The organism is Micromonospora sp. NPDC050397 (assembly GCF_044901685.1).
In the GTDB taxonomy this organism is placed as follows: domain Bacteria; phylum Actinomycetota; class Actinomycetes; order Mycobacteriales; family Micromonosporaceae; genus Micromonospora_G.
This window is the reverse complement of sequence record NZ_JBJDPS010000020.1, coordinates 55,717-111,938: the sequence shown is the minus strand read 5'-3', so window position 1 is coordinate 111,938 and position 56,222 is coordinate 55,717. Positions and strand designations below refer to the sequence as shown.

Genomic DNA, 56,222 nt, shown 5'->3' with positions numbered 1-56,222 from the left:
GTTCAGCGACGCGTACGCCACCACCGACGTGAACGTGGCCGCCAAGCCGAAGGTGGCGCTCAGCGAGTTCGAGGGCGAGCAGATCGCCACCCCGCTGCCCGCCGCCACGCTGGAGACCGTAAAGAAGGTGCCCGGGGTGGCCGAGGCGACCGGCGTGGTCGCCACCGACGGAGCCCGCCTGATCGGCAGCAACGGCAAGGTCGTGACGTCGTTCGGGCCGCCGCAGCTCGGCGAGAACTGGACCGGCGAGAACGAGTTGCTGAAACTGCGCGAAGGGCGCGCACCGACCGCCGACACCGAAATCGTGATCAACGCCGGGCTGGCCAAGGCCGCCAAGGTCAAGGTCGGCGACCGGGTCGGTGTCCTGGTCGACCTGGCACCGAAGCAGGAGTTCACCCTGGTCGGCGTCTTCGGCTACAGCGGTGACCGGGACAGCCTCGGCGGCGTCAACGAGGTCGCGTTCACCGACCCGGTCGCGCAGCAGCTCATGCTCGGCGCCCGCGACGTCTACACCAACATCAGCGTCCGCGCGCAGGTCGGCGTCGACCAGGCGACACTGCGCGACCGGGTCGCGGCCGTGGTCGGCGACGGGTACGAGGTGAAGACCGGCGAACAGCTCTCCGCCGACTCCGCCGCCGGGCTGAAGGAGGGGCTGGCCTTCTTCAACCAGATCCTGCTCGGCTTCGCCGGGGTGGCGCTGCTGGTCGGCACCTTCCTGATCCTCAACACCTTCTCGATCATCGTGGCCCAGCGGACCCGCGAACTGGCCCTGATGCGGGCCATCGGGGCCAGCGGCCGGCAGGTCGTCCGCTCGGTCCTGGTCGAGGCGGTGGCGATCGGACTGGTCGCCTCGGTCCTCGGCCTGGGCGCCGGCATCGGCGTCGGCGCGCTGCTCGCGTACGCGTTCGGGCAGTTCGGCGGCGGCCTGGCGCTGGCCGGCGTGGGCGTGCCCCCGGTGGCGGTGATCAGCTCCTTCGCGGTCGGGATCCTGATCACGGTGGTCGCCGCGCTGATCCCGGCGCTTCGTGCCTCCCGGATTCCGCCGATCGCGGCGATGCAGGACGTCGCCACCCCGGACCGTCCGCTGACCCGGCTCACCGTGGCCGGCGCGATCGTCTCGGTCCTCGGCGCCGGCCTGCTGACCCTGGGGCTGACCGGCTCGGCCGGTGACTCCGTGCTCGCCACCATCCTCGGCGGCGTGCTGCTCGCGTTCATCGGCGTGGCCCTGCTGACCCCGGTGATCAGCCGGCCGGTGGTGGCGTTGCTCGGCCGGATCTTCTCCTGGTCGGTCCCGGGCAAGCTGGGCCGGCTCAACTCCGGACGCAACCCGCGCCGGACCGCCATCACCGCGGCGGCCCTGATGATCGGCATCGCCCTGGTCACCGGTGTGACCGTCATCCTCGACTCGGCCAAGACGAGCATCTCCGGCCTGGCCGAGGAGACCATCAGCGCCGACCTGGTCATCTCCGGCGCACAGACCGGTCCCCGGCCGCCGACCTTCGACCAGGCGGTCCTGGACCGGGCCGCCGACCTGCCCGGGGTGAAGGCGGTCGCCGGCTTCTGGGGCGACCTGGCCGTGGTCAACGGTGAACGGGAGTGGGTCAACGCGACCAACGACGTACCGGCGATGGTCGACATCTACGGGGTGAAGCCGACCGCCGGGACCATCGACGCGCTCGGTCCGGACCAGGTTCTGGTCGACGCGGAAACCGCCAAGGACCTCGGCCTGACCGTCGGGGCGACGGTACCGATGCAGCTCTCCCGGGGTGAGGCGCACACCTACACGGTGCGCGGCATCTACGCCGCGTCCGAGCTGTACAGCGGGTTCCTGCTGCCGCTGGAGGCGACAAAGGACTTCGCCATCCCCCGGCCGTCGCAGGGCTACCTGCAACTCGCCCCCGGCACCTCGGTCGGCCAGGTGCTGCCGCAGGTGGAGACGCTGCTCGCGGACAGCCCGGAGGTCTCCGTGGCGGACCGGGCGACGTTCATCGAACAGCAGACCGGCCAGGTCGACACGCTGCTCACGATGATCCAGATCCTGCTGGCGCTGGCGATCCTGATCGCCGTACTCGGGATCGTGAACACGCTGGCCCTGTCGGTGCTGGAACGTACCCGGGAACTGGGACTGCTCCGCGCGATCGGGCTGAACCGGGCGTCGACCATGTGGATGGTCACGGTCGAGGCCGTGGTGATCTCGGTCTTCGGCGCGCTGCTCGGCATGGTGGTCGGCGCCGGCCTGGGCGCGGCGGTGGTCCGGGCCCTGCGTGACGAGGGCATCACCGACCTGGTGCTGCCCTGGACCCAGCTCGGCATCGTGATCGGGCTGGCCGCCCTGGTCGGTGTGGTCGCGGCGGTGCTGCCGGCGATCCGGGCCGCCCGGATCAACGTCCTGGGCGCGATCGCGCACGAATAAGTCGCTATTGGGGGGTACGGGGGACGTGGGGGCGGTGTCGTACGCGACACCGCCCCCACGGCGTCTTGCGGTGCGAGGATCAAAATCGGAGGTCTACGGCGAAGGTCATCATGGTTGGAAGCTATTGATCCTCGAACACGTCGTCGAGCACAAACCTTGGTGGTCGAAGACACGAGGAGCCGCTTCATCCCCACCGGGCGCGCCGGTGCGTGTACCAGCGCGTCGACGAAATACGTCCCAGTGCTCGTCACCGGTTGTGGCAGGGCTCCTGGTCCAACAGAACGGCACGTTGCTCGTGCGGCTCCCAGCGGGCCGGACCGCCCCCGCTCACAGCCGGGAGCGGTCCACCGGCAACGTCAGGCAGGTGCCCCGGGCAGGTCGAGGCGGGCCACCACCCGGCTGAGCAGCGTCAGGTCCGCGCCGGTCAGGCTCTCCAGCAGGTGGATGCCCTCCACCTCGTCCAGCGGCACCTCACTCGGCACCGCCAGTACGGCGGCACCGGCGGCGACCGCGCTCGCCACCCCGGCCCGCGAGTCCTCGATCGCCACGCACCGCTCGATCGGCACACCGAGCATCCGGGCGGCGGTGAGGTACGGCTCCGGATCCGGCTTGGCGGCGCTCACCTCGTCGCCGCAGACCACCACGTCGAAGCTGTCCCGGCCGAGGGTCTCCAACGCGATCTCGACCAGTTGCCGACCGGTGGAGGTGACCAGGGCGGTCGGGATGCCGGCGGCCCGGACCAGTTGGAGCAGACCCAGTGCCCCCGGCCGCCAGGGCAGTCCGTCGACGAACAGCTCCGCCACCCGCTTCTCCAGCCAGGCCGCGCCGTAGGCCGCGTCCCGCCACTCCTGCCCGAGGTCGGTGTGCATGATCTCCATCGAGCTGGCCATGCTGGAACCGATCATCGCCCGGCGGGCCGGCTCGGAGAGCGTCCCGCCGTAGTGCGCGGCGAGCTCGTGCAGGGCGATACCCCAGATCTTCTCGCTGTCGACGAGCGTGCCGTCCATGTCGAAGAGAACGGCGGCGGGATGCGGGCCAGTCAGGGTGTCCTCCCGGGTACGAGCAGTTGGCCCGATTCTCCCAAGCGCGGTCCGGACCCGTACGCGTACTCCCGGTGAACTGTGGCCGATCCCTCAGCGTGCCGCCCGGACGGGGTCAGGTGAGGTCGCAGGCGGAGAAGGAGCTGTCGTAGCCCCGGAAGAAGGATTCGATGCGTTGCCGGGCGGTGCCGTGCGAGCCCTCGGCGAACCAGGGTTGGTCCGGGTCGTCGCCGACGGCTTCCAGACCGGCCCGGAACTCGTCGAGGTCACCGTCCTGCAGGTCCAACTGGCCGCTCTGCACCGAGTCGCCCAGGTACGCGCCGGCCATGCAGTCGGCCTGCAACTCCGACTGGATGGTGAACTGGTGCTGGATACCGAGCCGGGCCTGGATCGCGTGGGCGTACTCGTGGCCGAGCAGGAAGAAGATGAACGCGTCGCCGATCTGCCGGAACGCGGCGACGGCCCAGTTCACGTCGTACGCGATGAAGTCCCCGGCCGGGCAGTAGACCGCGTTGTTGCGGGGGATCTCCTGCTGCCCGCAGGAGATCTCGCCGTTGCGGGAGTACGTGAGGACGCGGCGGACCGCCTCGAAGCGTTGGCCGGACTCGGTGAACCGCTCCTTCCAGTACTGCTCGGCGAGGCGGACCGCACCGGAGATGTCGCGCTCGAACTCCTCGACGCTCATCGAGCCGTCCACGGGCTCGCCGGACGCCTCGGATGCCGGTGGCGCGGGTGGCGGCGCGGCCGGTTCGGTGCCGGGCGTACCCATGCAGGCGAGCGTCACCGCGAGCGCGGCGACCAGGCCGACCAGACCCGCTCCGCGCTTGCTCCGGTCCACCATCCGCGCCGTCATCGCGGCCTCCCTCGGCAGTCGTGCCGCCCGGCGAACCGGCGGTACGTCAATGATTCCCGTCCGGCGGAAGTTAGACCACGGTCCATCCACACTCTCCACCGGACCTGGTTCGTGCTCGAAACCCTGGACACGGCATCGCCTGATACGGCTATCATCGCCTCATGACGATGACAGGTGGGGAATGCGTGACCGCGAACATCGCGGCCGGGATGACACCGGCGGTGGCCCTGTTCCGGTCGTTGGCGGACGAGACCCGGCTACGGATCGTGCGACGGCTCGCGGCCGGGGAGGCTCGGGTGGTGGATCTGACCGGTGAGCTGGGCCTGGCCCAGTCGACGGTCTCGAAACACCTCGCCTGCCTGCGCGACTGCGGCCTGATCGACTACCGGGTGCAGGGGCGGCAGTCGTTCTACACGCTGACCCGGCCCGAGCTGATGGACCTGCTGCACGCCGCCGAGGGCGTACTGACGGCGACCGGCTCGGCCGTCGCCCTCTGCCCGACCTACGGCACCGAACCGGCCGGGGCGGCGAGCCGGTGAGCATCTCGACGACAATTCTCAGCCCGCAACGGCGGGCCCGGCTCAACCGGCGCAGCCTGCACCTGGCCTACACCACCGCCGGGTACAACCTGCTCGAAGGCATCGTCGCCGTCGCGGCCGGCGCGGCGGCGTCCTCGACCGCGCTGATCGGGTTCGGCCTGGACTCCTTCATCGAGGTCTCCTCCGCCCTGGTGGTGGTCTGGCAGTTCCGCTCGCGCGTCCCCGAGGCCCGGGAACGGATCGCGCTGCGGCTGATCGCCCTGTCGTTCTTCGCCCTCGCCGCCTGGATCGGCACGGACGCTCTCCGCTCCCTGCTCGGCCGGGGTGACGCGGAGCCCTCCCCGGTCGGGATCGGCATCGCCGCCGTCTCCGTGGTCGTGATGCCGCTGCTGGTCTGGGCCAAACGCCGCACCGGCCGGGAACTCGGCTCGGCCACCGTGGTCGCGGACTCCACCCAGACCCTGCTCTGCACCTATCTCTCCGCGATCCTGCTCGTCGGGCTGGTCCTCAACGCCTGGCTGGGCTGGTCCTGGGCCGACCCGGTCGCCGGCCTGGTCATCGCCGCCGTCGCCGTCCGCGAGGGGATCCAGGCGTGGCGTGGTGAGCAGTGTGACGACTGCGCCGTCCCCGCCGGCCACGACCAGCGGGCGGACGACTGCGGCTGCGGGCCGGGCTGCGCCGACGAACCCTGCTGCGCCGATCGATGACACACACCCGCCCAAGGACGCGCCTGAGAAAGACCGGGATCCCGGGGGCACGCCGTCGCGGTGACGGCGCTGTGCCCCCGGGATCCCGTGGTTACCTCCAGGTCGAGCGACCGTACGAAGGTCCCGTGTCACCTGCCGGCGACGGCCACCGGCTCCGGTGAGACGTCCGGGGTCGGCGTCACGTCCTGCGGCGCCGGCCGGGAGGCGCGCCGAACGGTCGGTACGAGCAGCGCCGCCACGACGGCCGCCACCGCCAGGCCGGCGAGCATCGCGAAGCCGTGGCTGTAGCCGGCCTCCTCGGGCAGCCCACTGGGCTGGAGGTGGCTGGTCACGACGCTGCTCATCAGGCCGGCGCCGATCGCGCCGCCGATGGTCCGGATGTTGGCGTTCATCCCGACCGCCGCGCCGGTGTGGTGCGGCTCGACGCTCTTGACGATCAGGTTCGTCATGGCCGAGTAGGCCAGACCGATACCCAGACCGAAGACGGCCGCCGCAGCACCGAGCTGCCAGCGTTCGTCGTGCGCCACGACCAGGCCCGCCGAGGCCACGACGCCGAGCGCCGAGCCCGCGACGAGCTGTGCCTTCGCGCTGAACACCTGCTCGATCCGGCCACTGAGCAGTCCGGCGACAAACATGGTGACCAGCATCGGCAGCATCAGCAGCCCCGCCTCGGTCACGCTCGCGCCGAAGCCGTATCCGGCCGCGCTCGGCGTCTGGGTGAACTGCGGCAGGAAGCCGTACAGGGCGAACATGACGCCGCCGAAGAGGAGCGCGACAAGGTTGGTGGCCCAGACCGCCGGCAGCCGCATCATCCGCATGTCGATCAGCGGGTTCGCCGAACGGATCTCGGTGGCGACCCAACCGGCGAAGATCACCACAGCGACCAGCAGCAGGCCGATCACCTTGGTCGACGACCAGCCCCACTGCGGTGCCTTGCTGACGGCCAGGAGCAGGGCGACGAGCCAGGCCGACATCAGCACGGTGGCGAGCCAACTGATCCGGCCCGGGTTGCGTACCGGCGACTCGGGGACGAGCAGGTGCGCCGCGAGCGCGGTCAGCGCGACGATCAGCGCCGGGATCCAGAAGAGTGACCGGTAGCCGAGCAGCCCGACGATCGGGCCGGCGAGGACAACGCCCAGACCGCCGCCGACCGCGACGATCGCCGACATCGCGCCGATCGCCGAGGACATCCGGGCCGGCGGGAACTCGTCCCGGATGATGCCGAAGGAGAGCGGGAAGACCGCTCCGCCGATGCCCTGGATCAGCCGGGCGATGATCAGCACGCCGATGTTCGGGGCGATGGCGGCGAGCAGGCAGCCGACCGCCAGCCCGAGCAGGGCGGCGACCAGGACGCGCTCCTTGCCGATCATGTCGCCGACCCGGCCGAGAATCGGGGTGAAGATCGACGCGGAGAGCAGGTAGGCGGTGAGCACCCAGGTCACGGTGCTCTGCGAGGTGTGCAGGTCGTGCTGGATGGTGGAGAGCACCGGGCTGATCAGCGACTGCGTCATCGCGAAGAAGCCGGCGCCCGCCGCGAGCACGGCGAAGGTCAACTGACGAGGTGTACGTCTGGTGGTCGATGCCACGAGAACTTCCTTACGAAGTAGCTGGAATGGGTGTCCCTGCCGCCCGGATGGCACGTGCTCGCCCGACCCGTCCGGCCGACGCTGGCGCGGGCGGTGCTGGTCGGGAGCGGCAGCCGGCGCACCCGCTCGACCCACCCCGCCCTGACGGGGAGGTACCATATGTGGAGGCGACCCTCCGAACAACAAGCGGAGGCTTGCCTCCGAAAACACTACCGGAGGGATTCCTCCGGTAGCAACCGAAGGTGGGAGAGCCCGCTGTGACGAAGGCCGCACCGGCACCCGACGCTCTTTCGCGGCGCCCGATGCGGGCCGATGCACGGCGAAACTATGACAAACTGGTCAGCTCAGCCCGTACCGCCTTCGCCGAGGACGGCGCGTCAGCCTCGCTCGAAGACATCGCCCGGCGGGCCGAGGTAGGCATCGGCACCCTCTACCGGCACTTCCCGACCCGCCGCGACCTCTTCGAGGCGGTCTACGTCGGCGAGGTCGAGGCACTCTCCCGCTCCGCGAGCGACCTCGCCGGAGAACCGCCCTGGGAGGCGCTGGTCGGCTGGCTGCACCGGTTGGTCGACTACATCGCCACCAAGCGCGCGTTGGCCGAGGAGCTGGTCCACGACTCGGAGATCTTCCAGCGCTGCCGGGACGAGGTGTACGACGCGGGCAAGCCGCTGCTCGAACGTGCCCAGGAAGCCGGCGTCGCCCGGCCCGACACGAACATCAGCGACGTGATGCGCATGGTCAGCGGGATCACCCTGATCAAGGTCGCCGAGCCTGGTCAACTCGAACGGGTGCTCGACATGGCCCTCGACGGACTGCGGCCGCAGCAGCCGAGGGGCTGAGCCACCGCCCGGCCGGGCTCACTCCCCGGGCAGGTGGGTAACGGTGTTGTACTCGGCCAGCACCAGCCGTCCCGCCACCCGCGCCCAACGGGTGACCGACGCGTTACGCACCGGACCGGCGCGTACCACCGCCTTCAGTTCCTCCGGGGAGAGGCCCTCCACCAGGTGGCGCAGCATCAGCACCACCGAGTCGTGGGCGACCAGCAGCACCCGCTTCCCGCCGTGGTCGCGCCGTACGTCGTCGAACAGCGACCCGACACGGGCCGCGACGTCCAGCAACGACTCACCCCCCGGCGGGCGGTAGTGGAACTCGCCCAGAGCGGCCCGGCGGGCCGCCTCGACCGGGAACCGGGCGGCGACCGCCGCGCTGGTGAGCAGTTCCAACTCCCCCATCACCCGGTCCCGTAGCCGGTCGTCGACCGAGGCGCTGGGCAGCTCCGGCCCACTCTCCGCCCGAGCCGCGTCGACCGCGAGCCGCCAGGTCTGCCGCGCCCGCCGGTACGGCGAACAGACCACCACCTGCGGGCGCCGGTCGACCGCGAGCGCACCGAACCGATGACCGAGCGCCACCGCCTGTGCCGCACCCAGCGGGGAGAGCCCGATCCGCGCGTCCGGACCGGTGACCCCGCTGTCGGTGCTGCCCACCGCCTCGGCGCGGGCGAAGGCCGCGTTGGCGGTGCTCTGGCCGTGCCGGACCACCGTCAGTTCGGCCGGCACACTGCCGCCGTGGGCAGGTTCGGCCCACCCCGCGACCGGCGGGTCGACCCGGTCCACCCGGCGCCACCTCCGTTCCGTCCGGCAAGCGGTCGGCCGTCACCGGGGTCGGATCGGGTCGGCCGTCATCGGGGTCAACGGTCGCGACGGCGACGGGACATCGCCCAGAGCACCCCGACCAGCGACGCGACGAAGAGCGGCAGCAGACAGACGATCGACAGCAGGACCACGTGCCACGGCTTTATCGCACCCATTCGAGGGACCTTACGTGCTCTTGCAGACGTCCGGGCGTACGGGTCGTGTCGGGTTGGTGGCACCGGCGACCGCCCGGTGGGGGTGGTCGCGCACCAGCCTCAGGCGGGCCCGCCGCTCGCGCTGGTCGCCGGTGTGGGCGTCTGGACCGGGGTGGGTGCGGGAGCGATCCGGACCGACTCGTCGGAGAACTCGCCCTGATCACTCCAGGTGGTCAGGCGATCGTCGCGGCAGCGGTAGGAGTATGGCTCGAGGAAGAACGCGACCGGCGAGGTGTTGTTGACCTTGCCGTTGCGGCGCAGGGTGCCGACGGCGTCGGAGCGCTCCGTGCTCCCGCTGACCTTCCCGTTCTCGGCGAAGTACCGTCCGGACGACTTGCCCCGGACAACATCGGACCAGGTGGCATTCTTGTACTTCGTCACCCTCGGTTCCATCTTGCTGAAGTCGGTGCTGGACGTACCGTCGGCACGGAAGGTCACCACCACCCCGGCACCACCGGCGTACTGCACCTCGACGTTGTCGATCCGGCCGACGACCCGGCTCGCGGTCACCCGCCAGCTTCCGAGCAGGCACGGGTCGATCCCGGGCGGGTAGCTGGGCGACGGACTCGGAGTCGGTGACGCACTCGCGGTCGCCGACGACGCGCCCCGGGCACCCGGCTCTGATGCCCGGGGATCGTCGCCTTCGGGCGATACCACCAGGAACACCGCCACGATCAGGGCCAGCACCGCGCCGCCCGCCCCGGCGCTCAGCCAGATCCGCCTCCCCCGTTGGCGGGCGACCCACCCCGGCACCGGCAGCGTCCAGGTCGTCGTCGCGGCACCACGGAAGACCCCGGGCACCAGCTCCGGGGACACGCCGCCGGCTTCGGCGCCGGGATCTGGAGCGGGCGCCGGGCTCGTGGTGGTGGAGGTGGCCGCCTCCGTCGTACGGGTGGCACGGAGGCTGCCCTCGGCGACCGCCAGCTCCGGCTGCTCCACGGTGAGCGGCGAGAAGCCGAACGCGCGGTGCAGGTGCGTCACCACCGCCGGCATCCGGCTCGAACCACCGGCCAGGAAGATCGCGTCGAGACCGTCGTCGCCGACACCGGCCAGCTCCAGCACCTCGCGTACGGTCTCGACGGTACGGTCGAGGATCGGCGCCGCCAGCTCGTCCAACTCCTGCCGGCCGAGCGGCACCACAAGGTCGAACAGCGGCAGGTAGACCTGGACCGTGGCGGCCCGCGACAGCATCTCCTTGGCGGCGCGCACGTTGGCCCACAACTGTTGCCGGGCCCGACGGTCGGTGGCGGTGGCCGGCTCGTCCAACCGGTGCCAGAGCTGCGGGTCGGGCACCGCCGCCGCGAGTCGGGCCACGATCGCGGCGTCCACGTCCAGCCCACCGCAGTCCGGCAGGCCGCGCGACGCGACCACCGAGAACCCGACCCCGGTACGTCGTACCACCGCCGCGTCGAAGGTGCCGGCGCCGAAGTCGTAGACGACCGCCGCACCACCGTCCGGGATGTCGTTACCGGCGATGTCGACAAACGCGTGCGCCGCCGCCACCGGCTCCTCGACCAGACGCGTCCCGTCGGGAGCGGCGGCCAGCAGCGTCTCCCGACGGGCGTTCCCCCAGGCCGCCGGGCAGGTGATCACCACTTCGGAGGCCCGGTCGGTGGCACCACCGGTGACGTTCGCCGCCTCCAGCAGCACCCGGTCCAGCACCGCTCCGAACAGCTTCGACACGGGGATCTCGGTGTCGCCGAGCAGTACCGTACCCTCGTCCACCCGCTGTTTCGGGTGCGGTTCGAACGTGGCCGGTTGCGCCATGGCGGTGTAGAGGGCGTCACGACCGACCAGGATCCGACCGGTCGGGTCGAGACAGACCGCCGACGGCAGCAACGGCGAACCGTCGAACAGCAGCGAACGCGAGCCCCTGCCCGGAACGGCCAGCATCGCCACGGTCGTGGAGGTGCCGAAGTCGATGCCTAGACGTACCGGGCCGGCGTCGTCCATGGTGGGCACCGGTCCAACATATCGGAGACCGTCCCGTACGATCGCCCGCCCGCGTGGGCGACGGTGGGCCGACCGGAACCGACCTCCCGGCGTGGTCGCCGCCGCGCGGTCGCGCCCGGCCGTCCTCGGGGGACGGTGTCGCTCGTTCCCGACGGCGGCGGGGCCGTTCAGACGCAGCAGAGGCTTGCCACTTCACCCACCGTGGCATGAAAAACGTCACCGGGTACGCGCCCCGCCGTCCTTGTACATTCTTGCGCGAGCGTCCGACCACCCCACCGTCGTCGACGATCCCCGACCCGCACGGTCGGCATCACCACCCCGGACTTGTCACGTCGACAGGCGTCCGTTCACCACCCGAGTCGCAGCCCGAAGTGGAGAGAGCCATGACGCCGAATGCGGCGATGACGTTCGCCGAGATCGGTTCGGTCGAGCCGTCGACCGGACGCCCGACTCGGCTCGGCACCGCTGTCGTACTCGGTGGCAGCGTCGCCGGCATGCTCGCCGCGCGAGTCCTGGCCGACCACGCCGAGCAGGTCATCGTGATCGAGCGGGACTCGGCGCCCGAGGACGGCGTCGGTCGGAACGGAGTCCCCCAGGGGAGTCAGGCGCATCTTTTGCTGCCGGCGGCGGAGCGACAACTGGAACGCTGGTTCCCGGGCTTCGCCGAGGACGCCGTGTCGGCCGGCGCGACCCAGGCGCCGTCGCACCGTCGATCGGTCTTCCTCGACGGCATGCGCCGCGCCGAGGGTGCCCCCGTCCACCTGCTCTCCGCGACGCGACCGCTGATCGAACACAAAATCCGGCAACGGCTCGACGCCGTGCCGAATGTCAGGACCGTCACCGCCCAGGTGACCGGTCTGACGGTCGACGACACGCGGGTCACCGCCGTCCAGGCGATAGCGGGCGACGTCCTCACCTCGTACCCGGCCGACCTCGTGGTCGACGCGACCGGACGGGGAAGCAGGCTCGGTAGCTGGCTGGAGGCTGCCGGGCGACCGAAGCCGGCGCTGATCCGTCAGGTCAGCGGCGTCAACTACGCCACCATCTTCCTCCGTCGCCAGGACGGGCCCGCGCCGTACGACACCAGTCTGGCGATCGTCAGCCCGAGGGTCGGCGGCGACTTCGGCATGGCGTTCTTCGGCGCGGTCGAGAACGACCGCTGGATTCTGACCATGGCGGGATACGGCGAGTGCCGCCCCGGCGCGACCGTCGAGGACATGCTGCGCCGCTGCCGCGAGGACCTTCCGGCGCCGTTCGGGCAGCTCGCCGACAACGAGCCGGTCACCGACGTCACGACGTACCGGATCGCCGACAGCCGGCGTCGCGACTTCCTCGGCACCCCGCACCTGCCCGCCGGCCTGATCGCGGTCGGCGACGCGGTCGCCTCGTTCAATCCGGTCTACGGGCAGGGAATCTCGTCGGCCACGCTGCACGCCTCGTGTCTGTCGATGTTCCTGCACTCGGGGCAGCCGATCAGCGAACCCGCCCGACACTTTTTCGACCTGCAACGGGTGGTCGTCGACGCCGCCTGGGACCTGTCGACCTTCGCCGACCTGGCCCGGCCGTCGGTCACCGCGCCGCGCCCGCGCGGCTACCGGGTCACCCGGTGGCTCTCCGGACGGATCAGCGCCGCGACCCTGGTCGACCCGGTGGTCAGCCGCCGCTTCGAGGAGGTCTCCTACATGCTCCGCCACCCGAGCGACCTACGAACGGGCGACATGCTCGGACGCGCACTGCGGGCACGCCGCCCGAAGCCGGGCGCTGCCGCCTGAACATGCCTCGCCGTATGGCGGGGCGGCGATCGGATGGCCAGGGCGGACAGCTCCAAGCAGGTTGGAGCACCGATGGATGCGGACTGACGCACGTGGAGCTATGGGTTAGCCTGTGCCTCGTCCTGCCCTCGGACAGTGTCAGTGTCAGTGGCGCCGGGCCGGCGGGCAACGACCACGGGGGGCGATGTGGCGCAGCGGTACGGCCACGACGAGGGCCTGACACTGGCGCGCCTGGATTCGCTCGGCGACTCCGAGCAACTCCGCGAGGAGGCCCGGCGGCAGTTGACGCAGGCCGGTGGCAGCGTCCATCTCTCCACCCACTACGAGGGCACTGACCGGTCGAACTCGATCTGGGTCTCCGTCGACCCGGGCGGTCAGGTGGTGGGCGTCGAGCTGAGCCGACTCTGGCGGGAGCGGTTGGAGCCGGCTGGTTTCGCGAGCGCACTGTTCGAGTCGTACGGCGATGCCGTACGGAAGCTGACCAACACCACGGCGCTCGCCGCCCTGGCGGCGCGGGAGGAGTCCGGCGGTCGTCCGTTCGATCCTGCGGTCCCGGCTGACGCGGGGAGCGGGACGATGCCGGTGACGGCGGCTGCCGGTCGCTCCGGAGGGCGCCCGCAGCGGCAGCCCGTGCCCGAGGAGCCGGTCGACGAGCGTGAGTGGCTCGCCTCGACCTGGGACCTTCTCGAAGACATCAACCGGCGGCTACGTCGCCTGGACCGGATCAACAGCGAGTCCACCGCCCGGGAGAGTTCGGAGGAGACGCTGACCAGCCCGCACGGACACTTCACCGTACGGCTGCGGGGTCGGACGATCGCCGGCGTCACCGGTGACCTCCACCGCGTCCGGGGGGCGAGCGACGACCAACTGCGCCGGGAGGCGCTGGCGGTGTTCCGTGCCGCCCAGGCCAACGGGCAGTGAAGCCCGATTCCGACCGAGAGTAGGTACGCCCATGTCGGATGTCACCGTCATCACCCGCGCCGTGTACAACGAGGGCAGGAAGTGGCGGCGGCTCGCCGACCAGATGGAGCCGATCAAGTCGGCGGCCAGCCTGCTCGACCTCGGCATCACCGCGTTCTTCATCGGCGACGCCAACGCCGGGCAGCACTCGTCGGCGTACAACGACTTCCAGGCGTTCATGGAGAACATCCTGGCCGGCGCGGTGACGGAGTTCGACCAGATCGGTGGGGCCCTCGACCGGATCGCCAACGCGTACGACCGGGCCGACGAGGTCGTCGCGCTCGACCTGAACAAGATCTACACCACGTGACACGGGGAGGGCTCTGAGATGGCACCGCCGGGCGACGAGGCCGAGTACACGGGCCCGTTCAACACTGCGTTCGACCAGATCCGTGAGGGCGCCCAGAAAGCGGTCGACGCCTTCAACGACCTGGTCGCCAAGGTGAACAGGTGGGCCTGGCTGATCGGGCCCGCCGCCCTGTGGTGGATCAAGCACAACCTCGACGCGATCCGGGACGCGCTGGACAAGGTCCTGGAGAAGGTGCGGTACGCGATCGAGCACCAGTTGCCGGTGCTGTCACTCATCTCCATCAGTTTCCGGTGGGTGGGCGAGGTCAAGACGCCCGTCTCCGAGCTGTCGTTCGCCGCCACCGAGCCGGCCGACGAGGACCTCGTCAAGTGGACCGGCGACGCCGCCGCCGCCTACACCCGCAAGTCCACCCAGCAGAAGGCGGCCATCGACGAGAGCGTCCTGAAGGCCGAGTTCATCAGTCAGTGGCTGTTCAAGATCGCGAAGGCGAACGTCGACTTCGCCGCGGAACTAGCCAAGATCGTCACCGGGTTGGCGAACAAGATCGTGGAGGCTGCCGCCGAAGCGGGTGGCGTCATCACCCTGCCCCTGGTCATCGAGACGCTGGGCAACTCGGTGGGCACCCTGGTCGAAGAGGGGCTGAACATCCTGATCACGGTCGGTCAACGCTTTGTCGACGCGCTCGGCAACGTACGGGACCTGGCGACCCAGGTCGGTGACCACTCGAAGCTCCCCGGCGGGAACTGGCCCCAGGCGGTACGCGGTTAGGGCGGGCGTCCGAGGTCGGCACCCGGCTCCGGGCCGGTTCACCTCCACCGGGGCGTACGCCCACGTCACGGCGCCGGAAGGGTGAGGGTGTCGAGTAGGCGCAGCCGTTCCGCCGACTCGGTGCCCTCCGGTGCCCCGCTGAAGATGATGCGCATTCCGGGATCGTCGGCCAACCGGACGATCTCCTCTTCGAGAGTCATGGTGCCGACCTGGGGATGGCGGTACTCCCGTCGGGAATGGACGCAGTCACCGACCGGGTACCCGGACCAGATCCGTACGAAGTCCGGGCTGCGTACGCTCAATTCGCCGATCAACGCGTGCAGCTCGTGATCGCCCGGGTGCCGAGCCGCCGCGGTTCGCAGATAGGCAGCGATATCGTGGGCCTGCGACTCCCAATCCGGGAACAGGTCCCGGGACGACGGGTCGAGGAAAATGATCCGGGCGATGTTCACCAGCGGTTCTCCGGACTCGGGATCCGGGGCGGACAGTCCCCACAGGGCATAACCGAGCCGGTTCCCGCCGAGGAGGTCCGCACGGCGTCCCACGATGATCGCCGCCTGACCGACCGCCGCGTCGACCAGGGCACGCACCCCGGGGCGTACGAGTTCCGGCTCGTCGCCGCGACGGACGCCGCGCGTCGGGCGGGCCAGGCGCGTCAGGTAGGCACGCTCGTTCGGCGCGAGTCTGAGCACGCGCGCCAACGACTCCAGGACCGAGTCCGAGATCTGGTGGCTCTCCCCCTGCTCCAGCCGGGTGTAGTAGGTGACGCTGATGCCGGCGAGCTGCGCGAGTTCCTCGCGTCGCAGACCGGGCACCCGGCGCTGGCCGTACGCGGGCACACCGGTCTCCTCGGGGGTGAGCGCGGCCCGTCGACTTCTCAGGAACGCGCCCAGTTCCGCCGAGGACGACCAGCTCCGAGTCATGCCTCCAGTGTCGGCGGGAATGCACCAGCGTGCCTGTCCATCCCGTGGATACCCGCAGCGCGAGCGGCCGCCCGTCGCGGGAACCTCCCGAATCGGCCACGGATATCCGCGTCACTGTTTTGTCCGTTACCGGCCGGCTGGGTAACCACCGCACTGTCTGGTTGTCGACCACGCGGCGATTCACAGTAGGGACGATCAAACGATCCACTTGGAAAGCGAGACCCACCCATGCCCAACCCACCGGCGCAGGCGCCCGGCTTCCAGCGGTTCCGGATCGGAAACCGCCTGGTCACCGCGCTGTACGACGGATACGTACCCATTCTCGCCGAAGACCTGCGGGGCGTCCCGGAGGAGCAGGTACGGACCCGTCTCACCGACGCCTACCTCCCCGAGGAAGGTGACCCGCACACCGCCGTCATCGCCTTCCTCGTCCAGGAGGACGGCCGACACCTCCTCGTCGACACCGGTGGCGGGACCGCACTCGGCCCCGACACCGGTCACCTGCTCGACAACCTCTCCGCCGCCGGGGTCACCCCGGACGACATCGAACACGTTGTGATCACACATCTGCACCCCGACCACTGCGGCGGCCTGGTCACCGCGCAGGGCGACGCCGCCTACCCGCGCGCCACCGTCCACGTCGCCCGTGCCGACGCCCGGTACTGGCTCGACGGGGAACAGACCGCGCGGGCCGAGGGCGTCCAACGGACGATCCACCAGACGGCGGCCACCAGCCTGGCCCCGTACCAGCGAACCGGTCGGCTCGACACCTTCGACACCGACACCAACGAGGTGCTGCCCGGCGTACGGGCGCTCGACCAGCACGGGCACACCGCCGGTCACACCGGGTACCTGGTCGGCGAGGGTACGGACACGATGCTCTTCTGGGGCGACGTCGTGCACAGTCACAGCGTCCAACTGCCGCAGCCGCACGTCTCCATCGCGATCGACAACGAACCCGACCTCGCCGTACGCGCCCGGAACGAGGTGTTCGACCTGGTCACCCGGCACCGATGGTGGGTGGCGGCGGCCCATCTCCCGTTCCCCGGCCTGGGCCACCTGCGCCGCGTCGAGAACGGGTACGCCTGGGTTCCGACCCACTTCCGACCCGTACCCGAGAGCGCCTGAGCGCCGGTCAGGACTCCGGGACCTGCGACAGCGTCGCCTTCACGATCGTCTCCACCTTGGCCGCCAGCACGTCCTTCGGGGTGAAGGCGGTGCCGCCCACCGCCAGCCACACCTTCAGGACCAGGTTCCCGCTACGCGTGTGGATCATGTACTCGGCATACCTGAAGCCGGGTTCGGACTGCTGGGCGAAGGCTTCCGCCTCGTCGCCGACACCGTCGACGGCGCCGTCCGGGTTCATCTCGGAAACGTCCTGGGTGGCCCGGTAGAGGCGCCCCGCCTCGTCGGCCGAGCCCAACGTGGACGCCTCGACCAGGAGGCTCGCCTGGTGCCCGCTACGCGTACGCATCTCGAACAGGCAGGCTGCTCCCGGCGCCGAACGCGGCTGCTTCGGCTCCCGCCGCTCGACCGTGAGCGACAGGTCGGCGAGCGGGCCGAGGTCCGTACGGGCGCACAGGTCCAGACCGACCGCGTCGTACGTCCGGCCGGTCCCGGCGGGCGCCGAACTGCCGGTCGTCTCCGGGGCTGCCGGACCGGTCGTCGGCGTCGGCACGTCCGACGACCCGCTGCCGCAGCCGGCGGCGAAGAGGACGACGACCAGTGCGCCTAGCCCACCGACCCACACCCTGCGCATCCCGCGCGATGTCATGTTCCGGAGGAGGCCCGACGACGGGAGTTCCATGACGCCAACGTACCGGGCGCGGGGCCCGGCGCGCAGGCCCCGACAGCACGAGCAGAGCCCGATTAGGGTGGGTGGCATGGCCACCCGGGAGACCGCTGAGATGATCGCACGGACGCGCATCGTCAGCGCGGAGGCGATCCTGAACAACACCGCCGACCTGCGCGGCTACCCACACCGCTACCTGGCGATCATGTCCCATCGCGGGGTCGGCCCGGAACGGGCGACGTACGCGTTGATGGCCGCCGAGGCGCTCGACCCGCTCGGCTGGGAACTGCTGAACATCGCCGAGTTCGGCAGCAGCAAACTCGTACACGCCTTCCTCCGTCGCCGGTAGCGCCCTGGCATGATCCCTGGATGCGTCCATCCGTAGCGGTTGTCCACGACCTGGTCTCCGGCGTTGAGCCGGCAGACGAGTTGGAGGCTCAGCACCGGCTGGAGACGTTGCGGTGGCTGGAGAGCACCGATGACGTCTTCCGGCGGGTCAAGCCGGCCACCCCGCCACGTCACCTGGTGTCCTACGTCGTTCCAATCGACCGTACGGATGGCAGCCTCCTCCTGGTCGACCACATCAACGCCGGGCTGTGGCTGCCGCCCGGCGGACACGTCGAACCGGACGAGCACCCGGCGCAGACCGCCCGCCGGGAGGCGGAGGAGGAACTCGGCATCACGACCGACAGCGCCTTCGAGGAGCGGCCCACCTTTCTCACCGTGACCCGAACCGTCGGCATGGATGCCGGGCACACCGACGTGAGCCTGTGGTTCCTCGTTTACAGCGACCGCCAGCAGCCGCTACGGATCGACCACAGCGAGTTCCGGGAGGCCCGGTGGTGGTCGTTGGCAGAGGTGCAAGCAACCGATGGTTCCCGCTTCGACCCACACTTCACCCGCTTCCTCGCCAAACTCAGAGACTGGGTGTAGTCACAGATGGTCGATCTACAAAAGCCGGTGTGGCTGCTCGACGTGGACGGGGTGCTCAACGTCGACGACCCCGGCCGGTGGGGAGGAACCCTGGCGTACGGCTACGCCACCGCCGCCGGCCGCTCGGTGCTGCTCCAATGGATGCCGCCCCTGATCAGCCGGATCCACGCCCTGCACGCCTTCGGTCTGGTCGAGGCGCGCTGGTCGACCACCTGGTGTGCGTACGCCGACGAGTTGGAGCGGCTGTGGGAGCTGCCGCAGCTCGGTCGGGCGTTCACCGAACCGCTCACCGGAGATGCCGCTGCCTCGGCGAAGCTCGCCACCGCCAGGTCGGTGCGCGCGGACGGGCGACGACTGATCTGGTCGGACGACCTCGAGACGCCGACCGACGGGCCGGTCTACGAGGAACTGACCGGCGGCGGTCATGCCCTGCTGATCCGCCCCGATAGCTGGGTGGGATTGCAGCCGGACGATCTGGACGCGATCGAGACTTTCGCCGTCCGTCACACCAGCGCCGAAGCGGCCGGCTGACGGAAAATGGTCAACATCGGTAGCTTTTAGGAATGGCGCTGGTCGCCGCCGAAGGATGATCCGCCTCAAGGTGTACCGTCCGGATTGAGGGCGTCCGGGGTCAAGGCCGAGCGGAACCGCCCAGACCACCAGCTGGGAGATGATCACGATGCCGAGCATCGGTGACAATCTTGCCCGCCTGCGTCGCCGAGCCGGGTTCACGCAGGAAAACCTTGCCGAGCGCTCCACCGTCAGCGTCTCCGTGATCCGCAAGCTCGAACGTGGCGACCGCGACTCCGCATCTCTGCCAACCCTCCGAAAACTCGCCACGGCCCTGGACGTCACGACCGTGGCCCTCTTTCACCCCGTGCCTCGATTCGCTCCCGGTAACACCGACGACCGCGACGACCTGTACGTCATGCGTCGCGTCCTCCAACCGGCACGGGCGCTCAGTGGTGGCGGGGTCGTCACTCTCGCCGACGACGAGGACGCACCGTCCAGCACCGACGTCTGGCAGTCCGTACGCGAGATCAACGGCATGTTCCGGGACAGCGATTACGCCGCCGGAGTGGCCGCGCTTCCAACCGCGATCACGTACGCACGCGCGGCGACCTCGGCCGCGCCCGAGCCCCACCAAGCGACGGCCTGGGAACAACTCGCACAGACCTACCAGACCGCCGCAATGATCCTGATCCAGTTACGCAAGGACGACCTCGCCTACTACGCCCTGGGCCTTGCCATCGACGCCGCCCACCAAGCCGGCAGCGACATGCTGGTCGCTTCGGCGGTGTGCAGCGAGAACTGGCTGCTCACCAGGCAGGCGCGGTTCAACGAGGCCGAGCGGGCGGCGCTGGCAACCGCCGAGGCGATCGAGCCCAGCCTGACCCGATCGCCGCAAAGTGATATCGCCACCTGGGGATGGTTGAACCTGGGCGCTGCTGCGGCGGCCACGCGGAACAACCGAATGGACGTGGCCATGGACTCGCTGCGCCGAGCGCGCGCGGCAGCGCACGTTGCTGTCGGGTACAGATCGCCGCATGTCACTCACTGGACCACGTTTAGCCCGGCGGTGGTAGCCATGCGAGAGGTCGAACTCGCGATGGTCACAGGCGATGCGGGACGCGCCCTGAAGGCTGCTCGGTCCGTGCCGTCCTCCGCTCGACCGGCGATCACCTATCAACGCTTCCGTCTCGACGTGGCGGCGGCCCACATCGAGCGTCGACACCACGACGAAGCACTGGATGTTCTGCTGCAACTACGCGCGACCGCAGCCGGCTGGCTGCGCTACCAGCGGTACGCCCACACCTTGACCTCGCGCCTGCTTCGCAGCCGGGCGCGTGCGATTCCGCTTGAGCTACGCGACCTGGCGGACTTCCTCGACGTCAGCGATTGAGTTGACCTGCGGCGCTGCCCCGTCACGGGTCACATCCGCAGACAGGTTCGGCACGTCTGCCCCATAACGCACCTGGCCTCTGTCCCGTCGTGACGGCATCGTCACCACATGGCGAACAACCTGAAGTGGTTCTTTGGTGCGGACGGGAACCCTCGATTCTTCCCTCCATGGGTACGCCGCGCGCCGACCGAACCCATGCCCACCCCGGCGCCGGACGAGCCGATGCCGTGGCCGCTGCGACGGATTCTCGGTAACTCGGGCGTGATCCGCTTCGTGCGGCGGCGCCGATGAACGTCGAGCGGCACCCATCGACGATCATGCCTCGATACCTCTGGCCGGCGATCCTCGGTATTGCGCGGGCGACCATCGCGGCACATGAGTGCGGTGAGGAGTGCCGGTTGTGCCCGGCGTACCCGGCGGGCAAGTGCGGGCGCCTGGCGGCGGCTCGCCGGCTGGCAACCGACCCGGAGATGCTGGCCGCTGAGCGGGAGGCGCAGCGGTGACGGCACGACGGCTCGCCTCGTCGGTCGCCGCCGACCTTACCCACAAGCGCACCAGTCACCGCTGGGACTGCGGCTGCGGACGCCCCTGGCCTTGCGAAGACGCGCGCGAGGAACTTGCTGTGTCGTTCGCCGGAGACCGCATCGGTATGGCCACGTACATGGCCGAGCGACTCGTCGAAGCAGCGCGCGACCTGCGCGGATCGTCGCCAGCCGAACTCTACGACCGGTTCATTCTCTGGACTCGCTGACCTCGGCCCGCCCTGTCCGGTGACGGCGATTGCCGCCGCTAGACCTGCGACTCACTGTCATCCAGCAACCGGAGCAACCGCCTACGTGCGTCTACATCGTCGCGTACGAGGTCCGTCAGCTCGCCTCGGCGACCACTCCGAGCGAGCAGGTCCATGTGCCAAAGGTGTGCGTTGTGACGCTCGTATTCCGCGCGACGCTACCTGCTCGTTGACCCGTCCTACCGGGCAGGGCAGGGCGGCCACCGGCCGAGCCTGGACGACCGGGCGTCGTGGTGGCGGCCGTGGCTGGACACGGTGGTGGCCATGGTCGACCGGGGCGTCGAGGTGCGCCGCGCCCGAATCCGCAAGGCTGGCCCGGCGTCAACCGCGAACCGGAAGCCGCTGATAGCGAAGACGAATGCACAAACTACGTCCGCCAGGCCATAGACCACGGTTCCCTCTGTCCGAGCAGAGGCCGGCAACACCAACTCGTACCGCCGGCCTCTGACTTGTTCAGGCCGCAAACCTACCGAGCGATCAGACGATCGAGCAGACTAAAGATCATCAGCCCAATAACCACCGGATTGATGATCTCTGGGTAGTGGACGGCGGCGAAAGCGCCACCAACGGCAGCGGCCACCATCACCACCGACCGAATCGGTACTCCAGCGTGAGGCAGACGCTCGGGGTGCGGCGAGCCCAGGGGACGTAACGTAGACACGAGCAGTTCCTTCCGTTCAAGGCAGTGGCGGGTGGAATTTGCGTCGGCGGCACCCGTTCCCGCGGGTGCCGCCTCCTCTTGTGCCTGCTTACGGCCGGCACGGCGGCGGCGCCGTCAGCACCGCCTGCCTCAACACGGTACGACCGACACCGACTGTGAACGGCGGTCGCACCGACATGCCCGAATTCACCATCAAGCGGGCAGCTCCCACCTCAACCATCACCCGTTACACCTGGTGAACGCGCGACCCGCTTCGCGCTGCGACAACAACTCGCACCATAACGCGTTCAAAACTTGTCAAGTTTCCGTCACTGGTAATCCGCGAATGGCGGCAGCGGGCGGGCAATTGGGGGTCCGTGAAATCAATCCGTGATCATCTGCTGGCTGAGCGGCGTGTGCGAAGGTCGGCGCGACACTCTCTTTCTGCGCGCTGTGCCCCAGGCGCACCCCACGGAAAGCAATGATCTGTGGACAGCGTGGTAGAACGCGTCTGCCTCATGGCTGCGTCATTTGGCGTTGAAGTAGTTGGCTTCGGGGTGGTGGACGATGATGGCGTCGGTGGCCTGCTCGGGTTCGAGCTGGAACTCCTCGGAGAGGCGTACGCCGATCCGTTCCGCGCCGAGCAGGTCGACGATCTTCGTCCGGTCTTCGAGGTCGGGGCAGGCGGTGTAGCCGAGCGCGTACCGGCAGCCCCGGTAGTCGTTGCGCAGCAGGCCGGCGAGGTCGGTCGGGTCGGTGCTGGCGACCGTACGGCCACCGGGTAGGACCAGCTCGCTGCGGACCCGACGGTGCCAGTATTCGGCCAGGGCCTCGGTGAGCTGTACGGACAGCCCGTGCACCTCGAGATAGTCCCGGTACTCGTTGCGGGCGAACATCTTCGCGGTGTACTCGCTGATCGGCTGCCCCACGGTGACCAGTTGCAACGCCACCACGTCCAGCCCCTGCTCCCTGGGCTTGAAGAAGTCGGCGAGGCAGAGGCGGCGTTCCTGCCGCTGCCGGGGGAAGGTGAACCGGGCCCGTTCGGTGTGCCCGTTCTCGTCCAGCACCACCAGGTCGTTGCCCTCGGAGTACGCCGGGAAGTAGCCGTACACCACGGCCGCTTCGAGGACCTGGTCGGCGATGAGCCGGTCCAGCCAGTAGCGCAGCCTCGGCCGCCCCTCGGTCTCGACCAGTTCCTCGTACGACGGGCCGTTGCCGCCCCGGGCACCGCGCAGCCCCCACTGGCCGACGAAGGTGGCCCGTTCGTCCAGCACGGCCGCGTAGTCGGCGAGCGGCACGCCCTTGATCACGCGGGTGCCGAGGAACGGTGGTTCGGGCACCTCGGCGTCGGTGGCGACGTCGGAGCGGACCGAGGAGTCGAAGATGTCCGGCAGCGAGTCGCTGGTCATGGCCCGGTGCCGCTCCCGTCGCGCCCGACGTGCGGCGAGCGCCGCCTCCCGCTCCGGGTCGACCACGGCCGCGCCGCCGCGTTTGGCGACCATCACCCGGTCCATCAGGGACAGACCCTCGAACGCGTCGCGGGCGTAGTGGACCTGGCCCTCGTACGCCGATCGTAGGTCGTCCTCGACGTAGGCCCTGGTCAGCGCGGCGCCGCCGAGCAGCACCGGCCACCGTTGCGCGACCCCGCGCGACGCCATCTCCTGAAGGTTTTCCTTCATTATGACGGTGCTCTTGACCAGCAGGCCGGACATGCCGATCGCGTCGGCCCGGTGTTCCTCGGCGGCGTCGAGAATCGCGCTGATCGGCTGCTTGATGCCGATGTTGACGACCTCGTAGCCGTTGTTGGAGAGGATGATGTCGACCAGGTTCTTGCCGATGTCGTGCACGTCGCCCTTGACCGTGGCCAGCACGATCCGGCCCTTGCCGCCGTCGTCGGCCTTCTCCATGTGCGGTTCCAGGTACGCCACCGCGGTCTTCATCACCTCGGCCGACTGGAGCACGAACGGCAACTGCATCTGGCCGGAGCCGAACAGTTCGCCGACCACCTTCATCCCGTCGAGCAGGGTGTCGTTGATGATCTCCAGGGCGGGGCGCTCGGTCAGCGCCTCGTCCAGGTCGGCCTCCAGGCCGTTGCGCTCGCCGTCGACGATCCGCCGCTTGAGCCGCTCGCCCAACGGCAGCCCGGCCAGTTCCTCGGCCCGGCTGGCACGGGCCGAGGCGGCGTCGACCCCCTCGAAGATCTCGATGAACCGCTGCACCGGGTCGTACGCGGGCTGGTCGGCGGTTGCCGGCCGGCGCCGGTCGTAGACCAGGTCGAGTGCTACCTCGCGCTGCTCCTGCGGGATCTTCGACATCGGCAGGATCTTGCTGGCGTGCACGATCGCGCTGGTCAGCCCGGCCTGCACGCACTCGTTGAGGAAGACCGAGTTGAGCACCTGCCGGGCGGCCGGGTTGAGTCCGAAGGAGACGTTCGAGACGCCCAGGGTGAAGTTGACCCCGGGGTAGCGGGTGGCGATCTCCCGGATCGCGTTGATGGTCTCGATGCCGTCGCGCCGGGTCTCCTCCTGACCGGTGGCGATCGGGAAGGTCAGCGCGTCGACCATGATGTCGCCGATCTTCAGCCCCCACCGGCCGGTGAGGTCGTCGATCAGCCGGGAGGCGACGCGTACCTTCCACTCCGCCGTACGGGCCTGGCCCTCCTCGTCGATGGTCAGTGCCACGACCGCGGCGCCGTGTTCCTTGACGATCGGCATGACCCGGGCGTAACGCGACTCGGGGCCGTCGCCGTCCTCGAAGTTGACCGAGTTGACCACGCACCGGCCGCCGAGCATCTCCAACCCCGCCTCGATCACCTGCGGTTCGGTCGAGTCGAGCATGATCGGCAGGGTGGAGGCGGTGGCGAACCGGCCGGCGAGCTGCCGCATGTCCTCGGCGCCGTCGCGGCCGACGTAGTCGACGCAGAGGTCCAGCAGGTGCGAGCCGTCGCGGGCCTGGCCGCGGGCGATCTCCACGCACGCCTGCCAGTCACCGGCGAGCATCGCCTCCCGGAACGCCTTGGAGCCGTTGGCGTTGGTCCGCTCCCCCACCATCAGCACGCTGGCGTCCTGCGCGAACGGCACGTGGTGGTAGATCGAGGCGACGCCGGCCTCGGGGCTCGGTTCGCGTACGGTCGGGGTGGTGTTGCCCAGCCGCTCGGCGACCTTGCGGATGTGTTCGGGGGTGGTGCCGCAGCAGCCGCCGACCAGGGCGACACCGTACTCGTGGACGAACCGGTCCAGCGCCTCGGCAAGCTCGTCCGGGGTCAGCGGGTAGTAGGCACCGTCGGCGGTGAGCTGCGGCAGGCCGGCGTTCGGCATCACCGACAGCGGGACCCGGGCGTGCTGGGAGAGGTAACGCAGGTGCTCGCTCATCTCGGCCGGGCCGGTGGCGCAGTTGAGCCCGATCAGGTCGATGCCGAGCGGTTCGAGGGCGGTCAGGGCCGCGCCGATCTCGCTGCCGAGCAGCATGGTCCCGGTGGTCTCGACGGTGACGTGGCAGATCAACGGCACCGTACGTCCGGCGTCGGCCATCGCCCGCCGGGCGCCGACCACGGCGGACTTGACCTGGAGCAGGTCCTGGCAGGTCTCGATGATCAGCGCGTCCACGCCGCCGGTCAGCAACCCGGTGGCGTTCTCCAGGTACGCCTGCCGCAGCGCGTCGTAGCGGCTGTGGCCGAGCGTCGGGAGCTTGGTGCCGGGGCCGATCGAACCGAGGACGTACCTCGGCTTCTCCGGGGTCGACCAGTGGTCGGCGGCGAGTCTGGCGATCCGGGCGCCCGCCTCGGCCAACTCCACGATCCGGTGCTGGATGTCGTACTCGCCGAGGTTGCCGAGGTTGGTGCCGAAGGTGTTTGTCTCCACGCAGTCGGCACCGGCGGCGAAGTAGGCGTCGTGCACCGCCCGGACGACCTCGGGGCGGGTGACGTTCAGGACCTCGTTGCAGCCCTCGTAGCCCTCGAAGTCGTCCAGGCTGAGGTCGGCGGCCTGCAACATGGTCCCCATCGCACCGTCGGCGATCAGGATCCGGTTGGCCAGGGCGTCCAGCAGCGATTCGGGCACCCACCCAGGCTAATGCGGACCAGGCCGGACGACCGTTGCACGGAGCACACTCGCGCAAGGTGTGATCCGCGTCGCCTTCGTGCCGTCCGTACCCGGGTGTCCGACCCACATGATCAGCTTTCGGGCGGCCCGGCGCCCGGCGGACCGGCGGGGCCGCAGGTGGCGGCGGGGGCGGTGAGCGCGGGGCGTCGGCGCGGCCGGCGGGCCCGATCCCGAGCAGAGACGTAGGCTGACGGACGTGAGGGACATCAGGGACAGCGCCAACGGGCACGGCGCGAAGACGACCGGGCTCGGCACCAACCGGTTCAGCGTGATCGGGCTCGACACCGCGACCCGGTTCAGCGTGATCGGGCTCGACACCGCGACGTGCGGTGACGGTGACGGCGAGGTGCGCGCGTGACCGAGTTCGACGGCCTGCCCACGCTGCGTTCACCGGTGGCCATCGCGGCCTTCGAGGGCTGGAACGACGCCGCCGACGCGTCGACCGCCGCGGTCGAGCATCTCGAGCAGGTCTGGCAGGCCCGCCAGGTCGCCGAGCTGGACCCGGAGGACTTCTACGACTTCCAGGTGAGCCGGCCGACGATCACGATGGCCGACGGCGAGACCCGCCGGGTCGAGTGGCCGACCACCCGTTTCATGGTGGCCAGCCCCGAGGGGACCGACCGGGACGTGGTGCTGATCCGTGGGATCGAGCCGAGCATGCGCTGGCGTACGTTCTGCGAGCAGGTGCTGGAGATCTGCCACAGCCTCGAGGTCGACCGGATCGTGCTGCTCGGGGCCCTGCTCGCCGACGTGCCGTACACCCGGCCGTTGCCGATCAGCGGCAGCGCGTCGGACAAGGACGCCGCCGAGCGCTACCAGCTCACCCCGACCCGGTACGACGGCCCGACCGGCATCGTCGGCGTGCTGCACGACGCCTGCTCGCGGGCCGAGGTGGACGCGGTGTCGTTCTGGGTGCACGTGCCGCACTACGCGAACAACCCGCCCTGCCCGAAGGCGACCCTGGCCCTGCTGCACCGGGTCGAGGAGGTGCTCGACCTGCCGGTGCCAATGGCCGACCTGGCCGAGGAGGCGGCGGAGTGGGAGCAGCGGGTGCGGGCGGCGGCCGAGCAGGACGCCGAACTCGGGGAGTACGTGCGAGAGTTGGAGGAGCGGGTCGGCGACGCCGGCATCCAGCCGTTGACCGGCGACGAGATCGCGCAGGAGTTCGAGAAGTACCTGCGCCGCCGGGGTGGTTCCGCCGGTCCGACCGCCGGTTCCTGGTGACCCTTCCACGTGCCACTCGAGCCTGATTGTCGGATAACCGACAAATTCACCGTGTACGATTCTTCCAAGTGATCATATGTCGGGATGATCACCCCTACCCCGCTTATGGGGCTCGTGACCGGTTTCTGGAGCTTCAAGACCTTCGCGGCGGCGGTCGAACTCGGGCTGTTCACCCGGATCGCCGGTGGACGGGTGCTGACGGTCCAGGGCGCCTGCACCGAGTTCGGCCTCCCGGAACGCCCCGCCGACCTGCTGCTGTCCGCCTGCGCCTCACTCGGCCTGCTCGAACGCAGCGGTGAGGGCTACCGCAACACCGAGGTGGCCGAGGAGTTCCTGGTCGCCGGTAAGCCGTACTACTTCGGCGGGCAGGTGCGCTACTGCGACGAGCGCACCTACCTGCCGTGGCACCGGATCGGCGAGGCACTGCGTACGGACAAGCCGCTCACCTGGGACCCGCAGGCCAAGGACTCGATGTTCGACGGCGACGACCCGGAGATGCTCGCCCTGTTCTGGGAGGCGATGTACTCCACCTCGATCTTCACCGCCCGCGCCCTCACCGGCGCGTACGACCTCAGCGGCCAGCGGCGGCTGCTCGACGTTGGGGGCGGCGCCGGCGCCTTCTCGATCGAACTGTGCCGGCAGAACCCCGACCTGCGGGCCACCATCTTCGACCTGCCACACGTCTGCGCACAGGCCGAGACAAAAATCGCCTCGGCCGAGCTGACCGGCCGGGTCGACACCATCACCGGCGACTTCCTCGGCGACCCGACCCTGCCCGGCGGCTACGACACCGTACTGCTGAGCATGATCCTGCACGACTGGGACGAGCCGACCAACGAGCTGATCCTGGCCAAGTGCCTCGACGCGCTCTCCCCCGGCGGCACGATCATCATCTCCGAGCTGCTGCTCGACGACGACCGGTCCGGGCCACCGGCGGCTGCCCTGATGGGGATGAACATGCTGGTCGAGACCGAGGGTGGGAAAAACTACTCCGGGGCCGAGTACCGCGAGTGGCTGCGTCGGGCGGGGTTCGCGGACATCCGTACGGTGACCTTCGAGGGCCCCGGCGCCAACGGCGCGGTGCTCGGCCGCAAGCCCTGACCCTGTCCGTCCCGTCGCGTCTGTCCGTCCCGTCGCGTCTGCTCAGTCCGTCCCGTCTGCTCAGCCCGTCGCGTCTGCTCGAGCTGTCGCGTCGGTTCGTGCTGCGGTAACGCGTGGATCTTTCGTGGAAGGTTCGGCCCTTGGCGTGTCGCTGGGGGCCGGGCCACCCCGCGTACGGCATCCTAGGAACCTAGTTGCTCTTGTCATGATCGACGATGCTTCGGCCGTGGGTGCGCCCACCGCCGGGTGTCACCGACGAAGCGCGGAGGACGGTAGAGGTGCAGATCAACCCGGGAGCCGCCGAGTTCCCGCACCGACAGATCGCCGAGCAGCTACGGGCCCGGATCCGCCGGGGTGACTGGGCGGCGGGCGAGCGGCTCCCCTCCATCCCCGGCATCGCCGAGATGTTCGGGGTGGCCAAGCAGACCGTGCAGCGCGCGATCGACCAGCTCCGGGTCGAGGGTGTTCTGATCACCAAACCCGGCTCCGGCACCTACGTACGCGGCACCCGGCGTCGCCTCAACCGGCTCTCCCGTGGTCGCTACGGCGGCCACCGGGGCTACCACGCCGACCTGGCCGCTCGTTACCGGCAGCACCTCATCCAGGTCGGGCGGGCGCCCGCGCCACCGGAGGTCGCCGACGCGTTCGGCGTGAGCGACGGCAGCGAACTGGTCGTACGGCGGCACCTCGTCCGCACCGAGGACGTCCCGGTCGAGGTCGGCGCCTCCTGGTTCCGGGTAACCGACGCCGCCGGCACCAGCCTGGAGCGGATGGAGGCGTTCGGCCGACCGTTGTACCAGGAGGCGGAGGAAGCCATCGGTCGCGGCTACCGCTCGGCCACCGACACGATCAGTGCCCGCCAGCCGAGCCGGGAGGAGGCCGAGATCCTGCAGATCCGGCCGGACACCCCGGTGCTGCACCTGCTGCACGTCGCGTACGACGACCAGCACAAGCCGATCGAGGTGGCCCAGGCAACCTGGCCGGGACCGATGACAACGCTGACCGAGGAGTACCGCATCCCGGGCGTGACCCCCGACCCCGAACCCGACCCCGGCCTGGTCCTGGGCTGACCCGACACTGGTCCTCGACTGCCAGTCGGCGCTCGACCCACCCGGCCAACGCCAGACTCACCCGGCAACGCCGGACCCACCCGGCAACGCCGGACCCACCCGGCCAACGCCCGACCCACCCGGCAACGCCGGACCCACCTGGCAACGCCAGGCCCACCCGGCCAACGCCAGACCCACGATCGGCCGGCACTCGGCTGCCTCGGGGCGGCACTCGGCCGACCTGGGCGTGCCGGGTGACCGCCGGGCCAGGTGTTAGGAAGGGGCCCTTCCTATACAAAAAGCGATAACAAGGGGCCCTTCCTTACATCTCAGAGGCGGATGCCGAGCAGGGTGTCGGTGACGGTGGCGAAGAGGGCCGGGGCGTCGGTGTCGGTGCCCTGGCCGGCGAGGGCACCGTCGGCCCAGGCGTCGATCGCCGCCAGCGCTCCCGGGGTGTCCAGGTCGTCGGCGAGCCGCGCCCGTACGTCGGCGAGCAGGTCGACACCGGACGGGCCGGCGCTGGCCTTGCTCGCGTCGCGCCACCGGGCCAGTCGCTGCTGGGCCGTCTTGAGCACCTCGTCGGTCCAGGTCCGGTCCGACCGGTAGTGCTCGGCGATCAGGCCCAGCCGGACCGCCATCGGGTCCACGTGGTCGGCGCGGAGTCGGGAGACGAAGACCAGGTTCCCCTTGGACTTCGACATCTTCTCGCCGTCCAGGCCAATCATGCCGGCGTGTACGTAGTGCCGGGCGAACGGCGACTCACCGGTCAGCCGCTCCGCGTGCGCGGCCGAGCACTCGTGGTGCGGGAAGAGCAGGTCGTTCCCGCCGCCCTGGACGTCGATGGTGGCGCCGAGCAGGTCGAGGGCGATCACGGCGCACTCGATGTGCCAGCCGGGTCGGCCCGGCCCGAGGTCGGCGCCGTCCCAGGCCGGCTCACCCTCACGCGCGCCGCGCCAGAGCAGCGGGTCGAGCGGGTCACGCTTGCCCGGCCGCTCCGGGTCACCGCCGCGCTCGGCGGAGAGGACGAGCATCTCCTCCCGGGAGAGGTTCGACTCGTAACCGAACCGGGGCGCGGCGGAGATGTCGAAGTAGAAGTCGCCGGTTCCGTCGTCCAGGCGGTACCCTGCGCCCTGCTCGACCAGGGTGCGGACCCTGCCGACGATCGCCGGGATCGACTCGACCGCGCCCACGTAGTGGGTCGGCGGGATGATCCGCAGCGCCTCCATGTCCTCCCGGAACAGGGCGGTCTCCCGCATCGCCAGCACGACCCAGTCCTCGCCGTCCCGCGCGGCCCGTTCCAACAGCGGGTCGTCGATGTCAGTGACATTCTGGACGTAGCGCACCTCGTGGCCGTTGTCCCGCCACATCCGCTGCACCAGGTCAAAAGTGATCATGGTGGCGGCGTGGCCGAGGTGGGTGGCGTCGTAGGGTGTGATGCCGCAGACGTACATCGTCGCCGGTCCCTGGGGGAGACTCGGGTGGGCGGCGCCCCGCGCCGAGTCGTACAACGCCAGCGGCTGACCGGATCCCGGCAGCCGTGGCACCTGATGCCCCGTCCATGCGTCCATGACGGCCAGCCTAGCCAGCCGGCGGACACCGGTCGGGACACCCCGAGGTGATCAATGCGACAGCGTCCCGGTACGGCCCGCCGGAGCGCCATCCCGAACGCTCGCCGGGGTCAGTTCGGCGGCCACGGGATCGCCCGGGTCAGATCGGCGGAGATCGCCCGGGGCAGATCAGCGGCCAGACGATCGCTGGGGTCAGATTGGCGGCCAGGGGATCGCCGGCCAGTCCTCGGACGGCACCGGGAACCGTCCCGTCTCCAGCAGACGGTTGACCCGCGCGGACACCTCGGCGACCTCGGTGATGGTCAGGTGCTCGGAAAGTTGCTCGCCGAGCGGCCCGACGAGGTCGGCGGCGAGCTTGCCGAGCACCTCCACCGCGTCCGGGGGCAGTTGGCGGGTGGTCCAACCCCAGAGCACGGTGCGCAGCTTCTCCTCGACGTGGAAGCAGACGCCGTGGTCCACGCCGTAGATCCGGTCATCCGGCCCGATCAGGACGTGACCGCCCTTGCGGTCGGCGTTGTTGATCACGGCGTCGAAGACCACCATCCGGGCCAGCCGAGGGTCGTCGGCGTGCGCCAACGCGTACGGCAGGCCGTCGTCGTCCTGGGCGGCGGCGACCCGGAACCAGCGCGGCGGCAGGCTCTGCGCGGGTACGAAACCGACCAGCGGCTCGGCGTCGGCCGGCTCGTCGATCCAGAGCTGGCAGGCGCCGGGACCGAACGGCCCGTCCCGCAGCACGGTCGGCGGCACCACGTCCCAGCCGGTCGCGTGGGAGACCAGGTAGGCGCTCACCTCACGGCCGGCGAGGGTGCCGTCGGGGAAGTCCCAGAGCGGCCGTTCCCCCCGGATCGGTTTGTACACGCAGCGCGCGGTCACCCCGTCGAGGGTCAGGAAACCGCGCAGGGTGGTGTTGGAGGCGTCGGTGAGCCGCCCTTCGAGTTCGAACTCGCCGCCGCGGAGCAGGCGTAGCGCGTCGTTCTCGTCGAGCATGGGCTGTAGGTCGGACGAGGTCACCGCGGCCGACCGGTACGCGGGCCGGCGCCGGTCACCGGCCGATCGGGCACGAGCATCAGCGGTGGTAGCCGTTGTGTCGGGGGCAGAGGTGACCGGCGGGGTCGAGGGGTTGACCACAGAGTGGGCACGGTGGCCGACCGGCCGCCACCACCCGCCGGGCGCGCTCGATGAACTCCCGCGCCGCCTGCGGGGTCAGTCGCACCCGCAGCCGGTCGAGGTCGTCGTCGGGCTCCTCGTCCTCCTCGTCGGTTTCGTCCACCTCGTCGGGCTCGCCGAGCTCGACCTCGGCCTCGGTCTCCCCGGCGGCGATCGCCTCGATCACGACGGTGGCGGTGTCGACGTCGAAGGCCAGACCGAGGGTGCCGACACGGAACTCCTCGTCGACCGGGTTGTCCAACGGGTCGTTGTCGGAACTCGCCAGCACCGGATCGGGCAACTCAACCCCGAACCGGCGTTGTGCCTCGGCCAGCAACTCCTCCAGCTTCTCGGCCAGCAACGACACCTGGACCTTCTCCAGGGCCACGCTGACCACCCGGCCGCCGCCCCGCGCCTGGAGGAAGAACGTCCGCTCCCCCGGCGCTCCCACGGTGCCGGCGACGAACCGCTCGGGCGGCTCGAAGGCGTGTACCTGATGGGTCATACCCACGACCCTATCCGGCCCGATCCGCCGCCGTGCAGCGCACCGACCCGAATCGCCGCCCACCCGGCGGGCGCCCCTGGCGGCACCTGCTCCGCCCCTGGTAACCACGTTCGCGTGTCGGTCCTGGCCGGGCCGGCGGGGGTGGTGGCCGTGGCGCCGCAGTGCGCGGGCCCGGTCGACCGGTCAGTCGACCGGTCGACCAGTCGACCGACCGGTCGGTCGGTCGGTCGGCATCATCGTTCGATCCTGGCGAAGCCCCCGGTCGACGCGCTGCTGCCGCCTGCCAACCCGGAGCCGGTCGGTCGGCGCCATCGTCCGAGCCCGGCAGGTGCTTCCCGATCACCAGGTAGAGCAGCTAGAAAGTCCCTTCGAGGGCTGCTCGGGGTCATCGTTCCAATCCGGGCCCACCGCTGCCGGCCCCGCCGCCGACCGCGGCGTCGGAGTCCGCCGGGCGGGGTCGCCGGCGGCGGGTGCGCTTGGGCGGCACCAGGTTGCCCAGGTCTCCGGCGCTGTCGTTGAGCCGGAGCACAAACGGCCGGGTCGGGGTGTAGCGGATGGCGGTCACCGAGGCCGGGTCCGCGACGATCCGCTGGAAAAGATCAAGGTGTACGCCGAGCGCGTCCGCGACGATGGCCTTGATCACATCCCCGTGGCTACAGGCGAGCCAGATCGCCTCCGGGCCATGCTCGGCGGTGATCCGGGCATCCCAGCGGCGGACCGCCGACACCGCCCGGCTCGCCATCGCCGCCATCGCCTCCCCGCCCGGGAACACCACCGAGCTGGGATGCTGCTGGACCACTGGCCACAGTGGATCCTTGGCCAGCTTCTTCAGGGGCTGGCCCTCCCACTCGCCGTACCCGCACTCGATCAGGTCGTCCTCGAGGGTGGGCTTGACCTCGGGCAGCGCCAGTTCCAGGGTCTGCAGGCAGCGGATGAGTGGGCTGCTGATCACCTCGGCGAGCGGGAGCGTACGGAGCCGGGCGCCGGCCGCGACGGCCTGGGCGCGTCCGGTCTCGTCGAGTTCGACCGGCTGCCGTCCGGCCAGGCCGCCGCTGGCGTTCGCCGTGGTCCGGCCGTGTCGCAGGAGTAGGAGGGTTGCCACGATCTCTACCCTACGGTGCCCCGTTAACAGGGGCCCCTTCCTATACCGGAAGCGATAACAGGGGGCCCTTCCTTACGTGGGGGTGATGGTGTTGGTGATGAGCAGGACGAGGACGAGGCTGCCGAGGGCGACCCGGTAGAGGACGAAGACGTACAGGGTGTGGTGCGCGACATAGCGGAGCAGCCAGGCGATGGAGACGTAGCCGAGCACGAAGGCGATCAGGGTGGCGACGACCATCTGGGCGGGGGTCGGGATCGAGCCGTCACCGCTGGTGTCGAAGACGTCCGGGACGCTGAACAGTCCGGACATCACCACGGCCGGGATGGCCAGCAGGAACGAGTACCGGGCGGCGGCCTCGCGGGTCAGGTTGAGGAACAGCCCGGCGGTGAGGGTGCCGCCGGACCGGGACACGCCGGGCACCAGCGCGGCGGCCTGGGCCAGCCCCATCACCACGCCGTCGCGCATGGTGAAGTCCCTGATGGTACGGGTCTGACGACCCCAGTACTCGGCGAAGGCCAGCACGAAGGCGAAGATGATCAGCACGGAGGCGACCAGCCAGAGGTTCCGGGCGGCGGTCCGGATCTGATCCTTGAACACGAGCCCGAAGACGCCGATCGGGATCGAGCCGACGATGACGTACCAGCCCATCCGGTAGTCCAACTCGCCGCGGACCGAGCGGTCCCAGATCCCGACCACCCAGGTACGGGTGATCCGCCAGATGTCCTTGGCGAAGTAGACCAGCACCGCCGCCTCGGTGCCGAGCTGGGTGACCGCGGTGAACGAGGCCCCGGCGTCCCGGTCGAAGAAGATCGCCGAGGTGATCCGCAGGTGTGCCGACGAACTCACCGGCAGGAACTCGGTGAGTCCCTGCACGATGCCCAGCACGATGGCCTCGATCCAGGTCATCCGGTCGCCGCCGTCCTCACTCGCCGACCCCGGAGAGGTCGAGGGCCTCGGCACCGGCGCGCAGCGCCCGGATACCGCTCTCCACGTCGGCGACGAAGAGCGTCACCGACAGGGTGGTCACGCCGGCTTCGGCGTACTCGCGCATCCGGTCGGCGATCCGCTCCTTCGGGCCGAGCAGGGAGGTGCGGTCGATGAACTCCGCCGGCACCGCCGCCGCCGCGTCGCGCTGCCGCTTGGCCAGGTAGAGCTCCTGCACCTCGCGGGCGGCGTCGCCGTAGCCCATCCGGGTGGCGAGTTGGTTGTAGAAGTTCTGCTCCCGGCTGCCCATGCCGCCGACGTAGAGCGCGGCGTACCAGCGGACCAGCTCGGCGGCGGCGGTCACGTCGTCGCCGAGCACCATCGGCACGCTCGGTACCACGTCGAACCCGGCCAGCTCCTTACCGGCACGGGCCCGCCCGGCGGCCACCGAACCCAGTTGCTCGGCCGCGAACTCGGGGGCGAAGAAGACCGCCAGCCAGCCGTCGGCGATCTCACCGGCGAGTTCGAGGTTCTTCGGGCCGACCGCGGCGAGGTAGATCGGGACCTGCGCGCGGTGGGGGTGGAAGCCCAGTCGGAGCGCCTTGCCCGGCCCGTCGGGCAGCGGCAGGACGTAGTGGGCGCCGTCGTACTCGACCTGCTTGCGGGCGATGGCGAGCTTGACGATGTCCACGTACTCCCGGGTGCGGGCCAGGGGCTTGGCGAACCGTACCCCGTGCCAGCCCTCGGAGACCTGGGGGCCGGAGACACCGAGGCCGAGGCGGAACCGGCCGCCGGAGAGGGTGTCGATGGTGGCCGCGGTCATCGCGGTCATCGCCGGGGTCCGGGCCGGGATCTGCATCACCGCCGCGCCGAGGTCGATCCGCTCGGTCTGCCCGGCCATCCAGGCGAGCATGCTCGGCGAGTCGGACCCGTACGCCTCGGCCGCCCAGACCACCGAGTAGCCGAGCCGATCCGCCTCCTGGGCCAGCAGCAGGTGGTCGGCCGGCGTGCTCCACGCCGTCTGGTAACCAAGGCTGAGCCCGAGTCGCACTGGTTCCTCCCCCATCCGTACGGCAAGTCGAATCAGGGTACGCAACTATTGCCTGCTACCCCGTCATCGGTGGGGCAACGCGCCGTCCGGATCGCCGTACGGGTGTCGGAAGGCCGTCAGCGAGCCTCTGCGCAGGTCGGAAATGCGCGGCGCGGCACACAGAAGCGGGAGCGAGGATATCGGTGGAGCGATGTTCTGAATAAGGTTCACCCATGCAACAGCGACCGCTCGGCCGAAGCGGGCTGGCGGTTTCGCGGCTCGCGCTCGGCACCATGACCTGGGGTCGGGACACCGACGCCGACGACGCGGCCGCGCAACTGAAGAGCTTTCTCGATGCCGGCGGGAATCTGGTCGACACCGCGGACGTCTATTCCGACGGTGACGCCGAGTCGGTGATCGGGTCGCTGATCGGCACCCTGGTGCCGCGTGACGACCTGTTGATCGCGACAAAGGCGGGGCTACGACCGGGTACCGGCCGGCGGCGGGACGGCTCCCGGGGTCACCTGCTGCGCACCCTGGACGCCTCGTTGCGACGGCTCGGGACGGACCACGTCGACCTGTGGCAGGTGCACGGGTACGACCCGGACACCCCGCTGGAGGAGACGCTCGCCGCCCTGGACCACGCGGTGAACAGTGGTCGCGTCCGCTATGTCGGGGTTTCGAACTTCTCCGGCTGGCAGACCGCGCGGGCCGCCACCTGGCAGGCGGCGTTCCCCGGGCGGGCGCCGGTGGTCGCCGCCCAGATGGAGTACTCGCTGCTCGAACGGGGCATCGAGCGCGAGGTGCTGCCCGCCTGCGCCGACCTGGGATTGGGGCTGCTGCCCTGGTCACCGCTGGGACGCGGGGTGTTGACCGGCAAGTACCGGCACGGGCGGCCGGCTGATTCACGCGCCGCCTCGCCCCATTTCGAGCGCTTTGTCGCCAGTTACCTGGAGCCCCGCTGCTCCAGCATCGTGGAGGCGGTCGCCACCGCCGCCGGTGGCCTGGGCGTCTCGCCGCTCGAGGTCGCCCTGGCCTGGGTACGTGACCGTCCCGGCGTGGTCGCCCCGATCCTGGGTGCCCGTACGGTCGGCCAACTGCTCGGCGCGTTGCAGGTGGAACGGATGACGCTGCCGGACGAGATCGCCAGCGCCCTGGACGACGTGTCGGGCGTACCGGTCGGTTATCCGGAGCGGGACGGCTGACGCGGGGGTGGAACCGATCTCAAGGACTGGTGCCCTCCGACCCGCGTGGGCAGGATAGGGGACATGGACTACGAATACGCGCCGCTGCGGTTGCCGCCGAATGTCGATCGGGTGACCGCCGCGGCACAGCTTGCGATCCAGGCCGAGTTCTCCGGCTGGGAGCTGGCCCGGGTGCGACTGTTCCGGGACGGGACGCGACAGGTGGTGCTGCGTCGCCGCCTGGCCCAGACGTCGCAACCGGGCCTCTCCTACTGACCCTGGACGATCCGGTGGTTACCGGACCGACGGCACCTCGTCGTCGTCGACCTCGGTCGGCAGGAACGGGTGCTCGTCGAGCCGGCCGACTAGCTGGTCCTCGGCATCCGGCCGGAACGGCCCGGCGCTGTCGTCGTCGTCGAACGACTCCAGGTTCAGCGGCACCGCCACCTCGCTGACGATCACCAGCCCGTCGAGCGGTTCGAGCTCCGGGATGTCGAGCGCGCCGAGCGAGCCGTCACCGGTCTGGAGCAGCTCCAGCACCGCCTCGCCGACCCCCTCGACCGGCTCGGAGTCCTCGTCCTCGGGCGCGGCGGACCGGCGGGCCGCCTCCGCCACCCGGATCAGCGCGGCGACGCTCGGCACCCGGTAGTCACGGCGCTGGCGGACCGAGAGAACCCGGGGGTGCGGGTCGGACGGTTCGGTGCCGTCCACCCCACCCAGTCCGACGCCGAACCGCTCGTCGGCCTCGTTCGGGTCGATCGACTCCACGTCCCAGGGAGTGACCTCGCCGAACGCGTCGAGCAGGCGCTCGTCGTACTCGAACGAGGCGTTGTTGAGCGCGACGTACGCCTGCCAGACGTTGTCGTCGTCGATCCGGCCCTCGGCGGCCTTGACTGCGGCGAGGTGAGCCCGGGCGGTCTCGATGACCCGCTCCAGGGCGGCGTCCAGCTCGGCGTGCTGGTCGGTCATGGTGTGGCTTTCCCTTCGAGGTGGCAAACGCGGGCGAGATGATGCACCCGCGGCGCGTGGGTGACGCGGCGGGGTGTGCGAGCTGCGCCGACGCGGATTCAGGAGCCGCGCAGGAACCGGTCGAGCACCCGCACGCCGAACTGTAGTCCGTCCACCGGTACCCGCTCGTCAATGCCATGGAACAACGCGCTGAAGTTCAGGTCGGCCGGCAGTCGCAGCGGGGCGAATCCGAAGCACCGGATGCCCAGCCGTTGGAACGCCTTGGCGTCGGTGCCGCCGGAGAGCATGTACGGCACCGGCCGGGCGCCCGGGTCCTCCGCCCGTAACGCGGCGGCCATCGCGTCGACCAGTTCCCCGTCGAAGCTGGTCTCCACCGCCGGCTGGCGGTGGACGTACTCGACCTCGATGTCCGGGCCGATCACCTGGCGCAACTGCTCCAGCAGCAGCTCGGACTGACCGGGCAGGCTGCGGCAGTCGATCGTCGCGGTGGCCCGGCCGGGGATCACGTTGTCCTTGTAGCCGGCGTCGAGGCGGGTCGGGTTGGCGGTGTTGCGGATGGTCGCCCCGACGAGGTTCGCGATCGGCCCGAGCTTGGCGATCGCCGTCTCCGGGTCGTCCGGGTCGAACTGGATCCCGAGCAGCTCCGAGACCTGCTCCAGGAAGGTCCGTACGGTCGGGGTGAGCACCACCGGGAAGCGGTGCCGGCCGACCCGCGCCACCGCCTCGGCGAGCGCGGTGACCGCGTTGTCGTCGTGGATCATCGAGCCGTGGCCGGGGCGGCCCTTGGCGTGCAGGCGCAGCCAGTCCAGCCCCTTCTCGGCGGTCTCGATCAGGTAGAGCCGCAGGTCGTCGTTGACGGTGTAGGAGAAGCCGCCGACCTCGCCGATCGCCTCGGTGCAGCCGTCGAACAGCTCCGGGTGCCGCTCGACCAGGAAGTGCGCGCCGTAGTCGCCGCCGGCCTCCTCGTCGGCGGTGAAGGCCAGCACGATGTCGCGCGGGGGACGTACGCCGGTGCGCTGCCACTGGCGCACCACGGCGAGCGTCATCGCGTCGAAGTCCTTCATGTCGATCGCGCCCCGACCCCACAGGTAGCCGTCGCGGACCTCCCCGGAGAACGGGTCCACCGACCACTCGCTGGCGTCGGCCGGGACCACGTCGAGATGACCGTGCACCAGCAGCGCCCCCCGCCCGGGGTCGGTGCCGGGGATCCGGGCGACCAGGCTGGTCCGGCCGGGGGCCGACTCGCGCAGCTCCGCACCGATGCCGACCTCGGCGAGCTGGGCGGCCACGTACTCGGCGGCGACCCGTTCGCCGGCACTGGTGGCGTTGTCCCCGGTGTTGCTGGTGTCGATGCGCAGCAGGTCACGGCAGATGTCGACGACCTCGTCGACGGCACTGGGCTGGCTGGGCGCGGCTTGGCTGGTCATGCGGTTCTTCTTACCAGCCCGGACCGGGTGACGGTCGGGTCGGCCCACCGCGGGTTTGGTTGGTTACGGCCCCGGGTATCGCCGCTGGCGTTCGCATATCCGCCGACATGACTACCCCGTTGACCAGGTACCACCGCCACCGCCCCGGTGGACCGGGGTGCCGACCCCCGCAGGAGGAACGTCGTGACCGTGCCCCTTCCCCCGCTCCCGCCCACCGCCGGCGTCGACGACGACCACTACCGCCCGGGCGGGCTCAGCATGGTCGACCTGCTCACCGAGGAGCACGAGCAGATCGGCGCCCTCTGCCGGGAGCTGGCCGACCCGGCGCTCGCCGCCGACCAGCGGCACCGGGTGGCCGAGGTGCTCGTGGCGACCGTCACCCGGCACCTCTCCGGCGAGGAGCAGTACCTCTACCCGAGTGTGCGTGGCGCGCTGGCGGACGGGGCGGAGGTCGCCGACCGGGAGATCGCCGCGGACGCGGACCTGCTGCGCGCGCTGCGGGAACTCTCCGGCACGGCGTCGGACGACCCGGCGTACGGCGCGGCGGTGGCCGAGGTCACCGGGCAGGTGGACCGGCACACCCGGGCGGCGACGACCGAGATCTTCCCCGCCCTGCGTACGGTGGCCAGCGAGGCGGAGCTGATCCGGCTGGGCAACCGGGTGCAGATCGCCGAGGAGGCGGCTCCCACCCGGCCGCATCCGGACACCCCGGCGACGCCCCCGTGGAACCGGATCGTGGAACCGGCGGTGGGCGTGGTCGACAAGGTCCGGGACGCGGTGACCGGGCGGCAGACGTACGTTGACGACCTGCCCGACGGCACCCGGCCCTGACCGGACCCGCCGCCGGGCCGACCGGGTCCGGACGGAAGGGGTACGACGGTGCGGGACGCGATCGTGGTGCGGGGCGGTTGGGAGGGCCACGCGCCGGTGGCGGCGACGGAGCTGTTCATCCCGCTCCTGCGGTCCCGGGGTTTCGCCGTGGAGGTCCACTCCGACCTGGACGTCTACACCGACGCCGCCCGGCTGGCCGCCGCCGACCTGGTCGTGCAGTGCTGGTCGATCGGGACCATCACCGACGCCCAGGCCGAGGGGCTGGCCGAGGCGGTACGGGGCGGCACCGGCTTCGCCGGCTGGCACGGCGGCATCGTGGGCGCGTTCCACCACACCACCTACCACCAGCTCACCGGCGGGGTGTTCGTGCATCATCCGCCCGGTTTTGTCCATCATGAACTGACCGTGGTCCCGGCGCGGGCGGCCCATCCGGTGGTGGCCGGTATCGGCACGGTCGCGCTGCACACCGAGAAATACTGGGTGCTGAGCGATCCGCTCAACGACGTACTGGCCACGGTCACCTTCGACACCGAGCCGGTGACCGAGCCGGCCGTCGCAGCCGTTGGCGCGGCGCCGGGGCGGGTCGCGGGCACGCCGTGGCAGGTGCCGGTCACGCTGCCCGCGGTCTGGACGCGTGTGTGGGGCGCGGGACGGGTTTTTGTCTCGACGGTGGGCCACAAACTGGACGATTTCGACGCGCCGGAGGTTCGCGCGATCACCGAGCGTGGGCTGCTCTGGGCGGCGCGTTAGTCCTGGGTGTCCGTTCGGTTACTTTTTACTTTTCCTTTGGGGGATCTTTCACCGGCCGAAGGTCTTCCCGTAGATCCCGTCATAGTCCTACCGTCACGCTATGAACCTGGAGCTGCGACACCTGAAGGTGGTCTGCGCCATCGCGGAGACGGGCAGCGTCACCAAGGCCGCGTCCACACTGGGGCTGGCACAACCGGCCCTCACCGCGCAGCTCCAGCGGATCGAGCGCACCCTCGGCGGGCCGCTGTTCGAACGGGACCGGCGCGGTGCCCGGCCCACCGCCCTCGGCGAACTCGTGCTGGCCCGGGCCCGGGTGCTGCTGCCGGCGATGAAGGGGTTGCAGGACGAGGCGGCCCGGCTGGCCGGCACCGGTACGACAATGAGCCGCTACCGCTTCGGCGGGGTGAACAGCCCGCTCGTCGGCCGGCTGGTGCACCGGCTCGCCGCCGACCAGCCGCACGCCCAGATCAGCACGTACGCGTCCTGGTACGTCGACGAGCTGGCGCAGATGGTGCTCGGCGGTCGGCTCGACTACGCGCTGGCCGGGGTCTGCGGCGACGCCACCCCGTCGGCCGAGTTCGGGCTGACCTGGCGGGCGATCGCGGTCGACGCGATCTTCGTCGTACTGCCCGAGGCACACCCGTTGGCGGCGGTGGACGAGGTGAGCCTGGCCATGCTCCGGGACGAGCAGTGGGCGGTGGCGCCGGGCGACGGCTGCTTCGGGGACTGCTTCGCGGCGGCCTGCGCGCGGGCCGGCTTCACCCCGCGCAAAATGTACGAGACCGACATCCGTGGCTGCCTGGACCTGGTCGACGCGGGTGAGGCGGTGGCGCTCGCCCAGGCCACCTTCCGACCGGTCTCCGGCCTGGTCACCCGTCCACTGGCCGGCGCGCCGCTGCGCTGGCGGCTGCTGCTGGGTTGGCACCCGGAAGCCCCGGCGGCGGGGATCGCCGACCGGGTCCTGGGGCACGCGGTGGCGGCGTACACCGACTCGCTGCACCGCAACCCGGACTACCTCGCCTGGCTCGCCCGCAACCCGGCGTTCGGCCCACAGCAGATGGCCGCCGCCTGACAAACGGCCGCGGCGGCCCGGACGGCGAACACCCGCGGTGCCCGGGTCCGGGTCCGGGTGCCCGGTGGGCGCGCGCGTCCGGACGCCCGGTGGGTGGCGCTGCCGGGTTCCGGACGCTTGGCGGGCGGGGTGTGTGGCACCGCCGCCGGGGCGCGATATGAGCCAGGTGGTATATACCTACGTCAATCAAATGACCGTTAGGTTTGGCCTGCCCTGCTCGATCCAGGCCCAGCCGACGGTCCGACGACCGCCGGTGGACGGGCCGACCCCCGATCGGCTTGGCACCCGGACCATCCACAGCGCCGGCCGTCCGGACTGGCGGGACGACCACGTCACCGGCGGTGGGGCGGGGAGACCCCCGATCGTGCCCCGCTCACCGTCCACCCTCCACGGTCACGACGGCGATCCGCCGGGGCCGGGAGCCGGCACACCCCCCAAGGAGACAGACGGATGAAGCGAAGACTCGCCGCGGTGGCAGCGGTGATCCTGCTGCCCGCCGGCGTCGTTCCGGCCGTGGCCGTACCGGCGACCGCCGCACCCGGCACGGGATCCGCGACGGTGCTCGGCGCCGCCGCGAGCCCCGAGATGCTCGCCGCGATGGAGCGCGACCTCGGCCTGGACGCCACCGAGGCACGGGCCCGGATCGCCCGCGACGACAAGGCCAGCCGGACCGACGCCGACCTGCGCAAGACACTCGGCGGCGGGTACGCCGGCGGCTGGGTGAACGCCGACGGCACCGCTTTGGTGGTCGCCGTCACCGACGCCGCCCTGACCGGTCGGGTCACCGCCGCCGGTGCCCAGGCGAAGGTGGTCGCCCGCAGCGCGGCCGAACTCGACAGGATCAAGAGCGGCCTGGACCGGGCGGCCGGCAAGGCGACCGCCGACACGGTCGCCGGCTGGTACGTCGACGTGCGGAGCAACACCGTGGTGGTGCTGGCCAAGGGCGGCAACGGCGGGGCGAGCGCCTTCGTCAAGGCCAGCGGGGTCGACGCCACGGCGGTCCAACTGGTCGCCAGCACCGAGTCCCCGGTCCCCTACTACGACGTACGCGGCGGCGACGCCTACTACATGGGTGGCCGCTGCTCGGTCGGCTTCTCGGTCACCGGCGGCTTTGTCACCGCCGGCCACTGCGGCACCACCGGCACCGCGACCCAGGGCTACAACCAGGTGGCACAGGGGACCTTCCGGGGCTCCTCGTTCCCGGGCAACGACTACGCCTGGGTGCAGACCAACTCGAACTGGACCCCGCAGCCGTGGGTGAACAACTACTCCGGCGGCAACGTCACCGTGGCGGGCTCCACCGAGTCCGCCGTCGGCGCCTCCATCTGCCGCTCCGGCTCCACCACCGGCTGGCGCTGCGGCACCGTGCAGGCCAAGAACTCCTCGGTGACCTATCCGCAGGGCACGGTCTCCGGGCTGACCCGTACCAACGCCTGCGCCGAACCGGGCGACTCGGGCGGCTCCTGGCTCTCCGGACAGCAGGCCCAGGGCGTCACCTCCGGCGGCTCGGGCAACTGCTCCTCCGGCGGCACCACCTACTTCCAGCCGGTCAACGAGATCCTGTCGGTCTACGGCCTGACCCTGCGCACCGGCAGCGGCGGCCCCGGCGAGCCGCCGCCGACCGGGTGCACCGGCTACGAGGCGACCTACAGCGGCTCGGTGACCAGCGGAAACAGCCAGTTCCAGCCGAACGGCAGCTACTACCAGTCGACCGTCTCCGGCACCCACCGAGGCTGCCTCGACGGACCGTCCGGAGTGGACTTCGACCTCTACCTGCAGAAGTGGAACGGCAGCGCCTGGGTCGACGTGGCCGCCGGTGAGAGCGCCAGTTCGGACGAGACGATCACGTACAACGGCACGGCCGGTTACTACCGCTACGACGTGTACGCGTACAGCGGCTCCGGCAGCTACACGCTCGGCATCACCAACCCGTGAAACGTTCCGGCCGGCGTGGGGAGACTCCCCGCGCCGGCCGGGCGTACGTCCACCGCCACAGGTCTGCAGGTCACCGCCCCAGGTGCAACAGCCAGGCGTAGACCGGGTCGGAGACCCAGTTCACGACCAGGCCCAGCAGGAACGCCAGCAGCAGCGAGACGTACCACTGCACCCAGGTCGTACGCGACTGCCGGACCAACTGACGGGTGATCAGGTGCTCGACCAGTTCGGCCTGCTCCCGCGTGATCGAGGCGAGCCGCTCGTAGCGGTCGGTCTCGTCACGCTTCTCCCGCCGTACGGCGTCCCTTTCGGCCTCCAGTTGGTCCAGCATCCGCCTGGCCTTGGCCAACTGCCACCGTGCCTGCTCCAACTCCCGTACGGTCGTGCGCGCGCTGACGATCGCGGGAGCCGACGGCCCCGGACGCGCGGGCGGCTCCCCCTCGTCGTTCCCGTCCGGGAGGCCGCTCAGCAGGAACGGGAGCGTGAGCAGCGGGAACGCGAGCATGAGCAGCAAAACGAGGAACACCACCGGGCCGGCGACCCGCTGGAACCACTCGCTCTCATGGCCCCGCAGGGCGCCCCACGCGAGGACAAGCAGGAGCAGGACAACACCTACGACGGGTACGAGGCAGCCGAGCCGTGAGGCGCGGGAATTGGGCGGCGCGTTACGCGTACGCATGAAGTGATCCTCGCGCCGCGTCGGCCGGGTGGAAAGAGCGCCGACCCACCGCCCGGCCCGACCCGTCCCCCAGCGCACCGTCCAGGTGCGAAACGCGGCGAACCGGGTACCGGTAGGGACATGACCGACCTGATTCCCGGCGAGGACGCCCGCGAGATCGCCCGCCGGATCGCCGCCGCGCACACCGCCGCCTCCCGTGACGTGGAGGCGTTCCTGCGCCGGGCATCCGAGACACCCACGCCCGCCGAGTACGCCGAGTACGCCGCCCTGCTCGGCCGCGAGGAGGCGCTGCGCGACGAGCGGGAGGACGCCGTCGAGGCGGCCGGGCTCGGCACCCCCAGCATCGGCGGCGCCTGACCCCCCGCTCGCGCCGCCCGCCACCCGCGCCGCCCGCCACCCGCGGCCGCGAGGTTAGGAAGGGCCCCTTCCTATACAAAAAACGATAATAAGGGGCCCTTCCTTACACCGTCAGCGTTCGAGGAGGGGGTCGTGGCCGAGGTCCAGGAGGGCGCGGCGCCAGGTTTCGTCGGAGAGGCCGCCGCCGGGGCGGGAGTCGAGCAGGTCCTCGATCTCGACCACCGTGTCCCGCATGACGTCGATGTCGTCGGGGGTCAGGTCGACCTTGCGCTTGCGCTTCACGGCCAGGATCTGGCGACCCGGCTCGGGCAGGTCGAGGTCCGGGCCGGGCCCGAACGCCTCCTCCCCCGAACCCTGGGTCATCAGCCAGGTACGCAACTGTTCCGAGGTGACGTTGACCCGGTCGTGGAAGTCCTGCCACAACCGCTCGACCTCGGGCTCGATGCGCTGCTCGCGGGCCATCACCGCTCCTTCCCGGAGTTCGACGGGGTCTCCCCCGGTTCGTCCTCGTCCCGGTCCGAGCCGTCCGGCGCCGACTCCGTACGGTCGGACTCCGCGCGACCCGGCAGGTCGCGCTCGTCGCGTAACTGGGTCCGGTCCGGGTTCGCGGTCGGCGGATGCAGGACAGCGTCGGTCTTGGGGCTCTTCTCCCGGATCTCCTCAGGCTGACTCACCGTCCGACTCCCCTCGCCATCACGGCGACCCGCTGCGGGTCCGCCCCGGTTGCCGACCCACCGCCGGTCCTCGCGCCGTGCCAGCCCGTTCGAACGCCGTGCCGGCCCGTCCTCAGGCCGTGCCAGCCCTTTCTCACGCCGTGCCGGCCCGTCCTCATTCGGCGCCCGCCGGGGCCGGGGTCGGATTGCGGCCGCTGCGCCGGCCGGTGTCGGCCACGTCGAAGGTGAGCGCGCCGTCGGCGGCGTCGACGGTGACCCGTTGGCCGGGTGAGAGCGAGCCGTCCAGCAGCATCCGGGAGAGCCGGTTGTCGATCTCACGCTGGATGGTCCGGCGCAGCGGCCGGGCACCGAACTCCGGCTGGTAGCCGTGCTCGGCGATCCAGTCGACTCCGGCGGTGGTGAAGTCGACGACGATGTCCTGCGCGTGCAGCCGCTGGCGGGTCTCCTTCAGCAGCAGTTCGCTGATCTGCCGGAGCTGCTCGCCCTCCAACCGCCGGAAGATGATCACCTCGTCGATCCGGTTGAGGAACTCCGGCCGGAAATGCTCCTGCAACCGGCGCATCAACCGCTCCCGCAGCTCGATGCTCTCGTCCTCGGCACCGTCGCCGCCGAAGCCGACACTGCGCTGGGTGCCGGTGATCAGCTCCGAGCCGAGGTTGCTCGTCATGATCATGACGGTGTTGCGGAAGTTGACCGCCCGGCCCTGGCTGTCGGTGAGCCGGCCGTCGTCGAGCACCTGGAGCAGGATGTTGAACACGTCCGGATGCGCCTTCTCGATCTCGTCGAGCAGCACCACCGCGTACGGGCGGCGGCGCACCGCCTCGGTGAGCTGGCCCGCCTCCTCGTACCCGACGTATCCGGGCGGGGCACCGACCAACCGACTGACCGTGTGCCGTTCCTGGAACTCGCTCATGTCCAGCCGGATCATCCGGTCCGACTCGCCGAACAGCGCCTCGGCCAGGGCCCGGGCCAGCTCGGTCTTGCCCACCCCGGTCGGGCCGAGGAACAGGAAGCTGCCCATCGGCCGGTCCGGGTCGGCCAGCCCGGTACGGGAGCGCCGTACCGCCTCGGCGACCGCGTTGACCGCGTCGTCCTGGCCGACGATCCGCTCGTGCAGGTGCCCCTCCAGCCGCAGCAGCCGGTCGCGCTCCTCCTCGGTGAGCTGGCTGACCGGGATGCCGGTGGCCCGGGACACCACCTCGGCGATCTCCTGCGGCCGGACCTCGGGGACCTGCTGCTGGCCGTTGTCGCCCCGGGACGCCTCGATCCGCTCCTGCACCTCCTGCAACCGGTCGCGTAGCTGCGACGCCCGCTCGTACTGCTCGTCGGCGACCGACTGTTCCTTGTCCCGGCGCAGGTCCTCCAGCTCCCGCTCCAGGTCCCGTACGTCGTTGTCCGGGGTACGGGTGCGCAACCGTACCCGGGCGCCGGCCTGGTCGAGCAGGTCGATCGCCTTGTCCGGCAGGAACCGGTCGGTCAGGTAACGATCGGCCAGTTCGGCGGCGGCGACCAGTGCCTCGTCGGTGAAACGCACCTGGTGGTGGGCCTCGTACCGGTCCCGCAGGCCGCGCAGGATCGCCACCGTGTCCTCCACCGACGGCTCCGGCACCATCACCGGCTGGAACCGCCGGGCCAGCGCCGCGTCCTTCTCGATGTGCCGGCGGTACTCGTTGAGCGTGGTCGCGCCGACCACCCGCAGTTCGCCCCGGGCCAGCGCCGGCTTGAGCATGTTGCTCGCGTCCATGCCGCCCTCGCTGCCCGCGCCGCCGGCACCGACCAGGGTGTGCAGTTCGTCGAGGAAGACGATGAGTTCCTCGCCGTGGGCCCGGATCTCGTCGATCACCTTCTTCAGCCGCTCCTCGAAGTCGCCCCGGTAGCGGGTGCCGGCGACCAGCCCGGCCAGGTCCAACTGGACCACGCGCTTGCCGAGCAGCGTGCGCGGTACGTCCCCGTCGGCGATCCGTTCCGCCAGTCCCTCCACGATGGCCGTCTTGCCGACCCCCGCCTCGCCGATCAGCACCGGGTTGTTCTTCGTCCGCCGGGAGAGGATCTCCACCGCCTGCTCGATCTCGTCGGCCCGCCCGATCACCGGGTCGATCTCGTCGGCGCGGGCCAGGTCGGTGAGGTCCTGGCCGTACTGGTCCAGGGTCGGGGTGCCCCGGTCGGGCTTCGGCGCCTGGGCGCCGGACCGCTCCGAGTTCGCGTTCTGCAACGCCTGCGGCTGGATCCGCCCGGCGGCGAGCATCCGACCGGCTGGCGACTCGGGATTGAGCGGCAGCGCCATCAGGATGTGCTCCGGCCCGATGTAGGAGGCGCCCATGGCGCGGGAGAGCTGGTGGGCGTCGAGCAGCGCCCGCTTGGCGGCCGGGGTGAGCGAGAGGTTCGGCGGCACCTGACCGTGCGGCGGCGGCTCGGCCGGACGCTGCTGACCACCGAGCGCGCCGGCCAGCGCGTCCGGGTCCGCGCCGGCCCGCCGGACCAGCTCACGCAGCGGTTCACGCTGCAAGGCGGCCCAGAGCAGGTGGTCGGTGTCGAGGTCGCTGCTGGAGGCGGAGGCGGCCCGGCGGGCGGCGTCGGCGAGCAGTTCCCGGGCATCGGCGGTCATCAGTCGCGTGATGTCCACCCGGTGGGCCGGCCGGCGCCCTTCGCCACGCCCGAAGTAACGGGCCAGGAACTCGTCCCAGGGGTCAACGCCGGAGTCACCGGGCGGCTGCGTCATCTCTGGTCCCCTTCGGCGGGCACGACACGGTCGGCGTGGCCTACCCGGCGGCGGCCCCGACAAACCCGGGCCGGTGGCAGGCTGGGCACGTGGAGCAGGCTGGGCGAGTGGAGCAGGCTGGGCGGGTGGAGCAGGCTGGGCGGGTGGAGAACGAACCGCTGCTGGTCGTGGACGCCGCCAACGTGATGGGTTCCCGGCCGGACGGCTGGTGGCGGGACCGGGCCGGGGCGGCGGCCCGGCTGCGCGACGCGCTCGGCGGGGTCGCCGACGGCGGTCTGCCCGAGCTGCCGGCGCCGGTGGAGGTGGTGCTGGTGGTGGAGGGGGCGGCCCGGGACGTACCCGGCGCGGAGCGGGTGCGGGTGGTGCCGGCCCCCGGTTCCGGCGACGACCGGATCGTCGAGCTGGTGCGGGCCGAGGCGCCGGGGCGGCGCTGCGTGGTGGTCACCGCCGACCGGGAGCTGCGGGCCCGGGTGACCGCGCTCGGCGCCGAGGTACGCGGCCCGCGCTGGCTTCGTCCGGTGACCGACCGGGGCGCGAACACCTGAGACCGGCTGCCACGGTACGGCCGACCGCTCGGCAGACCGGGTTTGTGGGCGGACTGTCGGAGATCCGACTCAATGCTGCCCGAAAACGCGACTGCCTGGTCCGACCGCGTACTTACGTGAAGCCGTCCAAGGCACGCCGGACCGGACAGCCGGGCGGTAACCGCCCAGCCGGATATGTTGACCCCAGAACGGCATTACCTTCTAATGAAAACCCTCTCCGCCGCCCCCAGGAGGTTCGCCGTGGCGAGCGTCGCCGAGCTGAAAGCAGCCATCGATGCCGCCCTCCAGCAGATCACCGAGGGCCAGACCGCCGTGCAGGCGGCCAGCGAGAAGCTGACCGAGGCACAGCAGACGCTGGCCGGCGCCCTGGAGGGCAGTGGGCACGAGACGGTCAGCGCCGCGCAGGCGTCGCTGACCCAGGCGTCGCAGGAACTGGAGGAATGTCTCTCCGCCACCCTCGCCGCGGTGGAGCAGGCACAGCTCTACGTCTCGACGCTCTGAGCCGCCCATGTCCATCGTCGAGGAACTGGGCGCACAGGTGCGGGCCGCCGCCGACGAACTGCCACTGGTGCAGGTGACCGAGGCGCTGGACCGGCTCCGGCAGGCCGCCGACCGGCTGCGCTGGGTCCGGCAGGAGTCGGCCGACCCGATGGGGGTCCCCGAACTCTCCGCCGCCACCGAGCACGCCGAGACCGCCGGACACGTACTGCGGGTGGCCCAGGACCAGTTCGCCGCGTACCTGGCCGCGATCGGGCTGGCCGGCGACGGACCGCCGGCCGCCGGGCCCACGCCGCGCCGCGAACCCACCGACGACCAGCCGACCGCTGGGCCGGGGCCGGTACCCGAGCCGCGCGGCGAGGCCGGACCGGTGCACCGGTGGTGGTCGGTCCGGGTGACCGAGCTGACCGGCCAGCGCGACGCGCCCGGGGCAAAACCCGACCGCGAGATCACCGACGCGGAGGACCTGCTGCGCCGGGTCGCCGAACGGGTACGCGCCGACGACCGTGGCCAACTGCACGCCCAGTTGCGTGACGTACCGGCCGACGTGGGGCTCGGGATGGCCGCGGTGGCTCCACCGATGCTGCGCGACCTGGCGGCGGAACTGCTCGGGCACCCGCCCCGGGCGCAGGACCTGCCCCGGCTGCGGGGCGAACTCACCGGCAAGGCCCGGGACCTGCTGCCCGGCCTGCCGGCCGAGGTGCTGGAGACGGCGCTGAGCCGGGTCTGCCGGATGCCGCCGCCGAAGAACCCCACCGCGCCGCCGCACCCGGCCGACCCGGCGGTGGCTGCCGGCGTACTCACCGGGCTGCTGCTCAACCGGCTCGGCCGGGACGCCCGCTCGGTGGCCGCCCAGACACTTCGGGAGTCCGATGGCTGACGTCCGGACCCAGCTCGTCACCCGGGTCCGCGGCATGCTGTCGCACGCGCTCGGCGCGACGCGGGGCAGGCTCACCCAGGCCCGTACCGAACTCGACGGTTCGCGGGACCGGCTGACCCGCACCCGGCGGGCCGCCGCGCGGGTGCCGCAGCGGGTCGGCGCCGAACGGGACCGCCGCCTCGCCGAGATAGCCGACGAGTACGAGGCCGAACTGATCCTGCTGGCCCGGCGTACCGCCGAGGCGGCGACCGACGCGGCACCCGGCGCGGCCAGCGCGGCCTGGCCGGTCTGGCGCCCGAGCCCGGCCAACCGGCACGAACCCGCCGGCGCGCTGCGGATCGGCGCGGTCCGGCTGCCCGACGCCGAACCGGTGCCCGCCCTGGTCCCGCTGCTCGACCGGGGACACGTGCACCTCGCCGGGGAGGACCGGGCCGGCTGCGACGCGGTGGTGGCCGCCCTGCTGTTGCGGGCGGTCGGCCGCGCCGAGCCGGGCGCGGTCCGGCTGATCGGGTACGACCCGGAGCACCTCGGTGGCGGGCTGGCCGGGTTCGCCCCGCTCTCCACCGCCGGCCTGCTCACCTTCGTCGGACCGGGCGGGCTGGCCCGGCTCCTCGACGACCTGGTCGACCAGATCCGCCGGATCAACGAGACCGTGCTCGCCGGTGAGTACGCGTCGCTGCGCGAACTCGCCGCCGCGACCGGCCGGCGCCCCGAACCGTGGCGGGTGGCGGTGCTGCTCGGCGGCGACGAGCTCTCCCGCCACGAGCGCGGGCAGCTCGACCGGGTGGTCCGCACCGGCGCCGCCTGCGGGGTGCACCTGGTGGTCCGGGGCATCGAGCTGCCGGACGAACCGACCGTCGAACGGGTGCTGGTCGGTGACGGACTGACCCGGCTGCGTACCGCCCCGGGGCTGCCGGTGCGGCTCGATCCGCCGCCGCCGGCCAGCCTGGTGACCGACACCTGCCGGGAGATCGCCGCCACGGTCACCGCCGGTCCCGCCCCGGCGCCCTTCACCGACCTGCTGCCCCCGGTCGACCAGATGTGGAAGGAAGGGTCCGCCGGTGGCCTGACCGCACCGATCGGCGACGGCCCGCAGGGGCGGCCGGTGCTGCTCACCCTCGGTGACTACCCGCCGCACGCGCTGATCGGCGGCCCGTCCGGCACCGGCAAGACCAACCTAATCTTCGCCTGGATCGGCTCGCTCGCCGCCCGCTACTCCCCCGCCGAGCTGGAGTTCTACCTGCTCGACTTCAAGGAGGGGGTCTCCTTCGCCCGGTTCGCCCAGGGCCGGCGGGACCCGAGCTGGCTGCCGCACATGCGCCTGGTCGGCATCAACGTCAACACCGACCGCGAGTTCGGGCTCGCCCTGCTCCGCTTCCTCGCCGAGGAGCTGCGTCGCCGGGCCGACGCGGCGAAGCGACACGAGGTGACCAAACTGGCCGAGCTGCGCGCGGTCGACCCGGACGGGCACTGGCCCCGGATCGTGGCGGTGGTCGACGAGTTCCAGATGCTGCTCGCCGGTCGGGACGCGGTCGCCCGGGAGGCGGCCGACCTGCTCGAGGACCTGGCCCGACGGGGCCGGTCGCAGGGCATCCACCTGGTCCTCGCCTCGCAGGACGTACGCGGCATCGAGGCGCTCTGGGGGCGGCCGGCACTGGTCGCCCAGTTCACCCTCCGGATCGCACTGCCGAAGGCGCTGCGCATCCTGGCCGAACGCAACGACGCCGCCCAGGCGCTGCCCCGGCATCACGCCGTGGTCAACGCCGAGTCCGGCATGGTGGAGGGCAACCAGGTGGCCCAGATCCCGTCGGCCAGCGACTGGGGCACCTGGAGCGAGTTGCAGAACCAGCTCTGGCGGATGCGCCCGCAGGACGCCGCGCCGGCCCGGCTCTTCGACGGTGACGCGGTGCCCCGGCTCGGCGACGCGCCGGACTTCGCCGCGCTGCGCCCGGTCGAGGAGTCGGCCGAGGGACGAGCCACAGGGAGCCCACGGGGTCCGCTCGCCCTGCTCGGCGAGATCATCGACGTACAGGCCCGGTCGGCCGGGATGCGGCTGCCCCGCGCGCCCGGTCGGAACCTGGCCGTGCTCGGTACCCGGGTGGACGAGGCGTGCGCGGTGCTCGACGCCGCCGCCCGGTCGTTGCACCGCCAGCACCGGCCCGGCACCGCCCGGTTCTCGATCGCCTGCCTGGACCCGGACGCCGACCCGGCCGCCCGGTCGCTCTACGACACCCTCGGCGACGACGCGGCCTGGTACGACGAGGAGACCGTGCCGGAGCTGATGAGCGAGACCGCCACCGGGCTGGGCCTGGGCGCCGCCCCGGGCGAGCCGCACTACCTGCTGCTGTACGCGGTCGACGCGGCGGCGAACCGGCTGGCCGCCCGCGCCGGTGGGCGTACCGGGCTGGAGCACCTGCGGCAGATCCTGCACGACGGGCCGGAGCGGCGTACGCACGTGCTCGCCTGGTGGCGGGGGGTGGCCCGAATGCGGGCGGACCTGGGCGGCCCGGCCTCGCGTACCGACCAGATCGGCGCCTGGGTGGCGCTGGACGTGCAGGGGGCCGAGCTGGGTTCGTCGCTCTATCCGGGCACCGGTGGCCCGGACTGGTATCCCCGGCCGTGGCGGGGGCTCTTCTTCGACCGGGCGGTGCACCGTACCGGGCAGACGATCATCCCGTACGGACCGGCCCGATGAGCGAGACCTACGCCGAGCTGATCCGCCGGCTGGCCGACGCCACCGCCCGGATGGACGCCGAGCGGGCCGAGGCGGAGAGCTGGTACGCCGACCAGTGCGCGGCGGCCGAGCGCGCCGTACGCGACGCCGAACAGGCGGTGCGGCGGGCCGAGGCGGAACTCGCCTCGGCCGGTCAGGAGGCCGAGGCGACCGAGGCCGAGGTGCTCCACCTGTGGCAGACGCTGCGGGAGCGGCTCGGCCCCGGTGCCCGCCGGATCGGCGACCCACCGGTGCCGACGCCGGGTCCGCCGACCGACCCGGCGATGCTGCTCGACGGGGTACGTGACCTGCTCGACCGGACCAGGCACCCGGGCGAGTTGCCCAGTTCGACCCACCCGCTGCTGGCCGGCTTCGGGGTGCTCGGCGCCGCGCTCGCGTACGCCCTCGGGTTCGCCGCGCGCGCCGCCGGTGTCCGGTACGGCGGCGACCTGGCCGTGGGGATGCCGGTGCTGAGCCTGGTGGTGACCCTGCTCGGCCCGCTGGTCGGGTTGGCCCCGGCGAAGCTGCTCGCCGACCGGCGGCACGCCGGTCTGGACCCGAGGGCGGTGACCGTGGTGGTCGTGGCCGGCGCGCTGACCACCGCCACCCTCTTCGCCGTGTTCCGCTGAGTCCGGTTGTTCCGCCGAGCCCTGCCGTCGGCTACGCCGGGACGGCCACCGCCTCGCGCAGCAGCCGGCGGGCGAGCACGATCCGGTCCGCGTCGTCGTCGAGTCCGGGCAGGTCACCGACCCGGGTGACGGCGCCGCCGAGGAACGCCCGCAGCGCGGGCGCGCACTGATCGGGAAAGGTGATGGTCCGGTCGAACAGGCGCAGCGCGATCCGCCCAGGCTCGTCCGCGCCGGCCGGCACCACCTGCCAGCGCAGCCCGTCGCGGGGCGCGAGCCGGGTGTCGACGTCGAGTCCGGTGATCGCGTCCGCCTGGGCCAGCGGCCGGATCGGCGCCGGTCGGGCCGCAGTCCAGACCCGCTCGCGCAGTTCCGCCGCCACCGCCGCCGGTTCGGCCCGACCGAGCCAGTCACGCAGCGCGGCGACGGTCTCGGTCAGTTCCGCCGCGATCTGGTCGGGTTCGGCGAGATCCAGCCCGAACGGCAGCGAGGCGCGCAGCCGCTGGTCCTCGGCGGCCAGTCCGAGCAGGGTCTCGACCAGGGCGTACCGGGTGAGGGCGCGCACCCCGACGGTCAGGTGCAGGGAGGCGCCGCGCTGTGCCTGCGCGCTGTGCAACCAGCCCCGGGGCAGGTAGAGCGCGTCCCCGGGGGTCAGGGTGACGTCGAGCGCGGGCGGGCCGGCGGCGGTGGCGGAAACCTCGTCGGCCCGGCCGCCCCAGGGCTGGCGTTCCAGCGGATCGGGCAGCACCGGCTCGTGGATCCGCCAGTGTTTCTCGCCGTCGACCTGGAGCACGAAGACGTCGTGGGTGTCGTAGTGGGTGGCGAAGCCCTGGTTGCCGGCGGGTGTCAGGTACGCGTTGACCTGTAGCGGCTGGTTCAGCGCCGTACCGAGTTCGCGGGTGAAGTCGACCAGCGGTGGCCAGTTACGGTGCAGGCCCTGAAGGACCAGGGTGGCACCGTCGGCGTACAGGTCGAGGATCCGCTCGTCGAGCACCTGGTCGCCGATCTCGGCGCCGGCCCCGCCGCCGCCGGTGAACCGGGCCGCCGGCAACACCCGGCCCTCCTTGGCCGCCCGCAGGAACGGGGTACGCAGCCCACGCCGGCTGAGCAGTTCGTCGGCGTCGGCCGGGCTGAGCAGGTCGCTGAAGCCGTCCGGGTTGCCGAGTTCGGCCGCGCGGGAGAGCAGCGGTGCCCGACCCCAGTGGGCGGCGACAAACGTGGCCGGGGCGAGGGCCACACAACGGGCGAGCGCCGGGCGGTGCTGGCCGCCCGGCGCGTCATCGCTCATATCCTCGGTTCCCGGCTAGCGGGCCGCGCTGTCCGCGCCACCGTCGCGCTGACCGGGGTTCGCCCCACCGTCGGCCGGACCCTCGGCGCTGCCGTCCGCGCCACCGTCGTGCTGGCCCGGCGTGGCGCCGCCATCGGCCGGACCCTCGGCGGTGCCGTCCGCGCCGCCGTCGTGCTGGCCCGGCGTGGCGCCGCCGTCGGCCGGACCCTCGGCGGACCCGTCGGCACCCCCGTCACGGCCGGCTGGGTTGGCCCCACCGTCGGCCGGGCCCTCGGCGGCGCCACCGCCGCTCGTCCGCATGTCGTCGTCGTCGAGTCTCATCGGGCCCCCTCGGATCTGTCGCCCCACCTTCCACGCGGCGGGCCGCCGTGCACCCGGTGGTACCCGGTGCGCGATCATCCCTAACCCGTCGGCGGACTTGTCTCCACCAGCAGCCTAGGTCGGCGCGGGCCGGGCGGACGCGATTGACCGAATCCGCCCCCGGCTGAGGCCGAGCTGGGCGAGCGACCGCCACCGGGCGACCCGCCCGCGACACCGGCAAAAGCGGGAGCGGACGAACGGGGTGGGCGTCGCCTCGACAACGGGTGCGGACGAACGGGGTGGCCCTCGCCTCGACGACGAGCGCGGGTCAGGGCCGGGCCAGCGGCGCCGAACTGTCCCGTACGACCAGGTCGGTGGAGAGCTCGACGCGTGGGGTGTCGACCGGCTCGCCCCGGGCCAGCCGGAGCACGGTACGCGCGGCGAGCAGCCCCATCTCCGCCAGCGGCTGGCGGACCGTGGTCAGCGGCGGTGAGGACCAGCGCGCCTCGGGCAGGTCGTCGAACCCGACCACGCTCACGTCGTCGGGCACCCGCAGGCCGCGTCGCCGGACCGCCTCGTACGCGCCGAAGGCCATCTGGTCGCTCGACGCGAAGATCGCGGTGGGCGGGTCGGCGAGGTTGAGCAGCGCGGTCCCGCTGGAGTAACCGGACTCGTGGTAGAAGTCGCCGGGCACGATCAGCTCGTCGCTCATCGGCAGACCGGCCGCCTCGAGCGCGGCCCGGTAGCCGTCCAGGCGGGCCCGGCTGCAGAGCAGTCGGGGCGGGCCGGCGATGAAGCCGATCCGGCGGTGGCCGAGCGAGATCAGGTGCTCGGTGGCGCGCAGCCCACCGGCCCAGTTCGTCGCGCCGATGGTCGGGATGTCCAGGGTCGGTACGCCCGCCGGGTCGACCAGCACCATCGGCACGTTGAGCCGACGCAGTTCGGCGTGGACCGGTGGGGCGAGGTCGCTGCTGACCAGGATCACCCCGTCGGTGGCCCGGGTACGCAGGTTCTGCAGCCACTGCCGGGTGGAGGTGGAGCGGCGGTGGATGGCCGAGACGACGGTGCCGACACCGGCGGCGTGCGCGACGTCCTCGACCCCTCGGATGATCTCCACGGCCCACGGGCTGTCGAGGTCGTTGAAGACCAGGTCGATCAGGCTGGCACCGGCTCGGGGCCGGGTCGCGCGGCGCCGGTAGCCGTGGCGGCGCAGCAGCTCCTCGACCCGTTCCCGGGTCTGCGGGGCGACGTCGTTACGACCGTTGAGCACCCGGGACACGGTCGGCACCGACACGCCG

54 protein-coding genes and 1 pseudogene (2 of these 55 only partly in view) are annotated in these 56,222 nt (G+C 71.4%); 31 read left to right on the top strand and 24 right to left on the bottom strand.

Annotated elements, in window-relative coordinates:
- Nucleotides 1-2,413 carry the 3' portion of an ABC transporter permease gene (locus ACI2K4_RS33445; RefSeq protein ID WP_404517147.1) on the top strand. 140 nt of this gene lie to the left of the window's left edge, so only the last 2,413 of its 2,553 coding nucleotides appear in the window; its start codon lies off the left edge, out of view; the stop codon is at nt 2,411-2,413.
- 356 nt (nt 2,414-2,769) lie between these two features.
- Here ACI2K4_RS33445 and ACI2K4_RS33440 read toward each other — a convergent pair whose 3' ends face one another.
- Both ACI2K4_RS33440 and ACI2K4_RS33435 read right to left on the bottom strand, forming a co-directional pair.
- The gene (locus ACI2K4_RS33440; protein ID WP_404517169.1) at nt 2,770-3,456 is read right to left on the bottom strand and encodes an HAD family hydrolase; all 687 of its coding nucleotides are present in this window, start codon (nt 3,454-3,456) and stop codon (nt 2,770-2,772) included.
- 112 nt (nt 3,457-3,568) lie between these two features.
- Nucleotides 3,569-4,306, bottom strand: a complete 738-nt coding sequence (locus ACI2K4_RS33435; protein ID WP_404517146.1) for a neutral zinc metallopeptidase — start codon at nt 4,304-4,306, stop codon at nt 3,569-3,571.
- Between the two features lie 161 nt (nt 4,307-4,467).
- Here ACI2K4_RS33435 and ACI2K4_RS33430 point away from each other — a divergent pair, with 161 nt between their 5' ends.
- Nucleotides 4,468-4,845 carry an ArsR/SmtB family transcription factor gene (locus tag ACI2K4_RS33430; protein ID WP_404517145.1) on the top strand — a complete coding sequence of 126 codons (378 nt, stop codon included), beginning with the start codon at nt 4,468-4,470 and terminating at the stop codon, nt 4,843-4,845.
- Between the two features lie 2 nt (nt 4,846-4,847).
- Nucleotides 4,848-5,552, top strand: a complete 705-nt coding sequence (locus ACI2K4_RS33425) for a cation diffusion facilitator family transporter (RefSeq protein WP_404517167.1) — start codon at nt 4,848-4,850, stop codon at nt 5,550-5,552.
- 128 nt (nt 5,553-5,680) lie between these two features.
- Here the strand turns inward: ACI2K4_RS33425 and ACI2K4_RS33420 are convergent, their stop codons facing one another.
- Nucleotides 5,681-7,138, bottom strand: a complete 1,458-nt coding sequence (locus ACI2K4_RS33420; protein ID WP_404517144.1) for an MFS transporter — start codon at nt 7,136-7,138, stop codon at nt 5,681-5,683.
- A gap of 302 nt (nt 7,139-7,440) precedes the next feature.
- On the opposite strand from ACI2K4_RS33420, the gene ACI2K4_RS33415 reads away from it, so the two are divergent.
- On the top strand, nt 7,441-7,977 hold the full coding sequence (locus ACI2K4_RS33415) for a TetR/AcrR family transcriptional regulator (RefSeq protein ID WP_404517143.1): 537 nt from the start codon (nt 7,441-7,443) through the stop codon (nt 7,975-7,977).
- Between the two features lie 18 nt (nt 7,978-7,995).
- Here the strand turns inward: ACI2K4_RS33415 and ACI2K4_RS33410 are convergent, their stop codons facing one another.
- Complete coding sequence (locus tag ACI2K4_RS33410; RefSeq protein ID WP_404517166.1) at nt 7,996-8,694, bottom strand: histidine phosphatase family protein; 699 nt, start codon at nt 8,692-8,694, stop codon at nt 7,996-7,998.
- Between the two features lie 350 nt (nt 8,695-9,044).
- A complete protein-coding gene (locus tag ACI2K4_RS33405) occupies nt 9,045-10,937 on the bottom strand; it encodes an Hsp70 family protein (protein WP_404517164.1) in 1,893 nt (630 codons plus the stop codon).
- Nucleotides 10,938-11,320: 383 nt separating this feature from the next.
- Here ACI2K4_RS33405 and ACI2K4_RS33400 point away from each other — a divergent pair, with 383 nt between their 5' ends.
- The 4 genes from ACI2K4_RS33400 to ACI2K4_RS33385 all read left to right on the top strand — a co-directional run bounded on the left by ACI2K4_RS33400 (nt 11,321) and on the right by ACI2K4_RS33385 (nt 14,747).
- On the top strand, nt 11,321-12,709 hold the full coding sequence (locus ACI2K4_RS33400; RefSeq protein WP_404517141.1) for an FAD-dependent oxidoreductase: 1,389 nt from the start codon (nt 11,321-11,323) through the stop codon (nt 12,707-12,709).
- A 186-nt stretch (nt 12,710-12,895) separates the two neighbouring features.
- Complete coding sequence (locus ACI2K4_RS33395; RefSeq protein ID WP_404517139.1) at nt 12,896-13,630, top strand: hypothetical protein; 735 nt, start codon at nt 12,896-12,898, stop codon at nt 13,628-13,630.
- A 31-nt stretch (nt 13,631-13,661) separates the two neighbouring features.
- A complete protein-coding gene (locus ACI2K4_RS33390) occupies nt 13,662-13,979 on the top strand; it encodes a hypothetical protein (protein ID WP_404517138.1) in 318 nt (105 codons plus the stop codon).
- Nucleotides 13,980-13,997: 18 nt separating this feature from the next.
- Complete coding sequence (locus ACI2K4_RS33385; protein ID WP_404517137.1) at nt 13,998-14,747, top strand: hypothetical protein; 750 nt, start codon at nt 13,998-14,000, stop codon at nt 14,745-14,747.
- 65 nt (nt 14,748-14,812) lie between these two features.
- Here the strand turns inward: ACI2K4_RS33385 and ACI2K4_RS33380 are convergent, their stop codons facing one another.
- Nucleotides 14,813-15,670 (bottom strand): helix-turn-helix transcriptional regulator, encoded by an 858-nt coding sequence (locus tag ACI2K4_RS33380; protein WP_404517135.1) that lies wholly within the window; start codon nt 15,668-15,670, stop codon nt 14,813-14,815.
- Between the two features lie 228 nt (nt 15,671-15,898).
- Between ACI2K4_RS33380 and ACI2K4_RS33375 the strand changes: the two genes are divergently transcribed.
- Complete coding sequence (locus ACI2K4_RS33375; protein WP_404517134.1) at nt 15,899-16,798, top strand: MBL fold metallo-hydrolase; 900 nt, start codon at nt 15,899-15,901, stop codon at nt 16,796-16,798.
- Between the two features lie 7 nt (nt 16,799-16,805).
- On the opposite strand, the gene ACI2K4_RS33370 is transcribed toward ACI2K4_RS33375, so the two are convergent.
- Nucleotides 16,806-17,429 carry a hypothetical protein gene (locus tag ACI2K4_RS33370; RefSeq protein ID WP_404517132.1) on the bottom strand — a complete coding sequence of 208 codons (624 nt, stop codon included), beginning with the start codon at nt 17,427-17,429 and terminating at the stop codon, nt 16,806-16,808.
- Nucleotides 17,430-17,553: 124 nt separating this feature from the next.
- Between ACI2K4_RS33370 and ACI2K4_RS33365 the strand changes: the two genes are divergently transcribed.
- The 6 genes from ACI2K4_RS33365 to ACI2K4_RS33340 all read left to right on the top strand — a co-directional run bounded on the left by ACI2K4_RS33365 (nt 17,554) and on the right by ACI2K4_RS33340 (nt 21,049).
- Nucleotides 17,554-17,811: a transcriptional regulator gene (locus ACI2K4_RS33365; protein ID WP_404517130.1), complete on the top strand. Its 258-nt coding sequence runs from the start codon at nt 17,554-17,556 to the stop codon at nt 17,809-17,811.
- Nucleotides 17,812-17,831: 20 nt separating this feature from the next.
- Entirely contained in the window at nt 17,832-18,395 is a 564-nt protein-coding gene (locus ACI2K4_RS33360; RefSeq protein ID WP_404517128.1) for an NUDIX domain-containing protein, read from the top strand.
- Nucleotides 18,396-18,401: 6 nt separating this feature from the next.
- Nucleotides 18,402-18,926, top strand: coding sequence for a hypothetical protein (locus ACI2K4_RS33355; RefSeq protein ID WP_404517127.1), 525 nt, complete (start codon nt 18,402-18,404; stop codon nt 18,924-18,926).
- Nucleotides 18,927-19,065: 139 nt separating this feature from the next.
- Nucleotides 19,066-20,298: a helix-turn-helix domain-containing protein gene (locus ACI2K4_RS33350; protein ID WP_404517126.1), complete on the top strand. Its 1,233-nt coding sequence runs from the start codon at nt 19,066-19,068 to the stop codon at nt 20,296-20,298.
- A 287-nt stretch (nt 20,299-20,585) separates the two neighbouring features.
- On the top strand, nt 20,586-20,801 hold the full coding sequence (locus ACI2K4_RS33345; protein ID WP_404517125.1) for a hypothetical protein: 216 nt from the start codon (nt 20,586-20,588) through the stop codon (nt 20,799-20,801).
- Nucleotides 20,798-21,049, top strand: coding sequence for a hypothetical protein (locus tag ACI2K4_RS33340; protein ID WP_404517124.1), 252 nt, complete (start codon nt 20,798-20,800; stop codon nt 21,047-21,049). The genes ACI2K4_RS33345 and ACI2K4_RS33340 overlap by 4 nt, the downstream gene beginning before the upstream one ends.
- Before the next feature lie 505 nt (nt 21,050-21,554).
- On the opposite strand, the gene ACI2K4_RS33335 is transcribed toward ACI2K4_RS33340, so the two are convergent.
- Nucleotides 21,555-21,677, bottom strand: a complete 123-nt coding sequence (locus tag ACI2K4_RS33335; protein WP_404517122.1) for a hypothetical protein — start codon at nt 21,675-21,677, stop codon at nt 21,555-21,557.
- A gap of 578 nt (nt 21,678-22,255) precedes the next feature.
- Nucleotides 22,256-25,774: a methionine synthase gene (gene metH / locus ACI2K4_RS33330; protein WP_404517162.1), complete on the bottom strand. Its 3,519-nt coding sequence runs from the start codon at nt 25,772-25,774 to the stop codon at nt 22,256-22,258.
- 250 nt (nt 25,775-26,024) lie between these two features.
- Here metH and ACI2K4_RS33325 point away from each other — a divergent pair, with 250 nt between their 5' ends.
- The 4 genes from ACI2K4_RS33325 (at nt 26,025) to ACI2K4_RS33310 (ending at nt 29,223) form a co-directional block, all read left to right on the top strand.
- Nucleotides 26,025-26,186: a hypothetical protein gene (locus ACI2K4_RS33325; protein WP_404517120.1), complete on the top strand. Its 162-nt coding sequence runs from the start codon at nt 26,025-26,027 to the stop codon at nt 26,184-26,186.
- Nucleotides 26,183-27,052, top strand: a complete 870-nt coding sequence (locus ACI2K4_RS33320; RefSeq protein ID WP_404517119.1) for a PAC2 family protein — start codon at nt 26,183-26,185, stop codon at nt 27,050-27,052. Before ACI2K4_RS33325 ends, ACI2K4_RS33320 begins: the two co-directional genes overlap by 4 nt.
- An 84-nt stretch (nt 27,053-27,136) precedes the next feature.
- Nucleotides 27,137-28,153 carry a methyltransferase gene (locus tag ACI2K4_RS33315; protein ID WP_404517118.1) on the top strand — a complete coding sequence of 339 codons (1,017 nt, stop codon included), beginning with the start codon at nt 27,137-27,139 and terminating at the stop codon, nt 28,151-28,153.
- Nucleotides 28,154-28,431: 278 nt separating this feature from the next.
- Nucleotides 28,432-29,223: a GntR family transcriptional regulator gene (locus tag ACI2K4_RS33310; RefSeq protein ID WP_404517117.1), complete on the top strand. Its 792-nt coding sequence runs from the start codon at nt 28,432-28,434 to the stop codon at nt 29,221-29,223.
- A gap of 308 nt (nt 29,224-29,531) precedes the next feature.
- On the opposite strand, the gene mshC is transcribed toward ACI2K4_RS33310, so the two are convergent.
- From mshC to ACI2K4_RS33280, 6 genes are all read right to left on the bottom strand, one after another.
- Complete coding sequence (mshC, locus tag ACI2K4_RS33305; protein WP_404517116.1) at nt 29,532-30,770, bottom strand: cysteine--1-D-myo-inosityl 2-amino-2-deoxy-alpha-D-glucopyranoside ligase; 1,239 nt, start codon at nt 30,768-30,770, stop codon at nt 29,532-29,534.
- A gap of 192 nt (nt 30,771-30,962) precedes the next feature.
- Nucleotides 30,963-31,781: an SCO1664 family protein gene (locus tag ACI2K4_RS33300; RefSeq protein ID WP_404517114.1), complete on the bottom strand. Its 819-nt coding sequence runs from the start codon at nt 31,779-31,781 to the stop codon at nt 30,963-30,965.
- A gap of 55 nt (nt 31,782-31,836) precedes the next feature.
- Nucleotides 31,837-32,421, bottom strand: a complete 585-nt coding sequence (locus ACI2K4_RS33295) for a DUF3090 domain-containing protein (protein WP_404517112.1) — start codon at nt 32,419-32,421, stop codon at nt 31,837-31,839.
- A gap of 385 nt (nt 32,422-32,806) precedes the next feature.
- The gene (locus ACI2K4_RS33290; RefSeq protein WP_404517111.1) at nt 32,807-33,523 is read right to left on the bottom strand and encodes a histidine phosphatase family protein; all 717 of its coding nucleotides are present in this window, start codon (nt 33,521-33,523) and stop codon (nt 32,807-32,809) included.
- A gap of 72 nt (nt 33,524-33,595) precedes the next feature.
- Complete coding sequence (locus tag ACI2K4_RS33285; RefSeq protein ID WP_404517109.1) at nt 33,596-34,429, bottom strand: undecaprenyl-diphosphate phosphatase; 834 nt, start codon at nt 34,427-34,429, stop codon at nt 33,596-33,598.
- Between the two features lie 16 nt (nt 34,430-34,445).
- Nucleotides 34,446-35,498 carry an LLM class F420-dependent oxidoreductase gene (locus ACI2K4_RS33280; protein ID WP_404517107.1) on the bottom strand — a complete coding sequence of 351 codons (1,053 nt, stop codon included), beginning with the start codon at nt 35,496-35,498 and terminating at the stop codon, nt 34,446-34,448.
- Nucleotides 35,499-35,710: 212 nt separating this feature from the next.
- On the opposite strand from ACI2K4_RS33280, the gene ACI2K4_RS33275 reads away from it, so the two are divergent.
- Together ACI2K4_RS33275 and ACI2K4_RS33270 are read left to right on the top strand one after the other, a co-directional pair.
- The gene (locus ACI2K4_RS33275; protein WP_404517106.1) at nt 35,711-36,682 is read left to right on the top strand and encodes an aldo/keto reductase; all 972 of its coding nucleotides are present in this window, start codon (nt 35,711-35,713) and stop codon (nt 36,680-36,682) included.
- 63 nt (nt 36,683-36,745) lie between these two features.
- Nucleotides 36,746-36,937 (top strand): DUF5703 family protein, encoded by a 192-nt coding sequence (locus ACI2K4_RS33270; protein WP_121160531.1) that lies wholly within the window; start codon nt 36,746-36,748, stop codon nt 36,935-36,937.
- Between the two features lie 18 nt (nt 36,938-36,955).
- On the opposite strand, the gene ACI2K4_RS33265 is transcribed toward ACI2K4_RS33270, so the two are convergent.
- Together ACI2K4_RS33265 and ACI2K4_RS33260 are read right to left on the bottom strand one after the other, a co-directional pair.
- Nucleotides 36,956-37,630, bottom strand: coding sequence for a hypothetical protein (locus ACI2K4_RS33265; protein ID WP_404517104.1), 675 nt, complete (start codon nt 37,628-37,630; stop codon nt 36,956-36,958).
- 98 nt (nt 37,631-37,728) lie between these two features.
- Nucleotides 37,729-39,057, bottom strand: a complete 1,329-nt coding sequence (locus ACI2K4_RS33260) for a M20/M25/M40 family metallo-hydrolase (RefSeq protein WP_404517102.1) — start codon at nt 39,055-39,057, stop codon at nt 37,729-37,731.
- A gap of 183 nt (nt 39,058-39,240) precedes the next feature.
- Here ACI2K4_RS33260 and ACI2K4_RS33255 point away from each other — a divergent pair, with 183 nt between their 5' ends.
- The 4 genes from ACI2K4_RS33255 (at nt 39,241) to ACI2K4_RS33240 (ending at nt 43,645) form a co-directional block, all read left to right on the top strand.
- Nucleotides 39,241-39,888 carry a hemerythrin domain-containing protein gene (locus ACI2K4_RS33255; protein WP_404517100.1) on the top strand — a complete coding sequence of 216 codons (648 nt, stop codon included), beginning with the start codon at nt 39,241-39,243 and terminating at the stop codon, nt 39,886-39,888.
- 48 nt (nt 39,889-39,936) lie between these two features.
- On the top strand, nt 39,937-40,638 hold the full coding sequence (locus ACI2K4_RS33250) for a ThuA domain-containing protein (protein ID WP_404517099.1): 702 nt from the start codon (nt 39,937-39,939) through the stop codon (nt 40,636-40,638).
- 100 nt (nt 40,639-40,738) lie between these two features.
- Nucleotides 40,739-41,710: a LysR family transcriptional regulator gene (locus tag ACI2K4_RS33245; protein ID WP_404517098.1), complete on the top strand. Its 972-nt coding sequence runs from the start codon at nt 40,739-40,741 to the stop codon at nt 41,708-41,710.
- A 450-nt stretch (nt 41,711-42,160) separates the two neighbouring features.
- Nucleotides 42,161-43,645 carry a S1 family peptidase gene (locus tag ACI2K4_RS33240; protein ID WP_404517097.1) on the top strand — a complete coding sequence of 495 codons (1,485 nt, stop codon included), beginning with the start codon at nt 42,161-42,163 and terminating at the stop codon, nt 43,643-43,645.
- Between the two features lie 70 nt (nt 43,646-43,715).
- On the opposite strand, the gene ACI2K4_RS33235 is transcribed toward ACI2K4_RS33240, so the two are convergent.
- On the bottom strand, nt 43,716-44,324 hold the full coding sequence (locus ACI2K4_RS33235; RefSeq protein ID WP_404517096.1) for a hypothetical protein: 609 nt from the start codon (nt 44,322-44,324) through the stop codon (nt 43,716-43,718).
- A 120-nt stretch (nt 44,325-44,444) separates the two neighbouring features.
- Between ACI2K4_RS33235 and ACI2K4_RS33230 the strand changes: the two genes are divergently transcribed.
- Entirely contained in the window at nt 44,445-44,681 is a 237-nt protein-coding gene (locus ACI2K4_RS33230) for a hypothetical protein (protein ID WP_404517095.1), read from the top strand.
- A gap of 111 nt (nt 44,682-44,792) precedes the next feature.
- Here the strand turns inward: ACI2K4_RS33230 and ACI2K4_RS33225 are convergent, their stop codons facing one another.
- The 3 genes and pseudogenes from ACI2K4_RS33225 to ACI2K4_RS33215 all read right to left on the bottom strand — a co-directional run.
- On the bottom strand, nt 44,793-45,143 hold the full coding sequence (locus ACI2K4_RS33225) for a DUF3140 domain-containing protein (protein ID WP_404517093.1): 351 nt from the start codon (nt 45,141-45,143) through the stop codon (nt 44,793-44,795).
- A complete protein-coding gene (locus tag ACI2K4_RS33220; protein ID WP_404517171.1) occupies nt 45,143-45,355 on the bottom strand; it encodes a hypothetical protein in 213 nt (70 codons plus the stop codon). The genes ACI2K4_RS33225 and ACI2K4_RS33220 overlap by 1 nt, the downstream gene beginning before the upstream one ends.
- Before the next feature lie 168 nt (nt 45,356-45,523).
- Nucleotides 45,524-48,074: pseudogene (locus tag ACI2K4_RS33215) on the bottom strand (ATP-dependent Clp protease ATP-binding subunit); the annotation flags it as partial.
- A 143-nt stretch (nt 48,075-48,217) separates the two neighbouring features.
- On the opposite strand from ACI2K4_RS33215, the gene ACI2K4_RS33210 reads away from it, so the two are divergent.
- The 5 genes from ACI2K4_RS33210 to ACI2K4_RS33190 all read left to right on the top strand — a co-directional run bounded on the left by ACI2K4_RS33210 (nt 48,218) and on the right by ACI2K4_RS33190 (nt 53,339).
- Entirely contained in the window at nt 48,218-48,619 is a 402-nt protein-coding gene (locus ACI2K4_RS33210; protein ID WP_404517160.1) for a hypothetical protein, read from the top strand.
- 240 nt (nt 48,620-48,859) lie between these two features.
- Complete coding sequence (locus tag ACI2K4_RS33205) at nt 48,860-49,120, top strand: hypothetical protein (protein WP_121160520.1); 261 nt, start codon at nt 48,860-48,862, stop codon at nt 49,118-49,120.
- A gap of 7 nt (nt 49,121-49,127) precedes the next feature.
- On the top strand, nt 49,128-49,997 hold the full coding sequence (locus ACI2K4_RS33200; protein ID WP_404517091.1) for a hypothetical protein: 870 nt from the start codon (nt 49,128-49,130) through the stop codon (nt 49,995-49,997).
- Nucleotides 49,990-52,692: an FtsK/SpoIIIE domain-containing protein gene (locus ACI2K4_RS33195; protein WP_404517089.1), complete on the top strand. Its 2,703-nt coding sequence runs from the start codon at nt 49,990-49,992 to the stop codon at nt 52,690-52,692. The genes ACI2K4_RS33200 and ACI2K4_RS33195 overlap by 8 nt, the downstream gene beginning before the upstream one ends.
- Nucleotides 52,689-53,339: a hypothetical protein gene (locus ACI2K4_RS33190; RefSeq protein ID WP_404517087.1), complete on the top strand. Its 651-nt coding sequence runs from the start codon at nt 52,689-52,691 to the stop codon at nt 53,337-53,339. Before ACI2K4_RS33195 ends, ACI2K4_RS33190 begins: the two co-directional genes overlap by 4 nt.
- A 31-nt stretch (nt 53,340-53,370) precedes the next feature.
- On the opposite strand, the gene ACI2K4_RS33185 is transcribed toward ACI2K4_RS33190, so the two are convergent.
- From ACI2K4_RS33185 to ACI2K4_RS33175, 3 genes are all read right to left on the bottom strand, one after another.
- Complete coding sequence (locus ACI2K4_RS33185; RefSeq protein ID WP_404517085.1) at nt 53,371-54,624, bottom strand: cupin domain-containing protein; 1,254 nt, start codon at nt 54,622-54,624, stop codon at nt 53,371-53,373.
- 15 nt (nt 54,625-54,639) lie between these two features.
- Nucleotides 54,640-54,945 carry a hypothetical protein gene (locus ACI2K4_RS33180; protein ID WP_404517083.1) on the bottom strand — a complete coding sequence of 102 codons (306 nt, stop codon included), beginning with the start codon at nt 54,943-54,945 and terminating at the stop codon, nt 54,640-54,642.
- A gap of 307 nt (nt 54,946-55,252) precedes the next feature.
- On the bottom strand, nt 55,253-56,222 hold the 3' portion of the coding sequence (locus ACI2K4_RS33175; RefSeq protein WP_404517081.1) for a LacI family DNA-binding transcriptional regulator. The gene runs 53 nt beyond the window's last position; the window shows 970 of its 1,023 coding nt (coding positions 54-1,023); its start codon lies beyond the right edge, outside the window — the gene reads right to left on this strand; the stop codon is at nt 55,253-55,255.

Excerpts from the sequence above, each read along its gene's own strand:
- ACI2K4_RS33225 (WP_404517093.1), bottom strand. The coding sequence starts at position 45,143 with ATGGCCCGCGAGCAGCGCATCGAGCCCGAGGTCGAGCGGTTGTGGCAG.
- ACI2K4_RS33295 (WP_404517112.1), bottom strand. The coding sequence starts at position 32,421 with ATGACCCATCAGGTACACGCCTTCGAGCCGCCCGAGCGGTTCGTCGCC.
- ACI2K4_RS33315 (WP_404517118.1), top strand. The coding sequence starts at position 27,137 with ATGATCACCCCTACCCCGCTTATGGGGCTCGTGACCGGTTTCTGGAGC.
- ACI2K4_RS33390 (WP_404517138.1), top strand. The coding sequence starts at position 13,662 with ATGTCGGATGTCACCGTCATCACCCGCGCCGTGTACAACGAGGGCAGG.
- ACI2K4_RS33190 (WP_404517087.1), top strand. The coding sequence starts at position 52,689 with ATGAGCGAGACCTACGCCGAGCTGATCCGCCGGCTGGCCGACGCCACC.
- ACI2K4_RS33380 (WP_404517135.1), bottom strand. The coding sequence starts at position 15,670 with ATGACTCGGAGCTGGTCGTCCTCGGCGGAACTGGGCGCGTTCCTGAGA.
- ACI2K4_RS33345 (WP_404517125.1), top strand. The coding sequence starts at position 20,586 with ATGAACGTCGAGCGGCACCCATCGACGATCATGCCTCGATACCTCTGG.
- ACI2K4_RS33180 (WP_404517083.1), bottom strand. The coding sequence starts at position 54,945 with ATGAGACTCGACGACGACGACATGCGGACGAGCGGCGGTGGCGCCGCC.
- ACI2K4_RS33385 (WP_404517137.1), top strand. The coding sequence starts at position 13,998 with ATGGCACCGCCGGGCGACGAGGCCGAGTACACGGGCCCGTTCAACACT.
- ACI2K4_RS33405 (WP_404517164.1), bottom strand. The coding sequence starts at position 10,937 with ATGGACGACGCCGGCCCGGTACGTCTAGGCATCGACTTCGGCACCTCC.
- ACI2K4_RS33275 (WP_404517106.1), top strand. The coding sequence starts at position 35,711 with ATGCAACAGCGACCGCTCGGCCGAAGCGGGCTGGCGGTTTCGCGGCTC.
- ACI2K4_RS33245 (WP_404517098.1), top strand. The coding sequence starts at position 40,739 with ATGAACCTGGAGCTGCGACACCTGAAGGTGGTCTGCGCCATCGCGGAG.
- ACI2K4_RS33430 (WP_404517145.1), top strand. The coding sequence starts at position 4,468 with ATGACGATGACAGGTGGGGAATGCGTGACCGCGAACATCGCGGCCGGG.
- ACI2K4_RS33200 (WP_404517091.1), top strand. The coding sequence starts at position 49,128 with ATGTCCATCGTCGAGGAACTGGGCGCACAGGTGCGGGCCGCCGCCGAC.
- ACI2K4_RS33435 (WP_404517146.1), bottom strand. The coding sequence starts at position 4,306 with ATGACGGCGCGGATGGTGGACCGGAGCAAGCGCGGAGCGGGTCTGGTC.
- ACI2K4_RS33185 (WP_404517085.1), bottom strand. The coding sequence starts at position 54,624 with ATGAGCGATGACGCGCCGGGCGGCCAGCACCGCCCGGCGCTCGCCCGT.
- mshC (WP_404517116.1), bottom strand. The coding sequence starts at position 30,770 with ATGGACGCATGGACGGGGCATCAGGTGCCACGGCTGCCGGGATCCGGT.
- ACI2K4_RS33230 (WP_404517095.1), top strand. The coding sequence starts at position 44,445 with ATGACCGACCTGATTCCCGGCGAGGACGCCCGCGAGATCGCCCGCCGG.
- ACI2K4_RS33400 (WP_404517141.1), top strand. The coding sequence starts at position 11,321 with ATGACGCCGAATGCGGCGATGACGTTCGCCGAGATCGGTTCGGTCGAG.
- ACI2K4_RS33415 (WP_404517143.1), top strand. The coding sequence starts at position 7,441 with ATGCGGGCCGATGCACGGCGAAACTATGACAAACTGGTCAGCTCAGCC.
- ACI2K4_RS33195 (WP_404517089.1), top strand. The coding sequence starts at position 49,990 with ATGGCTGACGTCCGGACCCAGCTCGTCACCCGGGTCCGCGGCATGCTG.
- ACI2K4_RS33350 (WP_404517126.1), top strand. The coding sequence starts at position 19,066 with ATGATCACGATGCCGAGCATCGGTGACAATCTTGCCCGCCTGCGTCGC.
- ACI2K4_RS33355 (WP_404517127.1), top strand. The coding sequence starts at position 18,402 with ATGGTCGATCTACAAAAGCCGGTGTGGCTGCTCGACGTGGACGGGGTG.
- ACI2K4_RS33285 (WP_404517109.1), bottom strand. The coding sequence starts at position 34,429 with ATGACCTGGATCGAGGCCATCGTGCTGGGCATCGTGCAGGGACTCACC.
- ACI2K4_RS33240 (WP_404517097.1), top strand. The coding sequence starts at position 42,161 with ATGAAGCGAAGACTCGCCGCGGTGGCAGCGGTGATCCTGCTGCCCGCC.
- ACI2K4_RS33360 (WP_404517128.1), top strand. The coding sequence starts at position 17,832 with ATGCGTCCATCCGTAGCGGTTGTCCACGACCTGGTCTCCGGCGTTGAG.
- ACI2K4_RS33260 (WP_404517102.1), bottom strand. The coding sequence starts at position 39,057 with ATGACCAGCCAAGCCGCGCCCAGCCAGCCCAGTGCCGTCGACGAGGTC.
- ACI2K4_RS33375 (WP_404517134.1), top strand. The coding sequence starts at position 15,899 with ATGCCCAACCCACCGGCGCAGGCGCCCGGCTTCCAGCGGTTCCGGATC.
- ACI2K4_RS33370 (WP_404517132.1), bottom strand. The coding sequence starts at position 17,429 with ATGCGCAGGGTGTGGGTCGGTGGGCTAGGCGCACTGGTCGTCGTCCTC.
- ACI2K4_RS33270 (WP_121160531.1), top strand. The coding sequence starts at position 36,746 with ATGGACTACGAATACGCGCCGCTGCGGTTGCCGCCGAATGTCGATCGG.
- ACI2K4_RS33265 (WP_404517104.1), bottom strand. The coding sequence starts at position 37,630 with ATGACCGACCAGCACGCCGAGCTGGACGCCGCCCTGGAGCGGGTCATC.
- ACI2K4_RS33235 (WP_404517096.1), bottom strand. The coding sequence starts at position 44,324 with ATGCGTACGCGTAACGCGCCGCCCAATTCCCGCGCCTCACGGCTCGGC.
- ACI2K4_RS33365 (WP_404517130.1), top strand. The coding sequence starts at position 17,554 with ATGGCCACCCGGGAGACCGCTGAGATGATCGCACGGACGCGCATCGTC.